At 64.0% G+C, this 57,394-nt stretch carries 50 protein-coding genes (2 of these 50 only partly in view); 24 read left to right on the top strand and 26 right to left on the bottom strand.

Annotated elements, in window-relative coordinates; all coding sequences use genetic code 11:
• Positions 1-2, bottom strand: a 2-nt sliver of a protein-coding gene (locus EB815_RS01040; protein WP_056569523.1) for a carbohydrate ABC transporter permease. 949 nt of this gene lie to the left of the window's left edge; just 2 of its 951 coding nucleotides fall inside the window; only part of the start codon is in view: it crosses the left edge, with 2 bases visible at positions 1-2; its stop codon lies off the left edge, out of view.
• Positions 1-946, bottom strand: partial view of a carbohydrate ABC transporter permease gene (locus EB815_RS01035; RefSeq protein WP_056570391.1) — the 5' portion only. 2 nt of this gene lie to the left of the window's left edge; only the first 946 of its 948 coding nucleotides appear in the window; its start codon is at positions 944-946; its stop codon straddles the left edge of the window (only 1 of its three bases is visible, at position 1). Before EB815_RS01035 ends, EB815_RS01040 begins: the two co-directional genes overlap by 4 nt.
• A 222-nt stretch (positions 947-1,168) precedes the next feature.
• Entirely contained in the window at positions 1,169-2,500 is a 1,332-nt protein-coding gene (locus EB815_RS01030) for an ABC transporter substrate-binding protein (RefSeq protein WP_056569526.1), read from the bottom strand.
• Positions 2,501-2,734: 234 nt separating this feature from the next.
• Entirely contained in the window at positions 2,735-3,433 is a 699-nt protein-coding gene (locus tag EB815_RS01025; RefSeq protein ID WP_056569529.1) for a PIG-L deacetylase family protein, read from the bottom strand.
• Positions 3,434-3,460: 27 nt separating this feature from the next.
• Between EB815_RS01025 and EB815_RS01020 the strand changes: the two genes are divergently transcribed.
• The 5 genes from EB815_RS01020 (at position 3,461) to nhaA (ending at position 10,325) form a co-directional block, all read left to right on the top strand.
• Positions 3,461-4,351 (top strand): DMT family transporter, encoded by an 891-nt coding sequence (locus tag EB815_RS01020; protein WP_056569532.1) that lies wholly within the window; start codon positions 3,461-3,463, stop codon positions 4,349-4,351.
• 57 nt (positions 4,352-4,408) lie between these two features.
• Positions 4,409-6,871: an ATP-dependent helicase HrpB gene (hrpB, locus tag EB815_RS01015; protein ID WP_056569535.1), complete on the top strand. Its 2,463-nt coding sequence runs from the start codon at positions 4,409-4,411 to the stop codon at positions 6,869-6,871.
• A gap of 26 nt (positions 6,872-6,897) precedes the next feature.
• A complete protein-coding gene (locus EB815_RS01010; RefSeq protein WP_056569538.1) occupies positions 6,898-8,229 on the top strand; it encodes an ActS/PrrB/RegB family redox-sensitive histidine kinase in 1,332 nt (443 codons plus the stop codon).
• 64 nt (positions 8,230-8,293) lie between these two features.
• The gene (locus EB815_RS01005; protein ID WP_010913121.1) at positions 8,294-8,857 is read left to right on the top strand and encodes an ActR/PrrA/RegA family redox response regulator transcription factor; all 564 of its coding nucleotides are present in this window, start codon (positions 8,294-8,296) and stop codon (positions 8,855-8,857) included.
• Between the two features lie 274 nt (positions 8,858-9,131).
• Positions 9,132-10,325: a Na+/H+ antiporter NhaA gene (gene nhaA, locus EB815_RS01000; protein ID WP_056569541.1), complete on the top strand. Its 1,194-nt coding sequence runs from the start codon at positions 9,132-9,134 to the stop codon at positions 10,323-10,325.
• A gap of 26 nt (positions 10,326-10,351) precedes the next feature.
• Here nhaA and EB815_RS00995 read toward each other — a convergent pair whose 3' ends face one another.
• Positions 10,352-10,852 carry an MmcB family DNA repair protein gene (locus EB815_RS00995; protein WP_056570393.1) on the bottom strand — a complete coding sequence of 167 codons (501 nt, stop codon included), beginning with the start codon at positions 10,850-10,852 and terminating at the stop codon, positions 10,352-10,354.
• A 479-nt stretch (positions 10,853-11,331) separates the two neighbouring features.
• Between EB815_RS00995 and EB815_RS00990 the strand changes: the two genes are divergently transcribed.
• Entirely contained in the window at positions 11,332-11,505 is a 174-nt protein-coding gene (locus EB815_RS00990; RefSeq protein ID WP_244494023.1) for a helix-turn-helix domain-containing protein, read from the top strand.
• A 28-nt stretch (positions 11,506-11,533) separates the two neighbouring features.
• On the opposite strand, the gene cueR is transcribed toward EB815_RS00990, so the two are convergent.
• A complete protein-coding gene (cueR, locus tag EB815_RS00985; RefSeq protein ID WP_056569544.1) occupies positions 11,534-11,947 on the bottom strand; it encodes a Cu(I)-responsive transcriptional regulator in 414 nt (137 codons plus the stop codon).
• A gap of 226 nt (positions 11,948-12,173) precedes the next feature.
• Here cueR and EB815_RS00980 point away from each other — a divergent pair, with 226 nt between their 5' ends.
• Positions 12,174-12,791: a L,D-transpeptidase gene (locus tag EB815_RS00980; RefSeq protein ID WP_056569547.1), complete on the top strand. Its 618-nt coding sequence runs from the start codon at positions 12,174-12,176 to the stop codon at positions 12,789-12,791.
• Between the two features lie 164 nt (positions 12,792-12,955).
• Here EB815_RS00980 and EB815_RS00975 read toward each other — a convergent pair whose 3' ends face one another.
• The 7 genes from EB815_RS00975 to EB815_RS34215 all read right to left on the bottom strand — a co-directional run bounded on the left by EB815_RS00975 (position 12,956) and on the right by EB815_RS34215 (position 22,767).
• Entirely contained in the window at positions 12,956-13,525 is a 570-nt protein-coding gene (locus EB815_RS00975; RefSeq protein WP_056570395.1) for a NifU family protein, read from the bottom strand.
• Positions 13,526-13,800: 275 nt separating this feature from the next.
• Positions 13,801-14,292: a universal stress protein gene (locus EB815_RS00970; RefSeq protein ID WP_056569549.1), complete on the bottom strand. Its 492-nt coding sequence runs from the start codon at positions 14,290-14,292 to the stop codon at positions 13,801-13,803.
• Between the two features lie 255 nt (positions 14,293-14,547).
• Positions 14,548-15,615, bottom strand: a complete 1,068-nt coding sequence (gene trpS, locus EB815_RS00965) for a tryptophan--tRNA ligase (protein WP_056569552.1) — start codon at positions 15,613-15,615, stop codon at positions 14,548-14,550.
• Between the two features lie 391 nt (positions 15,616-16,006).
• Complete coding sequence (gene murJ / locus EB815_RS00960; protein WP_056570397.1) at positions 16,007-17,605, bottom strand: murein biosynthesis integral membrane protein MurJ; 1,599 nt, start codon at positions 17,603-17,605, stop codon at positions 16,007-16,009.
• Between the two features lie 172 nt (positions 17,606-17,777).
• Positions 17,778-20,579, bottom strand: a complete 2,802-nt coding sequence (locus tag EB815_RS00955; RefSeq protein WP_056569555.1) for a [protein-PII] uridylyltransferase — start codon at positions 20,577-20,579, stop codon at positions 17,778-17,780.
• A 205-nt stretch (positions 20,580-20,784) separates the two neighbouring features.
• Positions 20,785-21,588 carry a glycosyltransferase family 25 protein gene (locus EB815_RS00950; protein WP_056569558.1) on the bottom strand — a complete coding sequence of 268 codons (804 nt, stop codon included), beginning with the start codon at positions 21,586-21,588 and terminating at the stop codon, positions 20,785-20,787.
• Positions 21,589-21,963: 375 nt separating this feature from the next.
• The gene (locus tag EB815_RS34215; RefSeq protein WP_056569560.1) at positions 21,964-22,767 is read right to left on the bottom strand and encodes a glycosyltransferase family 25 protein; all 804 of its coding nucleotides are present in this window, start codon (positions 22,765-22,767) and stop codon (positions 21,964-21,966) included.
• 193 nt (positions 22,768-22,960) lie between these two features.
• Between EB815_RS34215 and EB815_RS00940 the strand changes: the two genes are divergently transcribed.
• From EB815_RS00940 to EB815_RS00930, 3 genes are all read left to right on the top strand, one after another.
• Positions 22,961-25,474, top strand: coding sequence for a heavy metal translocating P-type ATPase (locus tag EB815_RS00940; protein WP_056569563.1), 2,514 nt, complete (start codon positions 22,961-22,963; stop codon positions 25,472-25,474).
• A gap of 43 nt (positions 25,475-25,517) precedes the next feature.
• Positions 25,518-25,910 (top strand): CopM family metallochaperone, encoded by a 393-nt coding sequence (gene copM, locus EB815_RS00935; RefSeq protein WP_056569566.1) that lies wholly within the window; start codon positions 25,518-25,520, stop codon positions 25,908-25,910.
• Between the two features lie 93 nt (positions 25,911-26,003).
• A complete protein-coding gene (locus EB815_RS00930) occupies positions 26,004-26,849 on the top strand; it encodes an aldo/keto reductase (protein ID WP_056569568.1) in 846 nt (281 codons plus the stop codon).
• Here the strand turns inward: EB815_RS00930 and mutS are convergent, their stop codons facing one another.
• The gene (gene mutS / locus EB815_RS00925; protein ID WP_244494036.1) at positions 26,850-29,537 is read right to left on the bottom strand and encodes a DNA mismatch repair protein MutS; all 2,688 of its coding nucleotides are present in this window, start codon (positions 29,535-29,537) and stop codon (positions 26,850-26,852) included.
• 256 nt (positions 29,538-29,793) lie between these two features.
• Between mutS and EB815_RS00920 the strand changes: the two genes are divergently transcribed.
• Complete coding sequence (locus EB815_RS00920) at positions 29,794-32,073, top strand: NADP-dependent malic enzyme (RefSeq protein ID WP_056569574.1); 2,280 nt, start codon at positions 29,794-29,796, stop codon at positions 32,071-32,073.
• Between the two features lie 368 nt (positions 32,074-32,441).
• On the opposite strand, the gene EB815_RS00915 is transcribed toward EB815_RS00920, so the two are convergent.
• Together EB815_RS00915 and EB815_RS00910 are read right to left on the bottom strand one after the other, a co-directional pair.
• Entirely contained in the window at positions 32,442-33,140 is a 699-nt protein-coding gene (locus EB815_RS00915) for an antitoxin Xre/MbcA/ParS toxin-binding domain-containing protein (protein ID WP_056569577.1), read from the bottom strand.
• Positions 33,141-33,417: 277 nt separating this feature from the next.
• Positions 33,418-34,410, bottom strand: coding sequence for an adenosine kinase (locus EB815_RS00910; RefSeq protein ID WP_056569580.1), 993 nt, complete (start codon positions 34,408-34,410; stop codon positions 33,418-33,420).
• A gap of 227 nt (positions 34,411-34,637) precedes the next feature.
• Between EB815_RS00910 and EB815_RS00905 the strand changes: the two genes are divergently transcribed.
• Together EB815_RS00905 and EB815_RS00900 are read left to right on the top strand one after the other, a co-directional pair.
• On the top strand, positions 34,638-35,540 hold the full coding sequence (locus tag EB815_RS00905; protein ID WP_056569582.1) for an EamA family transporter: 903 nt from the start codon (positions 34,638-34,640) through the stop codon (positions 35,538-35,540).
• Positions 35,541-35,629: 89 nt separating this feature from the next.
• On the top strand, positions 35,630-36,340 hold the full coding sequence (locus tag EB815_RS00900) for a sulfate transporter family protein (protein WP_056569586.1): 711 nt from the start codon (positions 35,630-35,632) through the stop codon (positions 36,338-36,340).
• A 7-nt stretch (positions 36,341-36,347) separates the two neighbouring features.
• Here EB815_RS00900 and EB815_RS00895 read toward each other — a convergent pair whose 3' ends face one another.
• The 6 genes from EB815_RS00895 to EB815_RS00870 all read right to left on the bottom strand — a co-directional run bounded on the left by EB815_RS00895 (position 36,348) and on the right by EB815_RS00870 (position 40,874).
• Complete coding sequence (locus EB815_RS00895) at positions 36,348-37,346, bottom strand: proline racemase family protein (protein ID WP_056569588.1); 999 nt, start codon at positions 37,344-37,346, stop codon at positions 36,348-36,350.
• 16 nt (positions 37,347-37,362) lie between these two features.
• A complete protein-coding gene (locus tag EB815_RS00890) occupies positions 37,363-38,163 on the bottom strand; it encodes an isocitrate lyase/PEP mutase family protein (RefSeq protein ID WP_056569591.1) in 801 nt (266 codons plus the stop codon).
• A gap of 73 nt (positions 38,164-38,236) precedes the next feature.
• Positions 38,237-39,091: a hypothetical protein gene (locus EB815_RS00885; protein WP_056569594.1), complete on the bottom strand. Its 855-nt coding sequence runs from the start codon at positions 39,089-39,091 to the stop codon at positions 38,237-38,239.
• 72 nt (positions 39,092-39,163) lie between these two features.
• On the bottom strand, positions 39,164-39,823 hold the full coding sequence (locus EB815_RS00880) for an HAD family hydrolase (RefSeq protein ID WP_056569596.1): 660 nt from the start codon (positions 39,821-39,823) through the stop codon (positions 39,164-39,166).
• Entirely contained in the window at positions 39,823-40,308 is a 486-nt protein-coding gene (gene dut / locus EB815_RS00875; RefSeq protein WP_056569599.1) for a dUTP diphosphatase, read from the bottom strand. Before dut ends, EB815_RS00880 begins: the two co-directional genes overlap by 1 nt.
• 95 nt (positions 40,309-40,403) lie before the next feature.
• A complete protein-coding gene (locus EB815_RS00870; protein WP_056570400.1) occupies positions 40,404-40,874 on the bottom strand; it encodes an Lrp/AsnC family transcriptional regulator in 471 nt (156 codons plus the stop codon).
• Between the two features lie 111 nt (positions 40,875-40,985).
• Here EB815_RS00870 and EB815_RS00865 point away from each other — a divergent pair, with 111 nt between their 5' ends.
• From EB815_RS00865 to EB815_RS00855, 3 genes are all read left to right on the top strand, one after another.
• Positions 40,986-41,234, top strand: coding sequence for a DUF6356 family protein (locus EB815_RS00865; protein WP_056569603.1), 249 nt, complete (start codon positions 40,986-40,988; stop codon positions 41,232-41,234).
• Positions 41,235-41,249: 15 nt separating this feature from the next.
• A complete protein-coding gene (locus tag EB815_RS00860; RefSeq protein WP_065005411.1) occupies positions 41,250-42,050 on the top strand; it encodes a class II glutamine amidotransferase in 801 nt (266 codons plus the stop codon).
• Positions 42,051-42,207: 157 nt separating this feature from the next.
• Positions 42,208-43,581, top strand: coding sequence for an amidase (locus EB815_RS00855; RefSeq protein ID WP_056569609.1), 1,374 nt, complete (start codon positions 42,208-42,210; stop codon positions 43,579-43,581).
• On the opposite strand, the gene EB815_RS00850 is transcribed toward EB815_RS00855, so the two are convergent.
• Positions 43,575-44,648, bottom strand: coding sequence for an NAD(P)/FAD-dependent oxidoreductase (locus EB815_RS00850; protein WP_056569612.1), 1,074 nt, complete (start codon positions 44,646-44,648; stop codon positions 43,575-43,577). The genes EB815_RS00855 and EB815_RS00850 overlap by 7 nt on opposite strands.
• A gap of 127 nt (positions 44,649-44,775) precedes the next feature.
• Between EB815_RS00850 and EB815_RS00845 the strand changes: the two genes are divergently transcribed.
• From EB815_RS00845 to EB815_RS00835, 3 genes are all read left to right on the top strand, one after another.
• Positions 44,776-45,372, top strand: coding sequence for a TetR/AcrR family transcriptional regulator (locus EB815_RS00845; RefSeq protein ID WP_056569615.1), 597 nt, complete (start codon positions 44,776-44,778; stop codon positions 45,370-45,372).
• Positions 45,369-46,298, top strand: coding sequence for a haloalkane dehalogenase (locus EB815_RS00840; protein ID WP_081294928.1), 930 nt, complete (start codon positions 45,369-45,371; stop codon positions 46,296-46,298). Before EB815_RS00845 ends, EB815_RS00840 begins: the two co-directional genes overlap by 4 nt.
• 100 nt (positions 46,299-46,398) lie before the next feature.
• The gene (locus tag EB815_RS00835) at positions 46,399-47,991 is read left to right on the top strand and encodes a peptide chain release factor 3 (protein ID WP_056569618.1); all 1,593 of its coding nucleotides are present in this window, start codon (positions 46,399-46,401) and stop codon (positions 47,989-47,991) included.
• Between the two features lie 188 nt (positions 47,992-48,179).
• Here EB815_RS00835 and EB815_RS00830 read toward each other — a convergent pair whose 3' ends face one another.
• On the bottom strand, positions 48,180-48,647 hold the full coding sequence (locus tag EB815_RS00830; protein WP_056569621.1) for a VOC family protein: 468 nt from the start codon (positions 48,645-48,647) through the stop codon (positions 48,180-48,182).
• Positions 48,648-48,906: 259 nt separating this feature from the next.
• On the opposite strand from EB815_RS00830, the gene ilvD reads away from it, so the two are divergent.
• Complete coding sequence (ilvD, locus tag EB815_RS00825) at positions 48,907-50,751, top strand: dihydroxy-acid dehydratase (protein ID WP_056570405.1); 1,845 nt, start codon at positions 48,907-48,909, stop codon at positions 50,749-50,751.
• 167 nt (positions 50,752-50,918) lie between these two features.
• On the opposite strand, the gene EB815_RS00820 is transcribed toward ilvD, so the two are convergent.
• Positions 50,919-52,673: an ABC transporter ATP-binding protein gene (locus EB815_RS00820; RefSeq protein ID WP_056570407.1), complete on the bottom strand. Its 1,755-nt coding sequence runs from the start codon at positions 52,671-52,673 to the stop codon at positions 50,919-50,921.
• A 205-nt stretch (positions 52,674-52,878) separates the two neighbouring features.
• On the opposite strand from EB815_RS00820, the gene EB815_RS00815 reads away from it, so the two are divergent.
• The 3 genes from EB815_RS00815 to EB815_RS00805 all read left to right on the top strand — a co-directional run bounded on the left by EB815_RS00815 (position 52,879) and on the right by EB815_RS00805 (position 55,603).
• Entirely contained in the window at positions 52,879-54,159 is a 1,281-nt protein-coding gene (locus EB815_RS00815) for an amidohydrolase family protein (protein ID WP_056569625.1), read from the top strand.
• Positions 54,160-54,247: 88 nt separating this feature from the next.
• Entirely contained in the window at positions 54,248-54,508 is a 261-nt protein-coding gene (locus tag EB815_RS00810) for a hypothetical protein (protein ID WP_065005410.1), read from the top strand.
• Between the two features lie 171 nt (positions 54,509-54,679).
• A complete protein-coding gene (locus EB815_RS00805; RefSeq protein WP_056569630.1) occupies positions 54,680-55,603 on the top strand; it encodes a DMT family transporter in 924 nt (307 codons plus the stop codon).
• Between the two features lie 72 nt (positions 55,604-55,675).
• Here EB815_RS00805 and EB815_RS00800 read toward each other — a convergent pair whose 3' ends face one another.
• Complete coding sequence (locus EB815_RS00800; RefSeq protein WP_056569633.1) at positions 55,676-56,578, bottom strand: phosphotransferase family protein; 903 nt, start codon at positions 56,576-56,578, stop codon at positions 55,676-55,678.
• A 105-nt stretch (positions 56,579-56,683) separates the two neighbouring features.
• Between EB815_RS00800 and EB815_RS00795 the strand changes: the two genes are divergently transcribed.
• Entirely contained in the window at positions 56,684-57,316 is a 633-nt protein-coding gene (locus EB815_RS00795; RefSeq protein WP_056569636.1) for a class I SAM-dependent DNA methyltransferase, read from the top strand.
• Positions 57,317-57,394 lie beyond the last annotated feature (78 nt).

Raw genomic sequence — 57,394 nt, 5'->3', positions numbered from 1 at the left:
ATCTCTGCTTCACCTTGTTGAGCGCCTTGACGTAGATGTTGGCGAGGCCGAACACCGCCACGAACAGGATGATGGCGAACGCCGAGGAATAGCCGGTGCGCCAGCTCTCGAAGGCCTGCCGCTTCAGCGTGATCGAGGCGACCTCGGTGGTCGAACCCGGCCCGCCGCCGGTCAAGAGATTGACCATGTCGAACATCTTGAAGTTCTCGATGCCGCGAAACAGCACCGCCAGCATGATGAAGGGCAGCGCCATCGGCAGCGTGATCGACCAGAATTGCCGCCAGTTGGAGGCGCGGTCGACCTCGGCCGCCTCGTAGATGTATTCGGGGATCGAGCGCAGGCCGGCCAGGCAGATCAGCATCACGTAGGGCGTCCACATCCATGTGTCGACGATGACGATCGACCACGGCGCCAGCTCGACGTTGGAGAGCATCTGGATGCTCGTCGGCGGAATGCCGCTGACGAACGAGATGACATAGGAGAACAAGCCTATCTGCGGCTCGTAGAGGAAGCGCCAGAAGTTGCCGACCACAGCAGGCGACAGCATCATCGGCACCAGGATCAACGTCGTCCAGAAGGCGTGGCCGCGGAACTTGCGGTCGATCAGCCAGGCCAGCGTGAAACCGATCAGCGTCTGCAAGAGGATGGTCCAGAATACGAAATGCGCGGTCGTCTGCATGGCGATCCAGATGTCCTGGTCGCCGAGGATGCGCTGGTAATTGGCAAAGCCGAGATTCTTCACCACCTCGTTCGGCCGATTGGCCCGGTAGTTGGTGAAGGACAGATAGATCGCCCAGAACAACGGGAAGATGTTGATGGCGAGCAGCAACAGGATCGTCGGCGAGATGAACAGCCAGGCGAGGCCCTTGTCGCTGATGCCACGGACCTTGCGGGCCAACGGTTCCGGGGTCGCCCGGGCAACGTTCTCCGCGGTCCGATTGAGCATGGTCAGTCCTGCTTCGGTCACTTGGGTCGTCTCTGTCATGGAATTTATCTGAACTGCGTCCCGTGCCAAGGGCGGCACGGGACCAAGAGCACGATGCCGAAAAGTGTGAGGCGGTTTTCGGACGACATCTTGCTCTCTCTCGTTGAGGCCGGAGGCGGATGATCTCTGGTCGATTTGCCCAGAAATCATCCGGCTCTTGGGTCTTAGCTCGGGAGGAGCCGGTTACATCTTGCCGTCGTCCTGGAACACCTGGGTCCAGTCCTTGACCAGGCCGTCGAGCGCATCCTTGGCCGAACCCTGGCCGGCAACGACATAGTCATGGAAGCGCTTCTGCGAGGCCTGCAGCAGCGGCGCGTAGCTCGGCTCGGCCCAGAAGTCCTTCACGATGGCCATCGAGTCGAGGAAGGCCTGCGCGTAGGGCTGGCTGGCTGGGAACTTCGGATCCTTCACCACCGCGTTCAGGCAGGAATAGCCGCCAAGCGACCACCATTTGGCCTGCACGTCCTTGTTGGCGAACCACTTGACGTATTTCAGCGCCGATTCCTGCTTGTCGGAATAGGAGACCACCGAAATGCCCTGGCCGCCGAGCTGTGCGAACTGTGCACCGCCGGGACCCTTTGGATTGACGAAATAGCCGATCTTGTCGCCACCGACATTCTCGTCCTTCTGCAGGCCGGGCCATGTGAAGGCGAAGTTCATGTGCATCGCCACCTGGCCGGATTTGAAGGCATCGACACCTTCGCCCATGTAGCTGTTGGAGGCGCCTGGCGGGGTGCAGCAATCATAGAGCGCCTTGTAGAATTCCAGGCCCTTGACCGCGTCGGGCGAATTGACGAAGCCTTCCATCTCGTAAGGCTTCTTCGGGTTCTCATATTGGAAGCCGTAGCTGTAGAGCACATCCATGGCGCCCATGGTGATGCCTTCGGAGCCGCGCTCTGTGTAGATCGAGGCGCCATAGACGGTCTTGCCGTCGATCTGCCGCTTCTGGAAGAATTCGGCGATCTGCTTCAGCTGGTCGAATGTGGCCGGCGGGCCGAGATCCCAGCCATACTTTTCCTTGAATTCCTTCTGCAGCTCGGGCTTGGAGAACCAGTCCTTGCGGTAGGTCCAGCCGACGACGTCGCCCATGGCCGGCAGCGCCCAGTAGTTCGGCGTGTTCTTCGGCCATTCCGAATAGCCGACGACGGTCGCCGGCACGAAGTCGTCCATGCTGATCTTCTCCTTGTCGAAGAAGTCGTTCAGCTTGACGTAGTGGCCGTTCTCGGCCGCGCCGCCGATCCACTGGCTGTCGCCGATGATCAGGTCGCACAATTTGCCGTGCGAGTTCAGCTCGTTGAGGAAACGGTCGGCATAGTTGGTCCACGGCACGAATTCGAATTTCATGCCGATGCCGGTTTCCTTGGTAAAATCCTTGGACAGTTCGACAAGCGCGTTTGCCGGGTCCCATGCGGCCCAGCACAGCGTCAGGTCTTCAGCGTGCGCGACGTTCGAGACGGCTGTCGACGCTGTAATCGCCGAGGCCAGTCCCAACGCCAATTTCAAGCTCGATTTCATGTCTTCCTCCCATTTGCGAAACACGCCCGGATGACGGTTTCAAGAGCCCTCGAACCTCTCTCCTCAGAGGCCTAAACATGGCGGTGTCTCGGCACCGCGGATGTTTAGTAATTTGTTTAGTGATGCAATTTTTACTAAACAAGGCAAGCGAATTCGTTGCTGCGCCGCAACATGACGAAACGGGTGATTGAAATCGTTGGGAAATGACCGCCGGAGAGTTTTTCCGGCAGCCGCTCAGTTGGCTTGGTCGATGGCGTTGGGTTGTGGCGTCACCGGCCGGACCGGCGGCGCGGGCGGCAGCAAGGCGCGTATGTCGGCGAAGGGAAATGTCGGCTCGAAGCGAAAGGCCTCGGCCAGTGAACCGGGGAGGCTGTTGCACTGGCCGGCGCGGAATTCATTCTGGATGCGCGCCCTGTCGACATATTGCTCCGGCCGTTGCGAGTGGTGCGCGCGGATCGCCTGGGTCTTGACATCCCGGTAGGCGGAAACATCGACATAGTGCGTCGGCGAAAACCCGGTGCCGCCCATCGTGTCGGCGTGCAGCACCGGAACCGCGAACGAGGCCGCGATGCGCACGCCGTCCGACAGCGCGCGATGGTCGGCGTGATAGTCGTTGGGCGCGTGCGTGATGACCAGGTCCGGCCCGGTTTCGCGTACAAGCGCCTTCAGCGCGCCGATCAGCGCCGCATCGGCCACCAGTTCGCCATCGGGAAAGTCGAGGAAGCGCGGTGCAGCACCCAGCAGCGCGGCCGCCGCCGTCGCTTCCTCGCGACGGATACGCGCGAGGACCTTGGCATCGCTCTTGCCGCCCCTGGCACCATCCGTGGCCACGGCAAAAGTGAGTTCTGCGCCTTGCGCCGCATAGGCGGCCATCGTACCGAACATGAAGATCTCGATGTCGTCCGGATGCGCACCGAGCGCCAATATTCTCAAGCTACTCTCTCCCGGAAATGGAAAAACGTGCCGAACGGAATCCTGCTCGCCCTGATCGCCTATGCAAGCTATTCGGGCAGCGATGCCGTGATCAAGAGCCTGGGCGGACAGTTCACCGTCTTCGAGATCGGCTTCTTCTCCACCTTGTTCGCCGGCTGTTTCCTGTTCTTCAGCCGCCCCGCGGGTGAACGCTGGCGCGATTTCTGGCGCATGAAGCGGCCATGGGCCGTGCAGGCGCGAGCCTTGGCCGGCATCGCGTCGGGCGTGCTCAGCGTCTACGCCTTCACCCACATTCCTCTTGCCGAAGTCTACGCGCTGATCTTCCTGGCGCCTTTGCTGGTCACCATCCTGTCCACCGTCATCCTGAAGGAAAAGGTCGGCCCCTGGCGATGGCTGGCCGTGGTCGCCGGCTTTGCCGGGGTGATGCTGGTGGTGCGGCCGGGTTTCCGGGAATTGAACCTCGGCCATCTGGCCGCCTTCGTGAACGCCTTTCTCGCCGCGGCCAGTGTTATCCTGCTGCGCTCGCTCGCCCAGCAGGAGAAGCGCACATCGATGCTCGGCGTGCTTGTCGGCTATGGCCTGCTGTTCAACGGAGCTGGCGCCGCCGCCAGCTCCTTCACCTTGCCGAATGCCGTGCAGCTCGTCTGGCTGGCGATGGCCGGCGCCTTCACCGCCGGCGGGCAGCTCATGCAGCTCCTGGCGGCCAAATACGCGCCCGCCAACCGGATCGCGCCGACGCATTATTCGCAGATCGTGTGGGCGGTCATCCTCGGCGCGCTGTTCTTCCAGGAATATCCCGATTGGCTGTCGCTGGTTGGCCTCGCGGTTGTCGGCGCTTCCGGCCTGCTGACGATGGTGCGCGAGGAGGTGAGGCTCGGCACGGTGCGCTGGAACCCGTTTTCGCGGACCCGGCTTTGACCAGGCGCTAGCGCGATAAAGTTGCACGGCGACCGGGACCGCTGATATGCGGGCGCGATGAAGACGAAACCCTTGCCGGAGCTTCCGGTCACAGCTGTGTTGCCGGCGCTCGGCGAAGCGCTTGGCAATGGCAACAGCGCCGTGCTGGTGGCGCCGCCCGGCGCCGGCAAGACGACGCTGGTGCCCTTGGCGCTGCTGGACGCGTCCTGGCTGGGAAGCGGCCGGATCGTTCTGCTCGAACCGCGCCGGCTCGCCGCCCGCGCTGCCGCGCGGCGCATGGCCGAATTGCTGGGCGAGGAGCCGGGTGGTACGGTCGGCTATGCCATGCGCATGGAGAACCGCACCTCGGCCCGGACCAGGATCCTGGTCGTCACCGAGGGCGTGCTGGCACGCATGATCCTCGATGATCCCGAACTGCCCGGTGTCTCGGCGGTCATTTTCGACGAATTCCACGAGCGTTCGCTGGACGGTGATTTCGGCCTTGCCCTGGCGCTCGACGTGCAAGGCGCGCTGCGGCCGGATCTGCGCCTGGTTGTCATGTCGGCGACGCTGGACGGCGCCCGCGTCGGCAAGCTCCTGTCGGGCGCGCCGGTGATCGAAAGCGAGGGCCGCGCCTTTCCCGTCGACATCCGCTACGACGAACGGCCGGCCGGTATTCCGATCGAGGACGCCATGGCCAAGGCGATCCGCGCTGCACTCGCCGACGAAAGCGGCAGCGTGCTCGCCTTCCTGCCCGGCCAGCGCGAGATCGAGCGCACGGCCGAACGGCTGGCCGACAAGGTCGGCGCCGACACCGACATCGTGCCGCTTTATGGCCAGCTCGACGGCAAGGCGCAGGACGCCGCGATCAAGCCCGCGCCGCCCGGTCGCCGCAAGGTGGTGCTGGCAACGTCCATCGCCGAAACCTCGATCACCATCGACGGCGTGCGCGTCGTCATCGATTCCGGCCTGTCGCGGCTGCCGCGCTACGAGCCGGCGAGCGGACTGACGCGACTGGAAACCGTGCGTGTCAGCAAGGCTTCCGCGGACCAACGCGCCGGCCGCGCCGGGCGCACGCAGGCCGGCGTTGCCATCCGGCTGTGGCGCGCCGAACAGACGGCGGCGCTTCCCGCGTTCACGCCGCCGGAAATTCTCGAGGCGGATCTGTCGGGCCTGCTGCTCGACTGCGCCGCCTTCGGTGTTGCCGATCCAACGGCGCTCGCCTTCCTTGATCCGCCGCCCGCGCCGGCGCTCAACGAGGCGAGGGTGCTGCTGCGCGCGCTGGACGCCCTCGACGGGGCAGGCCGCCTGACGGAAGCGGGCATGGCCATGCGCAAGCTCGCTCTGCCGGTGCGGCTCGCGCATATGGTCGCCGAGTCGGCGAGGAGCGGCCATGCCGGGGAGGCGGCTATGTTGGCCGTACTGCTGACCGAGCGCGGCCTTGGTGGCGACGGCGCCGACCTCGAACGGCGGCTGATGCGCTTTCGCGCGGAAAGATCGCCGCGCGCCGTCGCCGCGCGGCAGCTGGCGGAGCGGTTGGCAAGACAGGCGAGCGGCGCGAAGGACAGCGCGGCTGTTCCTGCTGGTCCCTTGCTCATTCACGCCTGGCCGGACCGCGTCGCCAAGGCGCGGGGCGAGCGCGGCCGCTTCGTGCTGGCCAATGGTTCCGGCGCCATGCTCGATGCCGCCGACCCGCTGGCGGGCGAGCCGTTCCTGGTTGTCGCCGACCTCCAGGGCAAGGCGCAGAACGCGCGCATCGCCGCGGCCGCGGCAATTGGCGAGGACGACATCCGCGCCACGCTGGCCGACCGGATCGAAACGCGCCGGCAAACGAGCTTCGATCGCGACCGGCGCGCCGTGCGGGTGCGCGAGACCGTTCGCCTGGGCGCCATCACGCTCGCGGAGCGCATGTTGCCCGCTCCTTCAGGCGCCGAGGCCGACCGCGCCATTCTTGACGCCTTGCGCGAGCATGGGCTGTCGCTGCTGAGCTGGAGCAAGGAGGCCGAGACGCTGCGTCAGCGGCTGTCCTGGTTGCATCGCGGCCTCGGAGCGCCTTGGCCCGATATGTCGGATGAAGCGTTGATCGAGCGCCTCGACGACTGGCTGCTGCCGTTCCTGTCAGGCGCCGCATCCCTGGCCGCCGTCGATTCCGGGGTTCTTGCGGCCGGCCTTGCCTCGCTGGTGCCGCACGACCTCCAGCGCAAGGTCGATACCCTGGCGCCGACGCATTTCGACGCGCCGTCGGGCAGCCATGTGCCGATCCGCTATGACGGCGAATGGCCGGTGCTGGCGGTTCGTGTGCAGGAACTGTTCGGCCTCGACCGCCATCCCTCGATCGCCAACGGCACGGTGCCGCTGACGCTCGAACTGTTGTCGCCGGCGCACCGGCCGATCCAGACGACACGCGACCTGCCCGGCTTCTGGCGCGGCTCCTGGACCGATGTGCGCGCCGACATGCGCGGGCGCTATCCCAAGCATGTCTGGCCGGAGAATCCGCTGCTTGCCGCCGCTACCGCCCGCGCTAAACCGCGCGGGACCTAGCCTTGGACGCTCTGCGGCTGTAATCCATGGCCATGATCAATGTTTTGCGTGCGCCCGATTTCCAGCAAAGCCAGAGGCTGCGTCTCAACACGCTGATCCGGCTGCGCTGGCTTGCCATTGTCGGCCAGAGCGTAACGGTGCTCGTCGTCGCCTATGGCCTGAAATTCCCGCTGCCGGTCAGCCTGTGCTTCGCGCTGATCGCCTGTTCGGCCTGGATGAACCTGTTCCTGGCGTTCCGCTTTCCGGCCGCGCACCGGCTCACTCCGTTAGCCGCTTTCGGCATCCTTATCTTCGACAGCCTGCAGCTTGCCGGCCTGCTCTACATGACCGGCGGCCTGACCAATCCGTTCTCGCTGCTGATGACCGTGCCCGTCGTCATTTCGGCGACCTCGCTGCCCTTGCGCCTGACCGCCATTCTCGGCGGGCTGGTGATGATCGCGGCGACGTTGCTGGTTTTCATCCATCTGCCCTTGCCCTGGTATGAAGGCGCGCCGCTGGCGATGCCTTTCATCTATGTCGCCGGCATGTGGATGGCGGTGCTGTCCTCGATCGCCTTCACGGCCATGTATGCCTTCCGTGTGGCCGCCGAAGCCCGGCTTCTGGCCAATGCGCTTGCCGCCACCGAACTGGTGTTGCAGCGCGAGCAGCACCTTTCGGCGCTCGATGGCCTGGCGGCGGCCGCGGCGCATGAGCTTGGCACGCCGCTCGCCACCATCACGCTTGTCGCCAAGGAGATGGAAAAAGCGCTCGGCAGCGACCCGAAATACGGGGAAGACGTGAAGCTGCTGCGCTCGCAGAGCGAGCGCTGCCGCGAAATCCTCAAGCGCCTGACCAGCCTGTCGTCCGAGGGCGAGGCGCATCTTTCCCGCCTGCCGCTGACCTCGCTGGTCGAGGAGGTCACCGCGCCGCATCGCGACTTCGGCATCTCGATCAAGCTTCGCCCGGGCGAGCGCATCGGGCCCGAGCCGGTCGGCCGCCGCAATCCCGGCGTCATCTATGGCCTCGGCAATCTGGTCGAGAACGCCGTCGATTTCGCTCGCAAGAGCGTTACCGTGCGCTGGAGCTGGGACGAGGCGACCGTCACCTTTTCGATCATCGACGACGGGCCGGGTTTTCCACCCGAGATCATCGATCGCATCGGCGAGCCCTATATGTCGACCCGCCAGGGCACGGAGGCTGGTGGAGGCCTTGGGCTCGGCCTTTTCATTGCCAAGACACTGCTCGAACGCTCGGGTGCCGCGCTCGATTTCCGCAATTCAAGCGGCCTGGGCGAGGGCGCCGTGGTCCAGATTTCGTGGCCGAGAACAGTCTTCCTGAACCCGGAAACGGCCCCCGCCACCATGTTTGACACTGCGTAAATTGGACAATAGCGGCGCAAAACTATATCTGCGTAAAATTAAGGCAGCAGGAATTTTCAAGACAATGACAGGCGATGAAAATATTGGCGCAATGGTTGAAGGCGAAGACACCTCGCTTTTGATCGTCGATGACGACAAGCCGTTCCTCACCCGTCTGGCCCGCGCCATGGAAACCAGGGGCTTCGTGGTCGAGACCGCCGAGAGTGTCGAGGAGGCCGTGGGCAAGGCCCGCGCCAATCCGCCGGCTTACGCCGTGGTCGATATGCGGCTCGGCGACGGCAACGGTCTCGACGTGGTCGCCGCCATCCGCGAGAAGCGCGAGGACTCCCGCACCATCATTCTGACCGGCTACGGCAACATCGCCACCGCGGTGACCGCCGTGAAGCTCGGTGCCGTCGACTATCTGTCGAAGCCCGCCGACGCCGACGACATCTTCGCGGCGCTGACCCGCACCTCGGGCGAACGCGCCGCGCCTCCGGAGAACCCGATGTCGGCCGACCGCGTTCGCTGGGAGCACATCCAGCGCGTCTACGAAATGTGCGAGCGCAACGTTTCCGAGACCGCTCGCCGGCTCAACATGCATCGCCGCACGCTGCAGCGGATACTGGCCAAGCGCGCACCGCGCTAGGATCGGACCGGGTTCGACCCATGGCGACGATGCCAATTGACGAAGCAGGCGCCGCCCCTCATTGCCCTGCCGGGCATTTCTCCCCGTATAGCGACGGGGAGAAAGAAGCTGGCCGCAATGTCGGCGCCCGTCCTGTGACGTCGGCGGTTGGCGAAATCGGCCAATGACAGCGCCCCCTCTCCCCGTCACTATACGGGGAGAGGATGCCGGCAGGCAGGTGAGGGGGCAGCGCAAACGTCTGTAAGGGCATTTGGCAGAGTATAACGGAGGCGACATGCAGGACTTGAAACAGCGGCCGGTTTCCGTCTTCCGCGAATTTCTCGATAGCGAAGCAGCCGGCGGCATCGTCCTGATGGTGGCGGCGGCCCTTGCCCTGATCGTCGCCAACTCGCCGCTGTCGGGAACCTATTTCTCCGTGCTCCACGCCTATCTCGGCCCGCTCAGCGTCTCGCACTGGATCAATGACGGGCTGATGGCGGTGTTCTTCCTGCTCGTCGGGCTGGAGATCAAGCGCGAGATGCTGGATGGCCAGCTTTCGACATGGCCGCGCCGTGTCCTGCCTGGCATCGCGGCGGCGGGCGGCATGCTGGTTCCGGCGCTGGTCTATGTCGCCATCAACCGCGACAATTCGGCCGCACTGTCCGGTTGGGCGATCCCGACCGCCACCGACATCGCCTTCGCGCTCGGCGTGCTGTCGCTGCTCGGCAGCCGCGTGCCGGCCTCGCTGAAGGTTTTTCTCACCGCGCTCGCCATCATCGACGACCTCGGCGCCGTCATCATCATCGCCATCTTCTACACCAGCGGCCTGTCGCTGGCCTATCTCGGCGCCGCCTTCGCCGTCATTGCCGTGCTCGTCGTGCTCAACCGCATGCGGGTGATGACGCTGGTGCCCTATCTCGTGCTCGGCGCCATCCTGTGGGTGCTGGTGCTGAAATCAGGTGTCCACGCCACGCTTGCCGGCGTCGCCTTGGCGCTGACCATCCCGCTCGAACGCGCGGCCGGGATCGGCCACGACCTCGACCATTCGCCGCTGCACCGGCTGGAGCATGGCCTGCACAAGATCGTGCCCTTCGTCATCATCCCCATTTTCGGTTTTGCCAATGCCGGCGTTTCGCTCGCCGTCCTTAGCCTTGGCGCGCTGATCGAGCCGTTGACGCTGGGCGTCGCCGCCGGCCTGGTGGTCGGCAAGCTCGTCGGTGTGCTCGGCTCGTCCGCGCTTGCCATAAGGCTTGGCCTGGCCGACTTGCCGGCCCATGCCGGCTGGTCACACATGCTCGGCATCTCGCTGCTCTGCGGCATCGGCTTCACCATGAGCCTGTTCATCGGCCTGCTTGCCTTCGCCGGCGACGTGGCCCTGCAGGACGCGGTCAAGGTCGGCATTCTCGCCGGCTCCTTCATCGCAGCCATCCTCGGTGCCGCCGTGCTGCTGATGGCGCCTGCTGCTGGAGCGGAGGGCGGTGACGAGTAGCGGCGCATGCCGCGCGGGCCCGCGAACTACTCGCTTTCCCCTTCCAGAACCGGCACCGAGACGCCGGCCAGTTCCGCCGCCAATAGCCGCGAGGCACCGGCGCGCGCAATCCGCAGCATCAGCGCCTTGCGCGTCGCCGCCGCCATGCGGTGCTCCGGCGCATCGCGCATGATTTCGGCGCCGTAGCCGTCGGACAGGATGAAGCCGCACTCCTCCGGAAATATCTCGGCCGGCACGCCGGGATGGGTGGCGAAGAAGAAGCGGTCGGAATGCAGCCGGTAGTCCGGCCATTTGCGGTCGACCCTGAAATCCTCGATCGAGGATTTGATTTCGATGATCCAGATATCGCCCTGGCGGGTCAGTGCCACGAGGTCGGCGCGGCGGCCGGTGGCCAGCGACAGTTCAGGCAGCACATGCGCGCCCATTTCCATCAGCAGCCGCTGCACGCCACGCCGCACCAGCATGGCGCGTTCGGACTGGCGACCGTCGATGAGAGGGTTGATTGCGATGGGAGAGATGATTGGCATGACAAGCACCATGCCAGATTCTGTTCACGGTTTGAACCCGTTTGTGTCGGGCGATTATATGGTTGACAGACCCGTTGGACCGGAAGCGACCTTCCGCGATCGCACCATGATCCGGTCAAGTGCGGTCTGCTATTGACCTGTTGCGAGACGGCCCTATCTCGCCTCGATCAACTTCCGATCCTAACCATAGGACGGCAGGACTAAAGTCTTGCGTCAGAAAAGCAAAGGTCTGACGTTACCGTTTTGGTTCCGTCAATGTCCATTGGACGTTCCATTACTTTAGTTGTTCAGCATATGAAGCTTGACGTTGGGGAAGGTGGCTGGCGGAATGGCCGGCGCAGCTTGGCTTTGGGTCTATAGGGGGGGGCTGCGCCGGCCATTGCGGGTTTGGGCTTTGGGTATGATCGTCCCCGCGCGGACTAACCTACATATATATTAGCAACTGCGCAAATAAGACTGAAGTCCCTGGTTCGCCGACCGTGGCGAGCAGATTCTCGGCGCGCCAGAAATCCGCCATGCTGTCGGACGTCCGCAAGGATGCGATGAAGATAAGCGATATCGCGCTTGCCGCCGGGTTCAACGACGTGTCCTATTTCAATCGCCGCTTCCGGGTGCCGTTCGGTGCGTCGCCCACGCAGTATCGCGGCGGGTAGGTTTTTCGGGCGGCCTGGACTGATCCGGTCAGCGGACCGCCTGGTCGGCTCCCGCCGCCGTCCCCGCCATGTCATCCAGGATCGGGCAGTCCGGCCTGTCGTCGCCATGGCAGGCATGGATCAGCTTCTGCAGCGTCGAGCGCATGGATTGCAGTTCGCGCACCTTCTCCTCGATTGCTGTGACATGGGCGGCGGCGATCTCGCGTACGTCGGCGCTGGCGCGGCTGCGATCCCGGTAGAGTGCCATCAACTGGCGGCAATCGTCGATGGAAAAGCCGAGGTTGCGCGCGCGGCGCAGGAAGGCCAGCCGGTGGACGTCGTCGCCTGAATAATCACGGTAGCCGTTGGCGGCACGCGCGGGCGCGATCAGGCCGATCTCCTCATAGTAGCGGATGGTCTTGGCTGGCAGTCCTGAACGGTGGGCGGCGTCGCCGACATTCATGGCGGAGATCCTCGATCCTGTGGCCCGCGCGGTTCAGGCCCATTGAATTTACTTCACAATCTGGTGAAGGCTGTTGCCGAAATGCCATACTGATACGCTTACCAGCACGTAAGGCCACGGATATAGGCATCGTGTGCTTGGCAAGCAAAGCAAATGCCAGCATGAATGATGGTGAGAAAGCGGCCGACTCGTGCCGCTGGCGTTGGGCAGGGCACCGGATCATCACATGCGCATGAAGTCGCTTGCAATAATTGCCGCATTGGCGCTGTCCACTGCTATCGCCGGTTGCAGCACCATCGGCGGGCAGATTTTCTCAAACGACTACGGCGCGGTGTCCGACGCTGGCTACCAGTTGCCGCGCATCCCGATCGAAAAAGTGCCGAGGCAGTATCACCGACAGGAGGTGAACTACGACACCAAGGAAAAGCCAGGCACCATCATCGTCGATACGCAGAACAAGTTCCTCTATTTCGTCGAGGGTGACGGCCGCGCGATCCGCTACGGCATCGGCGTTGGCCGCGAGGGCTTCGAGTGGCATGGCACCGCTCATATCGCGCTGAAGCGCGAGTGGCCGACCTGGACGCCGCCCCGTGAAATGATCAAGCGCCAGCCGGAACTGGCGAAGTTCGCCAATGGCATGGAGCCGGGCCTCAAGAACCCGCTCGGCGCGCGCGCCATGTATCTCTTCAACAAGGGCGGCGACATGGGTTACCGCCTGCACGGCAGCCCGGAATGGAATTCGATCGGCAAGGCGATGTCGTCTGGCTGTATCCGGCTGATGAACCAGGACATTATCGATCTCTATGACCGCGCCTCGGTCGGCGCCAAGGTCATCGTGATGTAAGCATCCTGATCTCAGGATCAGGTCAAACCTTTCGTGCGCGGACCGTCTAGGCAACAACGGACGTCCCAAACAGAAAACCGGGCAATTCGGCCCGGTTTTTTGTTATTCACGAACAGGATGCTTCAGGTGCGCCCGCACGCCGACGAGGCGGCGCGCAAAAAACATCAGGCGACCTGCTCGACCTGCTGAACTTCGGGCACAAAATGGCGAAGCAGATTCTGGATGCCGTGCTTCAGCGTCGCCGTCGATGACGGGCAACCGGCGCAAGCGCCTTTCATGTGCAGGAACACCGTGCCGTTCTCGAAGCCCCGGAAGGTGATGTCGCCACCGTCCTGGGCCACTGCCGGGCGCACCCGTGTATCGAGCAGTTCCTTGATGGTGATGACGAGTTCCTCGTCCGCCTTGTCATAGAATTCGCCGGTCTGGCTCGTCTCGGCGGCCGGGCCGGTCTTGGCCATGACAGGCGCGCCGGACATGAAATGCTCCATGATGGCGCCGAGGATCGCCGGCTTCAGGTGCTGCCAGTCGGGGCCATCCTTGGTCACGGTGATGAAGTCGTAGCCGAAGAAGACGCCGGTGACGCCAGGAATTTCGAACAGCCGGCCGGCCAGCGGCGAGGCCGTGGCCGCGCTATCGGCGTCGCGGAAATCGGCGGTACCTTCCAGGAGCACTTCCTTGCCGGGCAGGAATTTCAGCGTCGCCGGATTGGGCGTCGATTCGGTCTGGATGAACATGGCCGTCTCCGTGCCCATTTCGGGCAGCTAGTTTGGAATAGTTCTAAATAGGCTCTATTGACTGGACATTCAAGCGAAACGCGTCGCCGGAACGGCTGGCTGGCGGAATGTTTTTGCTCACCTGCACTCACGCGGGATGTGTTGAGAATGAGGTCAGGCCGAGTCGAGAATGGCGGTTTCCGAGAACCGGAGCGGAGCGTACTTGAAGTGCGTGAGCACCGGCAGCGCTGGAAGCCGCCATTGGCAGGCCGGCCTCACCTGAATCTCAATACATCTCAGGCGAGGCTGTCGATCTCCTCGTCCGAAAGGTTTTGCGGCACGACGGTGACCGGAATAGGGAAGGCCGCCCCCTTGCCGGCAACGGCACCGACCAGCGGTCCCGGCCCTTCCTTGCCGGCGCCGGCTGCCAGCACCAGGATGGCGATATCCTGGTCTTCCTCGATCAGCCTGTGGATCTCTTCCGTCGGCTTGCCTTCGCGCACCACCATTTCCGGCTCGATGCCGAGCTTCTGGCGCACCTTGTTGGCATGGCCGTCGAGGGCCGCGCGCGCCGTTGCGGTCGCCTCCTCGCGCATGATCTTCTCGACGCCCAGCCAGTGCTGGAAATCGTCCGGTACGATGACATAGAGCAGCACCAGCGTGCCACTGGTGCTCAGCGCCCGTTTCGAAGCGTAGGCGACGGCGCGTTCGCACTCGGGCGTGTCGTCGATGATCGCCAGGAATTTCCTGCGATGACCGGCTTCGCGGCTAAGGCGTTTGGAGACCATGTCTATCTACCTAGTGTCGTGATTTCGAAGTTCGCCTGCTTTCGATATCCCGCCCCGAGCGAACTTCGAAATCAAAAACGACACTAGAAATCAATAGTTTGCTCGTGTCCCTGATTTTGAAATTCGCATTACAACTCTGGCGAATTTCAAAATCAGGGACACGAGTTTGTTTTCGGCCGCAATCTGCCACCCGCTTCGACCGGCCGCAAGCGGCCGGCCTTGTGCCAGTGTCAATGCGGTGCACCGCCGCCGAGATCAGCCCTGCAGCAGGCCTATAATGTCGCGCACCGTCTTCATGGTCGTTTCGGCCAGCACGCCGGCGCGTTCGCCGCCATCCCTGAGCACCGCGTCGACATAGGCGCGGTCGCCCTGGATGCGGCGCATCTCGCCGGCGATCGGCGCCAGCTTCTCCACCGCAAGGTCGGCCAGCGCCGGCTTGAACACCGAAAACTGCTGGCCGCCGAATTCCTTGAGCACGTCGGCCTTCGAAATCTCGGCCAGGCCCGCATAGATGCCGACCAGGTTTTCCGCTTCCGGCCTGCTTTCCAGCCCGTCGACCTCGCTCGGCAAGGCTTCCGGATCGGTCTTGGCCTTGCGGATCTTCTTCGAGATGGTGTCGGCATCGTCCGTCAGGTTGATGCGCGAAAGGTCCGACGGATCCGACTTCGACATCTTCTTCGAGCCATCGCGCAGGCTCATGATGCGTGCCGCCGGGCCGCCGATGACCGGCTCGGTGATCGGGAAGAAGCCGTTCACCGTCTCCTCGCCAACCTGCATCTCGACGCCGACGCCAAGGCTGGCGATGCGGCTCGAAAAGTCATTGTTGAATTTCTGGGCGATGTCGCGGGTCAGTTCCAGATGCTGCTTCTGGTCCTCTCCCACCGGCACATGCGTGGCGCGGTAGAGCAGGATGTCGGCGGCCATCAGCGAGGGGTAGGCAAGCAGCCCCAGCGAGGCATTCTCGCGGTCCTTGCCGGCCTTGTCCTTGAACTGCGTCATCTTGTTCATCCAGCCGATGCGCGCGACGCAATTGAAGATCCAGGCGAGCTCGGCATGCTGCATCACCCGCGACTGGTTGAAGACGATGTGCTTCTTGGGGTCGATGCCGGAGGCAAGGAAGGCGGCGGTGATCGAGCGCGTCTGGTCGGCGAGGTCGTCATGGACGAGCTGCGCCGTCAGCGAATGCAGGTCGACGACGCAGTAGATACAGTCGGACGTGGCCTGCAGGGCGACGAATTTCTTGATGGCGCCGAGATAGTTGCCGAGATGCAGGTTGCCGGTCGGCTGGACGCCGGAGAAGACGAGGGGCTTGAAGGCGGACATGGGGTTCCTCAGGGCTTGTGGAGGGCCGTTTCGCGCGCGGCGAAAGTCTTGCGACGGCGCGCTTATGAACGAGAGTGTGGGGAGGATCAAGAGGCAGGAGAGCCCGCAGCGCCATTGCCTCAGGCTGAATTTTGTTCAATGCAGGCGTCGCGCTTGTTGCGTCTGTCTCTCAGTCTGACAGGTGCGCACCGCCCCTCATTGTCCTGCCGGACATTTCTCCCCGTATAGTGACGGGGAGAAAGACGTCGTCGTCGCCGGTTTCGCCAATCGCCAGGTTTGTAGGAAGCGCCGTCGTCGCACTCAGCTTCTTTCTCCCCCTTTACGGGGAGAAATGCCCGGCAGGGCAATGAGGGGCGGCGCCGACATCGACATTTGTGAGAATGTCTTGGGCTCACGGATCCGGAGACTGTTCCTTAGGCGCCGGTGGTCTCTTGCGCTTGACGTTGCGCCGGATCATGCCGAAATCGGCGCCGCCGGTGGCAAAGGCGGTGACGAAGTAGAGCAGCGCGCCGCCGGCCACCAGCGTCAGCAGCGTCGTCGCCTTGACGACCAGCGGCGAGCCGGGGCCGAGCCTGACGGCCAGCCAATGCTCGGCGAAATACAGCGCCACCGCCATCACCGCCGCCGACAGAACCAGTCGGGGAATGCGCTTAAGCAGCGGCACGTCGCGGCCCCAGTGGCCGCGCCGGATCAGCACGGCAAGCAGCATCAGCGCGTTGACCCAGCCGGCCACGGCCGAGGCGACCGCAATGCCGGGTGCGCCCATCCTGGGAAACAGCGTCAGCGCGGTGGCGACGTTCACGGCCACCGAGATGGCGGCGAAGATCATCGGCGTGCGCGTGTCCTCGCGGGCGAAATAGCCCGGGGTGAAGGCCTTGATCAGCACGAAGGCCGGCAGGCCGAGACCGAAGATCGCCAGGATCGCCGCCACCGTCGGCGTCGAATGGTTGGCGGCAAAGGCGCCGCGCTCATAGACCAGCCGCACGATCGGCTCCGACATCACCCAGAGTGCTGCGGCCGCCGGCAAGGTCATGAACAAGGTGAACTCGACGGAGCGGTTCTGCAGGTTGGCGGCCTCGATGAGATTGCCTGATTTCAGCGCCCGCGACAGTTCCGGCAGAAGCACGATTGCCACCGCGACGCCGACGACACCGAGCGGCAGCTGATAGACGCGGTCGGCATAGGCGAGCGAGGAGACGGCGCTGTCCTGCGCCGAGGCGATCGCGGTGCCGATCAACTGGTTGATCTGGGTGATGCCGCCGGTGATCGCCGCCGGCAGCGCCAGGATCAGAAGGCGCTTTACGTTCGGCGTCATCTTCGGCCGGCGGAAGCCGATCGAAATGCCGGCATTGCGCACCGCCACCCAGACAATGGCGAGTTGCACGATGCCCGCCGCCAGAACGCCCCACGACAGGCTGAACCCGACAGCATGTGCGTCCAGCCCATGATACCAGGCGTAGCCAAGCACGCTGATCAGGATGATGTTGAGGAAAGCAGGCGCGATCGCCGCGGCGAAATAGCGGCGCAGGGAATTCAGCATGCCCGCCATCATGGCCGCGAGCGACATGCAGATCAGGTAGGGGAACATGATCGTCGCGAGCCGGACGGTCGTCTCGAACTTGCCCGGCGTGTCGGCGAAGCCCGGCGCCACCAGGTAGCGCACGATCAGTGGCATGGCCAGTTCCATGGCGATGGTCAGCACCAGCAGCGCCGAGAACAGAACGCCGAACACTTCCTCGGAAAAACGCTTGGCGCCGTCTGTGCCGTGCGTCTCGATCTCCTTGGCGAACAGCGGCACGAAGGCGGCGTTGAAGGCGCCTTCCGCGAACAGCCGGCGAAAGGTGTTGGGAAACTGGAAAGCGGCGTTGAAGGCGTCGGCGACCGGCCCGGTGCCGAGTGCCGCCGCCATCAGCATCTCGCGGCCAAAACCGAGCGCGCGGCTCATCAGCGTGCCGGAAGCGACGGTAGCGAATTTCTTGACGAGGCTCATGCGTTTGAAGACTGCCTTGGAGCGATTCCAGGAAAAGTGTGAGCGGTTTTCCCAGGCAAAGCGCATAGCGATTTGCTCTTGGGGATTGTGTCAAAACAAAGAGTTAGAGCTGTTCGCCGTTTCCGTGAAACGGTGAACAGCTCCTGGGATCGGGACAAGGTGGGGATGGCAGTCACTCGGCGGCCGCCTTGGCCTTGCCGCCGCGTTCGGGCGCGATTCCCTCGAGTGTCGCCATCAGCCGGTTGCGGATTGTGGCGATGCGGGCCGGGCTGTCGATCTTCTGGCCGGTGAGGTCGGTGACATAGAAGGTGTCGATGACCTTCTCTCCGAAGGTTGTGATGTGCGCCGATGCGATATCGAGCGACAGGTCGGACAGCGTGCCGGTGATCTCCGACAGCAGGCCAGGGCGGTCGAGCCCCTCGACCTCGATGACGGAAAAGCGGTTCGACAGCGTGTTGCGGATCTCGGCGCGCGGCGGGATCTTGAACACCTTGGACCCGCGCCTTGGCTTGGTGCGCTTCTCGATCATCTCCGGCAGCCAGCTCTTGCCCGACAGCACGTCCTCGATCAGCCGTCCGACGCGCTCGGCGCGCCGCCGCTCATCCTCATCGCGGTCGAATTCCCGCGAGATCAGGATCGTGTCCAGGGCGCGGCCGTCGGAGGTGGTGAAGATCTGCGCGTCGACAATGTTGCCGCCGGCGCCGGCGCACGCCCCGGCAATGACCGAGAGCAGACGGGGATGGTCCTGCGCCAGCACGGTGATTTCGGTCACCGCCTCGAACTGGTGGGTCTTGACCATGGTGGCAAGCTTGTTGCCGGCCGCGTCCGCCTCGCGGATGAATTCGGCGTGGCGAAGCTGGTCCGGCAGATCCACGGTCAGCAGGTAGTTTTCATAATGCAGCCCGACATAGCGCTTGCGGGCCTTGTCGGGCCAGTCGGCGAGCGCCTCGGCCAGGCGTTCGCGCGCCGCGGCGGTGCGCTGTGCCCGCGACACCTCCGAAAAGCCGCCGGTCAGGAGCAGTTCGGTTTCGTAGTAGAGCGTGCGCAGCAACTGGCCCTTCCAGCCGTTCCACACACCCGGGCCGACGCCCCTGATGTCGCAGACGGTGAGGATCAAAAGCAGTTTCAGCCGCTCGACCGATTGCACGATCGAGGCAAAATCCTCGATGGTCTTGCGATCGTTGAGATCGCGGGTCTGCGCCGTCATCGACATCACGAGGTGGTTTTCGACCAGCCAGGCGACCGTTTCCGTATCCGCCGCCGACAGCCCCATATGGGGACAGATGCGCCGCGCTATCCGGGCGCCGGCCTCGGAATGATCTTCCGGCCTGCCCTTGGCGATGTCATGCAGCAGCACGGCGACATAGAGCGCCTCGCGGCTCTTCTTCAGGCCCGGCATCAGCGAATGCGACAGCGGGTGGATCTTCTCGCCATCGCCGCGCTCGATCTCGGCCAGCACGCCGATACAGCGGATCAGGTGCTCGTCCACCGTGTAGTGGTGGTACATCGAGAACTGCATCATGGCGACGATCTTGCCGAAATCGGGGATCAGCCGGCCCAGCAGCCCGGCCTCGTTCATGCGCCGCAGATTGAGCTCGGCGTTGCGGTCCGAGGTCAATATGTCGAGGAACAGCCGGTTGGCTTCCTCGTCGCGCCGCAACGACTTGTTGACCAGGCCGAGCGAGCGGGTGAGCAGCTTCAGCGCATCGGGGTGGAACTCCAGCCCGTGCTTGTCGGCGAACCAGAACAGTCTCAGCAGATTGACCGGGTCGCGTTCGAACACCTGATCGTCGGCGATGTTGATGCGGTGGTTGTCGACGATGAAATCCGACGTGCCGGCGAGTTTGCGCTTGCGGCGCTGGAAGGTCAGGAAGATGCGATTGAACCCCGGCACATGCTTGGCCTGCTCCTCCTCCAGCGCGGCGCAGAAGATGCGCGTCAGGTCGCCGACATCCTTGGCCACCAGGAAGTAGTGCTTCATGAAGCGTTCGACCGCCGACAGGCCGGGATGGGTGGTGTAGCCCAGCCGCTCGGCGATCTCGCGCTGGATGTCGAAATGCAACCGCTCCTCGGCCTTGCCGGTGAGGAAATGCATGTGGCAGCGCACCGCCCACAGAAAGTCCTCGGCCTTCTGGAACTCCCGGTACTCGGCCTCGGTGAAGACGCCCTTTTCGACCAGTTCCTCGCCGGTGCGCACCCGGTAGAAGTACTTGCCGATCCAGAACAGCGTCTGCAGGTCGCGCAGGCCGCCCTTGCCGTCCTTCACGTTGGGCTCGACCAGGTAGCGGCTTTCGCCGGCCTTGGCGTGGCGCTCGTCGCGTTCGGCAAGCTTGGCCTGCACATATTCCGGGCCGGTCGTTCGCACCACCTCATGATCGAAGCGCAGCATCAGCTCGTCATAGAGCTTGCGTTCGCCCCACAGGAAGCGCGCTTCCAGGATCGAGGTGCGGATGGTGACGTCGGTGCGCGACAGCCTGAGGCACTCGTCGATGTTGCGGGTGGCGTGGCCGACCTTCAAGCCCAGGTCCCACAGCATGTAGAGCATGTATTCGACGGTCTGTTCGCCCCACGGCGTCTGCTTGTAGGGCAGCAGGAACAGGAGATCGATGTCGGATCCCGGCGCCAGCGTGCCGCGGCCATAGCCGCCGACGGCGACGACGGCCATGCGTTCGGCCACCGAGCGGTTCTTCACCCGGTAGACATGCGTCGCCGCGAAATCGTAGAGCGCCCGGATCAGCTCATCCATCAGATGCGACAGCCGCTCGGCGCAGGCGTTGCCGCCGCCATCTTGCCTTAGCATGGCCTCGGCGATCTTTCGGCCTTCGGCGAGCCGGGCCTTGAGAAGCTGGAGCACACCGGCGCGGGCGGCCTGCCCGGAACCGTCGCCGGCCGTGGCGTCCGTCAGCGCGGTCATCTCGCGGCGCAAGGCTTCGCCGTCGATCAGTTCATCGAGCTTCAGGGAGATTTTCGCCATAGGTACTGGTCGGCCTTGCCTTTTGGGCGGCGTCTATAGCGCGTTTTCGCGGCGCTGGGTATGGGGCCGGCGCGCAGCCCGGCAAGCGGGCCGAAGCAATTCCGGGAAAAGCGTAGAACCGGGAAAAGCGCGTAGCGCCTTCCCTTGGAGTTGGGTCAAAGCACAGAGATGGAGCGGTTCGGCGTTTCCGTGAATCGATGAGCCGCTAGTCCGCGGCCTCGATCGCGCCGAGAGGGACGACAATCTGCCGCCGGAACCTGCATAAGTCGGCAATCCACCGCGCGGTCCGCCGGACCTCTCTCCTGATTCGCGCCGTGAGCGGCTTCCTGCGCCTGTTGGCAAGCCCGCTGGCGACCCACTCGGCGTCTCGTTCCGGCGCGAGCAAACTGGGCAACTTGGCGCTAACGAACTGCTCCTGTGCGCACAGGGCTGGAACGAGCTGGTAGATCGTCTTACCGGTCGATGTTGCGAATGCGGGATCAAAAATGAGATTGTCCACTGCCACGTTGACCTCCTCGGTTGCCAGGAGAAGGTCGCGGGCCGCTTCTCTGGAGAGCAGGTAGCCTCCGGCTCCTATGTGGTTCCTGCGCAGTCTGAACATGGAAAAGCCGTGGCCCCCGGAAAACCGTTCTCTCTGGATCACGGTCGTGTGGAAGGTTGTCTCCAGCTTGACGATGTCGGCATCGGCCGGAACCCAGTTCGCATCGGCCAGCAGCGCACCGGCCTTCGCCGAGAACACCACGTCGTCCTCGAACACGGCGCCGTAGGGCGCGTCGCCTTGAACGATCATGGCCCAGCAGGCGCGATGGCTGTGCAGGCAAGCAACCTCGCTGCCGGAAAGCCGTTGTACGGCGTGCAGTGCATGCTGTGGTTGCAGCCCCAGATGCGGATGCTGGCTGCCGTCAATTGCCACCACCCGCTCGAAGGCGATCCCGATGCGGGTAAACTCCGCTGTCATGTGGGCAAGCCGCTCGGGGGACCGATCGAGATTGATGACCAGGCACTTCATGTTGGACCAGCGAATTTTCTACGAAAATTTTGCTTTCACGAAACCGGAACAGCCGTCCAGCGAGAGTCCTCTAGCACAGGTGACGTTATGATTTGTTGATCTTTTCTGGGGATATCCTACGCCGGAGCAGAAAGCCAAGATTTAATAACGGCATATCTTACAGAGGTTACTGGAAGTGTAGATGCGACAGGAAGTGCGGTGAATTTTCTATTCAGGGTCGCCCAAGGCAAGGCGAAATACGAGGCGGAACCAAAATTTTTCCGCGATGAGTTCAAGAAATTTCCGGCCGCAAGTGCAAGATAATCTCGCTTTCACGGATATCTAGTAGGGTTTTTTCCGCTCTGTGTGTCAGGCTGCCTGAGCCTGGAAACAAGTCTATCGGTCTGCTTCGGGTGGATCGAAAGGAACGACCGTGTATCGCCGCATTCGGCAGTAATCAATGATCCATTCGACGATGCGTCTGGTCTCCCTCCTCATTTTCTCGGTGACCGGCCTTCTGTGTTTGATGGTCAGCCCGCTTGCGTCCCATGCCGCATCGCGTTCCTCGACAAGCAAACTTGGCAGTCTGTCGCCGACGAACTGATCCTGTGCGCAAAGCGCGGGAACAAGCTGGTAGATCGTCTTTTCGCCCGACGTGGGGAACGCCGGATTGAAGACGAGATCATCGGCCGCCGCGCTGGCCTGTGCGGTAGCGTCGAGGAGGTCGCGCGCCATTTGCCTCGACAGGATGTAGCCAGCGGTTCCGACGTGGTTCCTGCGTAGCCTGACCAGGGAAAAGCCGTGACCGACGGCGGTTCTTTTCCTTTGGGTCATGGTTTTGATGAAGAATGTTTCGAGCTTGACCGCATCGGCATCAGCCGGAATCCAGCTCACGTCGGCAAGCAGGGCGCCGGCTTTCGCGGAAAACACGACGTCGTCCTCGAAGACGGCGCCATAAGGGGCGTCGTCCTGCGCGATGATGGCCCAGCAGGCGCGATGGCTGTGCATGCAGGCGATCTCGCTGTGGGACAGGCGCCGGATGGAATACATCGCATGCTGCGGCTGCAGCATCAGGTCGGGATGGTCACGCGCATCAATCGCGACGATTCGCTCGAAGGCGATGCCGATGCGGGCAAACTCCGCCGTAATATGGGCAAGGCGGTCAGGAGAGCGATCAAGATTGATGACCAGACACTTCATGTCTTGATTGGATCGGCATCACGTTGGAGGGATCGGCTTATATATTGGCAGGCTGCGCTACGGAATGTGGGCTTTTTCGGGCGAACAGCCCGGGCTGGATCTGGGAAACACGAAAAATCAAAACAACCCTTGACCTTCCAGTTACTGGAAGCACTACCTCCGCAACCAGGCAGAGGATAGAGGCATTCCTGGAATGACGCATTCAGACCACGACCATCGCGGCGATCACCATTCACATGGCGCGCACGGCAGCTGTTGCGCGCCCAAGGGTGCCGATACAGCTCTGCGCGATCCGGTCTGCGGCATGACCGTGGATCCGGACGCCGGCAAGCCGACATCGGAGCATGGCGGCCGCCTCTATCATTTCTGCAGCGAAGGTTGCCGCACGAAATTCCAGGCCGAACCGGAAAAATACATGACGGCCACCGACCCGGTCTGCGGCATGAGCGTCGACCGCTCGACGGCGAAGCATTTCGTGCGCCATGAAGGCCAGGGCTTCTATTTCTGTTCCGCCGGCTGCAAGGCGAAATTCGAGGCGGCACCGCAAACCTATCTCGGCGACAGGCCGGCGCCGGTGCCGCCACCCAAAGGCACGCAATACACGTGCCCGATGCATCCGGAAATCGTCCGCGACAAGCCCGGCTCCTGCCCGATCTGCGGCATGGCACTGGAGCCGATGGGCGTACCAACAGGCGATGAAGGGCCAAATCCCGAACTGGTCGACTTCACCAGGCGGTTCTGGGTCAGCGCGGCTTTGTCGATCCCGCTTCTGATCATCGCCATGGCGCCGATGGTCGGCCTGAGCTTCGAAAACCTGGTCAGCGATCGGACAAAAACCTGGCTGGAGTTGGCCTTGGCAAGCCCGGTGGTGCTTTGGGCCGCCTTTCCCTTCTTTCATCGCGGCTGGGAGTCGATCCTCAACCGCAGTCCGAATATGTGGACGCTGATCTCGCTCGGCGTCGGTGCGGCCTATCTCTACAGCGTCGTCGCCACGCTTTTCCCGGACATCTTTCCGCACCAGTTCCGCGGCCATGGCGGCGCGGTGCCGGTCTATTTCGAAGCTGCCGCCGTCATCGTCGCGCTGGTCTTCCTCGGCCAGGTGCTGGAACTGCGCGCCCGCGAAAAGACCGGATCGGCGATCCGCGCCTTGCTCGATCTGGCGCCAAAGACCGCGCGGCGCATCGCCGAAGACGGTTCCGAGACCGATGTGCCGCTGGACAGCGTTCAGGCTGGAGACCGCCTGCGCATCCGGCCCGGCGATGCCGTGCCGGTCGACGGCACCGTGATTGAAGGGCGCTCCGCCATAGACGAATCTATGATCACGGGCGAGCCGCTACCGGTCGAAAAGGCCGAGGGTGACGCGCTCACCGGTGGCACGCTCAACAGGAACGGCTCGCTGATCATGCGCGCCGAGCGGATCGGGGCCGAGACCACGCTGGCGCGCATCGTCGAACTCGTCGCCAAGGCACAGCGTTCGCGCGCGCCGATCCAGGGCCTTGCCGATCGCGTTTCCTTCTACTTTGTCCCGGCGGTCGTCCTTGTCGCCATCGTGGCATTCATGGCCTGGGCGGTCTTCGGCCCCCAGCCCAGTCTGATCTTCGCCGTCGTCTCGGCGGTCTCGGTACTGATCATAGCCTGTCCCTGTGCGCTCGGCCTCGCCACGCCGATGTCGATCATGACCGCCACCGGGCGCGGGGCGCATGCCGGCGTGCTGATCAAGGAAGCCGCCGCCCTCGAGCGCTTCGCCTCGGTCGACACGCTGATTGTCGACAAGACCGGCACGCTGACCGAAGGCCGGCCGAAACTGACCGATGTTGTCGCTGCCGGAGGCATCGTCGAGAATGAATTGCTGGCGCTTGCCGCCGCCCTGGAAAAAGGCTCGGAGCACCCGCTTGCCGAGGCAATCGTCGAGGGCGCCGGCTCCCGTGACCTGAAGATCGCGGAGGCCAGCGATTTCGAGGCGGTCACCGGCAAGGGTGTTCTTGGCACCGTATCGGGACAGAAGGTCGCGCTCGGCAATGCGGCGATGATGGCCGATCTCGGTATCGACATCGCCTCCATCGCTACCAGGACGGAGACGCTGCAGGCTGAAGGCAAGACGGTGATGTTTGTCGCTGCCGGCAAGACGCTGGCCGGCATCGTCGCCGTCGCCGATCCTATCAAGGCAACCACCGCCGAAGCGATAAAGGCCCTGCATGACAGCGGCCTGAGGATCATCATGGCGACGGGCGACAATGAGCGCACGGCCAGGGCTATCGCCGGGAGTCTCGGCATTGACGAGGTTCGTGCCGGGCTGCTGCCGGAACAGAAGGCAGCTCTGGTCGACGAACTGCGCGGCAAGGGCGCCGGTGTCGCCATGGCCGGCGACGGTGTCAACGACGCGCCGGCCCTGGCCGCCGCGGATGTCGGCATCGCCATGGGCACCGGCGCCGATGTCGCGGTCGAAAGCGCCGGCATCACCCTGGTCAAGGGCGACCTCAACGGAATTGTTCGGGCTCGGACGCTGGCCCAGGCGACGATCGGCAACATCCGGCAGAACCTGTTCTTCGCCTTCCTCTACAATGTCCTTGGCGTGCCGGTGGCCGCCGGCGTGCTCTATCCGCTCACCGGCATGCTTTTGTCGCCGATGCTGGCGGCGGCGGCGATGAGCCTGTCCTCGGTCTCGGTCATCGCAAACGCATTGCGGCTGCGGACGTTGAAACTCTGATCCAAGCCCCCAAATACGAAATCCAACCAACAGGAGACCATGAATGACCTTGGCCAAGAAACTCGTGCTTTTGCTGATGGCGGCCGGAATGCTGCTCGCCGTCTTCCTCGAAAGCGTTCCGGCGCAGAGCGAAGAGATGAAACACGACATGGCCGGCATGTCGACGGACGCGACCAGCCCTTCGACCGAAGGCTACAAGGCGGCGATGGACAAGATGCATGCCGACATGATGGCATCGCGGTATACCGGCAATGCCGACGTCGATTTCGTCCGTGGCATGATCCCGCATCATCAGGGCGCCATCGACATGGCCAAGGTCGAGCTTGCCAACGGCAAGGACCCGGAAATCCGCAAGCTGGCCGAAGGCGTCATCGCCGCCCAGGAAGCCGAGATCAAGCAGATGCAGGACTGGCTGGCCGCCCATCCGGTGAAATAGAGCTTTCGAGGCATCGGAACGTGGGCTGCGGCGAGAACGCTCTGGATTTCTCGTCCGGCCTGTGATGCGATCGGGCCTCAACTGGAGCCTGCCATGCCGTCGAGCGTCAGAACCACCGTGTTGCCGTCTGGCGAAGCCATACCCGTTCTCGGCCAGGGCACATGGAAGATGGGCGAGGATTCCCGCCGGCGCTCCACGGAAGTCGATGCTCTAAAGCTTGGCCTCGATCTCGGCGTCAAGCTGATCGACACCGCCGAAATGTATGCCAGCGGCGGCGCCGAGGAAGTGGTCGCCGAGGCCATTGCCGGGCGCCGCGCCGAGACCTTCCTGGTTTCAAAAGTTCTGCCGTCGAACGCTTCGCGCGCGGGCGTGCAGCGCGCCTGCGAGAACAGTCTGAAGCGCCTGCGCACCGACCGCATCGACCTCTATCTCTTGCATTGGCCGGGCAGCGTGCCTTTGGCGGAGACGGTCGAGGCCTTCGAAGCCTTGAAGAATGCCGGCAAGATCCGCCATTGGGGCGTCAGCAATTTCGACACCGAGGACATGGAGGAGCTCGCCGGTCTGCCCGACGGCGGCAACGTCCAGACCAACCAGGTGCTTTACAATCTGGTCCGGCGCGGGCTCGAGTTCGATCTGGCGCCCTGGAGCCGAAAGCGCGGCATTCCCTTGATGGCCTATTCGCCGGTCGAGCAGGGCGCGCTGGCGCGCAATGCCAGGCTCGACGCCGTCGCCGCCCGCCACAATGCGACCGCCGCTCAAATCGCCCTGGCCTGGGTGATGCATCAGGACGGCGTCGTCGCCATCCCCAAGGCCAGCAGCCAGGAGCACGTCCGCCAGAATTTTGCGGCGTTGGATATCAAGCTTACGGGCGAAGACCTCGCCGATCTCGACCGCGCCTTCCCCCCGCCGACGCGCAAGCGCGGCCTGGAGATGATCTGACTACGTTCCGGCCAGCCCCTTCAGCCGGTACATCGCTTCCAGCGCTTCCCTCGGCGTCATCTCGTCGGGATTGATCTCGCCGAGGGCAGCGCCAAGCGCGTCGCTCTTCACCGGCTTCGGCGCCTCCCGCTTCATCGCCACGGAAAACAGCGGCAAGTCATCGACCAGCCGGTTGGTCTTGCCGGAAACCTCGCCTTCCTCCAACTGGTGCAGGACTTCCTTGGCCCGATCCACCACCGCCTCCGGCAGACCGGCCAGCCGTGCCACCTGCACGCCGTAGGAACGGTCGGCCGCACCCTTGCCGACCTCGTGCAGGAAGACGACGTCGCCTTCCCATTCCTTGACCCGCATGGTGACGTTGTGCAGCCGCGCCAGTTTGCCGGCGAGCGACGTCATCTCGTGGAAATGGGTGGCGAAGATTGCCCGGCAACGGTTCTTCTCATGCAGATACTCCACCGCCGCCCAGGCGATCGACAGCCCGTCGAAAGTGGCGGTGCCGCGGCCGATCTCATCGAGGATCACCAGGGCTCGCTCGCCGGCCTGGTTGAGGATGGCCGCCGTCTCGACCATCTCGACCATGAAGGTCGAACGGCCGCGCGCCAGGTCGTCCGAAGCGCCGACGCGCGAGAACAGCCGGTCGACGACACCGATATGGGCCGATGCCGCCGGCACGAAGGAGCCGGTCTGCGCCAGGATCGCGATCAGCGCGTTTTGCCGCAGGAACGTCGATTTACCGCCCATGTTCGGGCCGGTCAGCAGCCAGATCGCGCCGTTCTTGGCGCTCCCCTCCGGCGAGAGATCGCAATCATTGGCGACGAACGGTCCCTCGCCGGAACGGCGCAGCGCCTGTTCGACCACCGGATGCCGGCCGCCGGAAATCTCGAAGGCGAGGCTGGAATCCACCACCGGCCGGCACCACGCCTCGCTTTCCGAAAGCAGCGCGAGTGCCGCCGACACGTCGAGCACGGCAAGCGCATCGGCGCCGGCGCGGATCGCCTCGGCCTCGCCGACCGCTTCCGCCGTCAGCGTATCGAAGGCGGCCAGTTCGATGCTCAGCGCCCGGTCGGCGGCATTGGCGATCTTGGTCTCGAGTTCGGCAAGCTCGGTCGTGGTGAAGCGCATGGCGTTGGCCATAGTCTGGCGGTGAATGAAGCGCGCCTTGGCGCCATCGCTGCCGGTCATGACCGCGTGGTGGTTGGCGGTCACCTCGATATAGTAACCCAGCACGTTGTTGTGCCGGATCTTCAGCGAACGGATGCCGGTCTCCTCGATCAGCGAACGTTCCAACGCCGCGATCACCTTTCGCGACTCGTCGCGCAGCGCGCGCATCTCGTCGAGTTCCGGGTGGTAGCCCCCGCGAACGAAGCCGCCATCGCGCTTGAGCAGCGGCAGTTCGTCGCCAAGCGCTTGCGTCAGGCGCTGCGCAAGCGGCTTGGGCAACGCATGAATGGCGGCAAGTGCAGCCGCCAATTCCTGGGGCAGGGTGATCGCGGCAAAGGTCTCTGCGATGGCGCCCGCCGCCTCGAAGCCGGCGCGCAACGCACCGAGGTCGCGCGGGCCGCCGCGGTTGAGCGCCAGCCTGGACAAAGCGCGCGGCATGTCAGCGACGCTTTTCAGGCTCGCCCGCACCGCCTGGCAAAGCCGCGTTTCGGAGCGGAAGAACGACACCGAGTCCAGTCGTGCGCCGATCGCCGCCGGGTCGGTCAGCGGCGCCATCAGCCGGTCGGCAAGCAGCCTTGCGCCGCCGCCGGTTACCGTACGGTCGATCGCCTTGAACAGCGAGCCTTCGCGGCTGCCGGACAGCGTGCGCAGGAGCTCGAGATTGCCGCGCGTCGCCGGATCGATGAACAGGGTCGAGCCCTGCTCTTCACGCTCAGGGCGCGACAGCGGCGGGCGTTCTGCCTTCTGCGTCTTCTCGACATAAGCGATGGCGCCCGAGATAGCCGACAGTTCGGCCCGCGAAAACGTGCCAAAACTGTCTGGTGTCGCCACCTCGAAGAAACGAGCGATGCGCCCGGTGGCAGAGGCCGAATCGAACAGCGATGGCGGTTGCGGGTTGGCGACGCGGCCAAGCACGTCGAACACAGGCTTCAGCTCCGGATCATAAAACACCGGCTCGGCAACGATCAGCTCGCGCGGATCGACCCGGAAGATGTCGGCGAGCAGGCGGTCGCCGGTGGTCTCGGCGACGCGGAAGGCGCCCGTCGAGATGTCGATCCAGGCCAGCGCAAACGAATGGTCCGCCCCACCCTTTACCCGCCCCAGCGCCATCAGGAAGCTTGATTCCGATGGCGCCAGCAATTTGTCCTCGGTGATGGTGCCCGGCGTCACCAGCCGCACCACGTCGCGGCGCACCACCGATTTGGAGCCGCGCTTCTTCGCCTCGGCCGGATCCTCGATCTGTTCGCAGACGGCGACGCGGAATCCCTGGCCGATCAGCTTCTGCAGATAATCGTCGGCAGCATGCACCGGCACGCCGCACATCGGGATGTCGTGGCCCTGGTGCTTGCCGCGCTTGGTCAGGACGATGCCCAGCGCGCGGCTCGCCTTTTCGGCATCGTCGAAGAACAGCTCGTAGAAATCGCCCATGCGGTAGAACAGCAGAGAATCCGGGTTCGCCGCCTTGATCTCGATGAACTGCTCCATCATCGGCGTCACCGCGGCCGTGCCGGGCTGTGGCGGCGTCATCACCTCGGGGGCGTCGGGCTCGTTCGGGCTGTGCATGTTCATGGCCCGGCACGCTAGCAGATGTGATGGCCAGGTTTAATGCCGGGTCATCTAAAAGCAGGGGAAGACCGAGGCTAGAGGTGCCCGCAATTTCTATACGATCCGCGATTCAGGCGTCGTGGCGGTTTACACGCGGCGGCGCGTGGTCTTAATTCGGACCGAAACAAAGCACCCGCCTCAAGGAGGTGCTGCACCGGCGAGGAAATCAAAAAGCATCATGGCAAGGAAAACCGAGAACAGCGGTCCGTCCGTCAGCGCGCAGGAAGCGCTCGAATTCCACGCCATGGGCAGGCCTGGCAAGCTGGAGATCGTCGCCACCAAGCCGATGACGACGCAGCGCGATTTGAGCCTCGCCTATTCGCCAGGCGTAGCCGTGCCGGTGCGCGCCATCGCCGAGGATCCCAGCCGGGCCTTCGATTACACGACGCGCGGCAACATGGTCGCCGTCATCTCCAACGGTACCGCCATCCTTGGCCTCGGCAATCTCGGCGCGCTGGCCTCCAAGCCGGTGATGGAAGGCAAGGCGGTGCTGTTCAAGCGCTTCGCCGATGTCGATTCCATCGACCTCGAGGTCGACACCGAGGATGCCGACGAGTTCATCAATTGTGTGCGCTTCCTCGGTCCTTCCTTCGGCGGCATCAACCTCGAGGACATCAAGGCGCCGGAATGCTTCATCATCGAGCAGCGGCTGCGCGAACTGATGGACATCCCTGTCTTCCATGATGACCAGCACGGCACCGCCATCATCTCGGCAGCCGGCCTGATCAACGCGCTGGAAGTCACCGGCCGCGACATGAAGACCACGAAGCTGGTCTGCAACGGCGCGGGTGCCGCCGGCATCGCCTGCATCGAGCTGATGAAAGCGATGGGCTTCGCGCCGGAAAACATCATCCTGTGCGACACCAAGGGCGTGGTCTTCCGGGGCCGCACCGAAGGCATGAATCAGTGGAAGTCGGCGCATGCGGTCAAGACAGATGCGCGCAGCCTCGCCGAGGCGCTCGACGGCGCGGACGTCTTCCTCGGCCTCTCGGCCAAGGGCGCGCTGACCACCGCCATGGTGCAATCGATGGCCAAGAACCCGATCATCTTCGCCATGGCCAATCCCGATCCGGAAATCACGCCGGAGGAAGTGGCCGAGATCCGCACCGACGCCATCATGGCGACGGGACGCTCGGACTATCCGAACCAGGTCAACAACGTGCTCGGTTTCCCCTACATTTTCCGCGGCGCGCTGGACGTGCGGGCCACCACCATCAATGACGATATGAAGATCGCCGCGGCCAGAGCGCTCGCCGAACTGGCGCGCCAGGACGTGCCCGACGACGTCGCCGCCGCCTACCAGGGCAACCGGCCGAAATTCGGCCCCAATTACATCATTCCCGTGCCGTTCGACCCGCGTCTGATCTCGGCCATTCCGCTGGCCGTCGCCAAAGCGGCGATGGATTCGGGCGTCGCCCGCAAGCCGATCCTCGACCTCGACCGCTACGCGCAGGAACTGTCGGCCCGCCGCGACCCGATCGCTTCGACCCTGCAGCGCATCTACGACCGCGTGCGCCGCCAGCCAAAGCGCATCGTCTTCGCCGAGGGCGAGGAGGAGCAGGTGATGCGCGCCGCCGTCTCCTATGTGAACCAGCGGCTCGGCACCGCCATCCTGCTTGGCCGTGACGATGTCATCAAGGAAAACGCCAAGCAAGCAGGCATCGACCTCAACAAGCAAGGCATCGAGATCATCAATGCCCGGCTGTCGCGCCGCAACGGCATCTACACCGACTATCTCTATGAGCGCATGCAGCGGAAGGGGTTCCTGTTCCGCGACTGCCAGCGCCTGATCAACAACGACCGCAACCACTTCGCCGCCTGCATGGTGGCGCTGGGCGACGCCGATGGCATCGTCACCGGTGTGACCCGCAACTATTCGACCGCGCTTGACGATATCCGGCGCGTCATCGACGCCAAGCCCGGCCACCGCGTCATCGGCGTGTCGATCGTGTTGGCGCGGGGCAAGACCGTGCTGGTCGCGGACACCGCCGTGCACGACATGCCGAACGCCGAGCAGATCGCCGACATCGCCGAGGAGGCGGCTGGCTTTGCCCGCCGAATGGGCTATGAGCCGAGGCTTGCCATGCTCGCCTATTCCACCTTCGGCCATCCGCAGGGCGAGCGCTCCGAGCGCGTCCAGGAAGCGGTGCGCATCCTCGACAAGCGCCGCGTCGATTTCGAATATGACGGCGAGATGGCCGCCGACGTCGCGCTCAACGCGCGCGCCATGGCGCAATACCCGTTCATCCGCCTCACCGGCCCGGCCAATGTCCTGGTCATGCCCGCCTTCCACTCGGCCTCGATCTCGACCAAGATGTTGCAGGAACTGGGCGGCTCGACGGTGATCGGCCCGCTGCTGGTCGGCTTGAACAAGCCGGTCCAGATCGTGTCGCTGAACGCCAAGGATAGCGACATCGTCAACATGGCGGTGATCGCGGCGTACACGGCGGGGACTTGACTACGGCATCACACATTTCCAAGCAGCCGGTGTTTGGCGATAACGTGCATGGCAGGTTGGCGCATGCATTCCCTTGTGCCGCGCTGGTCGACCCCCACTCCGTCTCGGCTTCGCCGAGACACCTCTCCCCCGATCGACGGGGTAGAGGAAAGGCACCAAATTCTTTATCGTCAACGCTTGTCCGGCAACGCTCCCTTCTTTTCCCTCCGGAGGGGGGAAAGGTGGCGCTGCGAAGCAGCGGCGGATTGGGGGAACCACATCGCAATCAAGTTTCGGGCCGATCAGCCGCCCTAATCACGGAAGATGCGTGCGTCACCTAGAGGGCTTAAGGCGAGAGCCATTGCAGACGAAAGCCAACAGCCGTTAGGCTAGCCCGGCGCGAACGCCCGCGCCGCTTCGACCACGTCCCCCACCTGATCCTGCCGCAGCAGGTCGATCGGAATGCGCCCGTCGAGCTCTGCCGCCGGGCGTGTCAGCCACAGCCACACCAGCCTCGGATTGCCGATCTGCTTGAGCACGTCGCTTATGCCTGCCACCGGCCTGCCGTCGACGAACTGCGCCAGCGGGAAGACGTGTTTGCGGCCGCCCTTGCGCAAGGCGATGACATCGCCGCGCCTTTGCCAGCGATGCAGGGTCGAGCGGGCTATGCCAAGGTTTTCTTCCAGGTAGGTCGAACCGGCGACACGGCCGGCCCAGTCCTCGATCAGCATCGATTCGAGGTCGTCGGACCGCTGCGGTGCAGAAAGCGGCTCATCGGCCAGCAAAGCTGTCAATCGGTTTGTGCCGGCAGTGCCGGCTTCGCTGCGGCGCGCGGCTTCCGCCGCCAGCGCGCGCACGAATTTCGAGGCAAGGCCGGGAAGGTCGGCATGGATGGCGTCGATGGCCCTCTGGTGCTTCGGCGACAGCAAGGTGACGGCGGATGCTATGCTGCCGGCGATCTTGCCGACAGAGACCACGGTGGACTGGTTTATGGCCTCGTCATAGTGGGCAAGCGCGCGCTCGACGTCCTCCGCGACCATTTCCGCGAAGTCGTCCTGTCCAAGACCAGGTGTCTGAAATCTGCTCATGCATATGTCTTCCGGCCGCGCGCGTTCCTCCCTCAGCCGCGGCCGATTGCTGAATTTCTAGTACGGAAAACGGAGATCGCGGCGGCAACGCATCGCGCTGCCCGACAGCTTGCTGTCTTGCATTTTTCAACACCCCATCTGGCTGCGGGCGTCCCGAAATGTCAGTCACGGGACACTCACGATTTCGTGTAGGGGCGATATGTGACAACCGCGCGACGGCGAGCGGGATGGTCCGGCTGCCGATCTCCTCCCTCGTGGGGGAGAGCTGCAGACGCTGTTACAACAACCCCGCCAGTTCCGCCTCGCGGCGCAGATTTTGCCGCGGCCTTGGGCCGATCTGCTGGATCACCAGTCCGGCCGCCAGCGAGCCGAGGTCGCCGCAGGTCTTGAGGTCGCGGCCTTGCGTGTAGCCATGCAGGAAACCGGCGGCGTAGAGATCGCCGGCGCCGGTCGTGTCGACCAGCTCCCGGATCGCCGTCGCCTGGATGACCACGGTCTCGTCGCCGCGCACGATGACCGAACCCTTTTCCGAACGGGTCACGGCGGCTAGTCTGCAGTCCTTGCGGATCTTGGCCAGCGCCTCGTCGAAGGACGATGTCTGGTAGAGCGACTTGATCTCGTGACTGTTGGCGAAGACGATGTCGACCGTGCCCGAGCGCATGAGGTCGAGGAACTCGTCGCGGTAGCGGTCGACGCAGAACGAATCCGACAGCGTCATTGAGACTTCGCGGCCCGCCGCGTGCGCCAGCTTCGCCGTCTGCCGAATCGCTTCCTTGGCGCGTGGCGGGTCCCACAGATAGCCCTCGAAATAAGTGACCTTGGCGCCCGAGGCCTTTTCGGCCTCGACATCCTCGGGGCCGAGTTCGACACAGGCACCGAGATAGGTGTTCATCGAACGCTCGCCGTCGGGGGTGACGAAGATCATCGAGCGCGCCGTCGGCGGCTCGCCGTTGAGCGGCTTGGTGTCGAAGGCGACGCCCTGCGCATGGATGTCGTGCGCGTAGATTTCGCCGAGCGCATCGTTGGAGACCTTGCCGAAGAAGGCGGCGCGTCCGCCGAAGGAGGCGACGCCTGCCGCTGTGTTGCCTGCGCTGCCGCCGGAGGCCTCGATCGCCGGGCCCATGCGGCTGTAGAGCAGTTCGGCGCGCCGCGTATCAATGAGGTTCATCGCGCCCTTGATGATGCCGTTGGTTTCGAGGAATTCCTCCTCGCACTGGGCGATGATGTCGACAATGGCATTGCCAATGCAAAGCACGTCATAATCCGGCATCAATATCTCCGCCAAAACCCGAGCCGGCTTCTTGCCACGCTGGCCGGGCGCGGGTTTAGCGATTAACGACAGCTTTGCCTAGAGCACGACTCAACTTTGGCGGGATCGCCCCAGAACAGCGCATCAACATCCAGGCGCTAACGACAATTCGACCGTGGACGAAGCGTTTCATCACCGCATTGCCTACAAATCGGGCCTGATCGACAGCACCGGAAGACGGCGAGCCCATGTCCGCGAAGAACGACACGACCATCGACCTGGCGCTGCTTGCCGTACTGGCGGTACTGTGGGGCGCCTCCTACACTTTCATCAAGATCGGCGTCGAGACGATCCCGCCGGTCACCTTCATCGCCGCCCGCACCTTGATCGCCGGCGGCATCCTGTTCGCCATCATCCGCTGGCGCGGGCTGGCCATGCCCGTCGATGCGGCAAGCTGGCGCCGCTTCGCCTTCCAGGCATGCCTCAACAGCGTCATACCATTCACGCTGATCGCTGCCGCCGAGCGCTCGGTCGATGCCGGCCTGGCCACGATCCTCAATGCGACCTCGCCGATCTTCACTTTCGTCTTCACCGCGCTCATCACCCGCCATGAGCCGGTGACCGTGCGCAAGCTGATCGGTGTCGGCGCCGGCATGGCAGGCATCTGCTTCATTGTCGGCACGCAGGCGCTGGGTGGTCTCGGTCACGAACTCTGGGCGCAGGTCGCCATCGTCGTGGCAACGATCTGCTATGCGGGTGCGGCGATCTTCGGCCGTGGCTTCAAGGGCCTCGATCCGATGTTGCCGGCCGCCGGTTCGATGCTGTGCGGCGCGTTCATGCTGGTGCCGCTCAGCCTGTTGGTCGACCAGCCATGGACGCTGACACCCTCGATGGCATCGACCCTGGCCCTGCTTGGCCTGTCGGTGTTTTCGACTGCGCTGGCCTTCGTCATCTATTTTCGCCTCATCCACACGCTGGGTTCGGTCGGCACGACATCGCAGGCCTATCTGCGCGTACCGATCGGCGTCGGCATCGGCGCTGTCTTCCTCGGCGAAAGCCTGGGGCCAACGGCATGGCTGGGCATGGCCTTTGTCGTGGTAGGCGTCGCGGCCATGACGATCCCGGTCAGAAAGCCGGCGTTTGCCCGATAGCGATACGCGCTTGTGCTCAAGAGCCGCGCTGCCTATCTCGTGAACGTCCCGCCTTTACGGCGCTGTCGCTGACTTGGGGTTGAAGCACGGTGATTTTCGACGCTGCCCGCACCGCGGCCCTCGAACTGCTCTCGCCGCCGTTTCGCGCCGTGTTCATCAAGACGCTTGGCCTGACCGTGCTGGCGCTGGTCGCCTTGTGGTTCGGCCTGACCAGCCTGGTCGAATGGCTGGCGCTTCCGTGGCTGCAGGCCCTGTTGCCCGGCATGCCCTCCTGGGCCGGCTGGCTGGGCGGCATCATCGCGGCAATAGCGCTTGCCTTCGGCACGGCGCTGCTCGTCGCGCCGGTGACGGCTGTGATCGCCGGCCTGTTCCTCGACGATGTCGCCGAAGTGGTCGAGCGCACCGACTATCCCGGTGACCCGATTGGGCGCGCAATGCCGGCGCTGCGCTCGCTGGTGCTGGCGATAAAATTCCTCGGCGTCGTCATCCTCGGCAACATCGTCGCCTTGCTGCTCCTGCTGGTGCCGGGCATCAACATTGCCGCCTTCTTCGTCGTCAACGGCTATTTGCTCGGCCGCGAATTCTTCGAATTTGCCGCGATGCGCTTTCGCGGCGAAGACGAAGCCAGGGCCTTGCGAAGGCAGTATGCCGGCACGGTCTTTGTCGCCGGGCTGGTCATCGCCGCCTTCCTCGCCGTGCCGTTGCTCAATTTGGTGACGCCGCTCTTCGCCGCCGCCATGATGGTGCACCTGCACAAGGCGATTTCGGCGCGGGAAGCGGCACGTCGCTCGCGGAGCTAAGCGCGGCTCAACGGAGCAGGAAACCTCGCCCCAGCTCGTCATCGGGCTCGACGATGAATTCCGTCCGCCCGCAATAGTAGGCGCGGCCGCCGACGCGGGCGATGATCGCCTCATGCGGGCCGGCCCGAGCCGTCCGCGCCACCGCGCCGGAAAAATGCGATCCGGCGATGCTCTCGAAAGTCCGCGTCTGCCCGATAGCGATCTCGCCCTTGGCAAGCATGGCGGCGAGGCGGGCGGTGACGCCAGAGCCGGTCGGCGAGCGGTCGACCTCGGCCTCGGCGAAGACGCAGATGTTCTTGGTCACCTCGCCGGAAAACGCGTCGCGTCCGTCGGTCAGGATTGTGCCGTAGAGAAAGGCGAGGTCGGCGTGGTCGGGATGCGACAGCGGGAATTCTGCCTTGAGCCTGTTCGTCAGCGTCGTTGCGGCATCGACGAAATCGCGCACGCGATCACGGCCGAATTCCAGTCCGAACTGATGGCAGTCCGCCAGCGCGTAGAAAGCGCCGCCATAAGCGATGTCGAAGCCGATCTTGCCATACCCTGTCAGCTCGATCTGCTGGTCACCGGCTAACAGGAAGGCCGGCACGCTCTCGAACGACACGGCGCCGGCCTTGCCGTCCAGAACCTCGACCGAAGCGACGACCAGGCCGCACGGCGCCTCGATGTTGACGGTCGTGATCGGCTCCTGCTTCGCCACCAGCCCTTCATCGATGGCGTAGCGGCCGAGGGCGACGATGGCGTGGCCGCACATGGTCGAATAGCCCTCATTGTGCATGAACAGCACCGCGAGATCGGCCCCCGGCAAGTCGGGCTCGACCAGCAGGGCGCCGTACATATCGTAATGGCCGCGCGGCTCGAACATCAGGATTTTTCTGAGATGGTCGAGATGGTCGCGCACATAGGCGCGCTTTTCCAGGATGGTGCCCTTCGGGATACGGGGATAGCCGCCGGTGACGATCCTCAGCGGCTCGCCGCCCGTATGCATGTCGACGACGGTCAGCGTCATGCGCCCAGCCTGTTCATCATGATGGCTTGCTGTATAGCGCCTGCAACTTGCCGAAAGGCATGGCGGCGCGGGTGAAGCCGAACGTGCCGTCCTGCTGGATCTCGCGCGCCGCCGTCTCCAGCATGCCGTAGGCGAAATTGGTCAGCCACGGCCCGAGTGAAATGCGCTTCACGCCGGCCATGGCAAGATCGGCGATGGTAAAGCCCGGCTTTGCCATGACATTGACCGGCTTGCCGACCGCCGAGCAGATCGTGCGCACCATCTCGATGTCGCCGATCCCCGGCGCATAGACCACGTCGGCCCCAGCCTTCTCGAAGGCCTGCAACCGCTTGATCGTGTCGTCGAGATCGGTTCTGCCCCAGAGGAAATTTTCGGCGCGCGCGGTGAACACGAAATCTCGCTTCAGCGCCCGCGCCGCCTCCACCGCCGCGGCGACGCGCTCGACCGCATGCGAAAAATCGTAGATAGGCTTGTCGGGATCGCCGGTGTGGTCCTCGATCGAGCAGCCGGCAAGGCCGGCCGCTTCCGCCGCGAAGATGGTTTCGGCGGCCCGCTCGGCGCTGTCGCCCTTGCCTCTCTCGAGATCTGCCGAGACCGGCAGGTCGGTCGCCGCCGTCACCTCGCGGCAGTGATGGATCATCTGCTCGAAGGTCACCGAGCCGTCCGGCAGGCCGCGCGAAAACGCGAAGCCGGCGCTGGTCGTCGCCAGTGCCTTGAAACCGAAGGAGCCGAGCAGCTTGGTCGTGCCCGGATCCCAGGGATTGGGCATGACGAAGGTCGAGGCATGCAGGTCGCGAAAGATCTTGCCCTTGTCCATGAATGCTCCCCATCACGAGTTTTGGGCGGATGCTACCGCGCTGTCTCAAGTCGGGCAAACGAATGCGTTTGGCTCAGAAGCGTTTCGCGTTCTCTGCTGACAATTTCTCGAACGCGTCGGAATCCTTGACGTAGTGCGATGTCTTCTTGTCCCAATGGTAGGTGACGGAAATGTCGTGCGACGCTGCCTTGGGCGCGGCCTCATCGCAATTTTCACCACTCGGCACGGTGGCGTCGGTCGCCGTCACCTTGATCGCCGCATAAGGCTTTCCGTCGTCAAGCGTCAGGAAGGCCAGGTCCTGGGTGCGTTTGTAGGCGCAGACGTTTTCGTCGAACGTGTTGATCGTGTCGACCAATTGAAGGCGATCCTCGCGAGGCAGGATCAGCAGCGTACTCACATAGCCCTGGTTCGAATTGAAATGCGTGCTCATGGAGATGAGCACATCGTCGCCGGCGCCGATCGAAAGCTTGTTAGGCTCGCGGAAATAGGTGCTGCGGTCGACCGCGACATTGGCCGCATCGAGCAGTTTCGGCTTGGCCGCGAGGTCGTAGAGCGCCAGCACCGCATAGCCTTCGGCACTGTCGGGAGAGTCGCCGAGATCGAACAGCATCGCCAGCCGATCCTTGCCGCCGGCCTTGATGGGAAGCACCGCAGCATTGGGCAGGCTCGTCGTCTGCGGCGGCGAGCCGCCGTCATCGCCACCGGCAATGTGGCGCATGTCGATCGGCAATCCGCCCTTGTAGAAACCGTCCTTGTCGGCGGCGAGGTCCGGGATGACCATCTTGGCCAGGTCGAGATAGGTGATGTCGCCGCGGCCGGGCAGCGGGCTGTTGAATTCGGGAAAACTCACGGCCTGCGCGCCGGCCGCCATCCACAACAACGGCAGCAGTATCAAGGCGAGCATGAGGCGGAGCAGGTTCGTCGGCATGAGTGTCCCCCCGAGATCAGGCCACTAACGCTAGCACGGGTTCCAGCGGCGTGCAGCCGTGTCGGAACAGGGTCAGTGGATCGGAACCAGGCCGGCCAGTTCGCGCATGTCGTCGAACAGGATGCCGCCGGCCTGGATCAGGCCATCACGGTCGGAATAGGGGTCGCCATGATAGGAAAACACCCGCATGCCGGCGGCTATGCCGGCCTGTGTGCCGGCGACGCTGTCTTCGATGACGATGCAGTCGACGGGAGCGAAGCCCATGGTCCTGGCCGCATGCAGGAACAGGTCCGGGAACGGTTTGCCGCGCGAGACCATGGTCGAGGAAAACATCGCATGTTCGAACAGCGGCAACAGCCCGGTCTGGCCAAGCGTGATGTGCATCTTCGAAATCCTGGCCGAGGTCGCGACGCAATAGGGTATGCCGGCCCCGCGAACCGCCTCGATGAATTCCCGCACATAGGGTATGGCCTCGACGCCATGGGAAAACAGGTCCGGCAGGCCGGCATTCCAGCGATCGACGAAATCGGTGCCGAGGCGGACATCGGTCTGCTCTTCGATTTCCTTCTGCACCGAGAGCATGCTGCGGCCGGAGAAATTCTTGCGGCAATATTCAAAGCTCGTCGGATAGCCAGCCGCGCTCAACCACTCGGCGAGGCGCCGATTGGCGAGGTTCTCCGTGTCGACGAGAATGCCGTCGCAGTCGAAGATGACAAGTTTCGGGATAGGCATCAGGCGGTGCCGGTCGATCCGAACCCGCCCGAGCCACGCGCCGTGCCGCCGGCCAGCGAACGTTCTTCGGCGGCCACCTGCGTCACGGCGGCGAAAACGATCTGGGCGATGCGCATGCCGCGCGTCACGGCAAAATCCTCATCGCCGAGATTGACCAGCAGCACCTTCACCTCGCCGCGATAGTCGCTGTCGACCGTGCCTGGCGAATTGAGGACGGTGAGTCCATGCTTGAAAGCAAGCCCGGAGCGCGGCCGCACCTGGCCTTCCATGCCTTCGGGGATTTCCAGGATCAACCCGGTCGGCACCAGGGCGCGTTTTCCCGGCAGGATCAGCAGCGGCCGGTCGTCGGGCACCGCGGCGCGCAGATCCATCCCGGCGGCGCCGGCGCTTTCATAAGCGGGGAGGGGTAGTCCTTCAGCATGCGGCAACCTGACGAAGCCGACGGTCGGACCGATGACGGAGGAGTTTTGGAGGGCTGCGCGCATAAAATCGATCCTATCGGCGCGATTGCCGATTCGGTCAATTCGCCCGCCGGGGTATTAACGGCTTTCTTTCGGGCATCACTATGACTGGGCACGCCTCAGCGTACTTCCATCGGAACCACCGTCGTTTCCTTGATTTCCTCCATCACGAAGGAGGCCGAAACATCCGACAGGGCCACCTTGGCGATCAGTCGCTGGTAGAGCCGGTCATAGGCCTTCACGTCGGCGACACGGGCGCGCAGGACATAGTCGAGGTCGCCGGACATGCGGTAGACGCCGGTGATCTCGGGGAAGCCGGTCACCGCGGCGCGGAATTTCTGCAGCCAGTCCGGGTCATGATTCGACGTCCGGACCAGGATGAACACGGACAGGCCAAGCCCGAGCTTGTCGGCATCGACCAGCGCCACGCGGCCGGTAATGACGCCTTCTTCCTCCATTCGCTTGACGCGCCGCCAGCAGGCATTGCGCGACAAGGCCACCCGCTCCGATAGCTGGTCGACCGACAGCGTGCCGTCGCGTTGCAATTCGGCGAGCAGTTTTCGGTCTATTTCATCGATTTCCATCGCCATATTGGGATATTTGTCCCATGGAATGGCAAAATACAAGGACATTTTGAGACCGATGAACCGGCGAAGCGTGTCAGGATACTCATATCGGAACCAACGCTGAAGGGGACCAGCATGTCGGTCGCAAGCATCTTTACCTCTCATCCGGCAAAGGTCGGCGAAACCTATTTCGGCCATATGGCCTTCGCCGCCTGGTTTTCCTCGCGTTTGCTGATGGCGGCGGGTGCCGCGCTCGTTCACGCTTTCTTGCCGTTTCTCTTCGAGACTACCGCAAGCCGAATCGTCCGTGAGCTTTACGAGCGGACGCACAACAGAGGCACACACGCTACCAGGGAGCCCGCGGCTCTCCCGGATCGCGCCTAGAGGACGACAGAAGCGATGTGCCGTTGGGCGGCCTATCTCGGTGAAGCGGTCTTTCTCGAAGACATCCTCACGGCGCCCTGTCACTCGTTGATCGCCCAGAGCCATTGCGCTCAGGAGGCGAAGTCACCGACCAACGGCGACGGCTTTGGCCTTGCCTGGTACGGCGACCGTCCGGAGCCCGGCCTCTACCGCGACATTCTGCCGGCCTGGTCAGATCCCAATCTGAAGAGCCTGTGCCGCCAGATCAAATCCGGCCTGTTCCTCGCCCATGTGCGGGCCTCGACCGGCGGCGCCACCAGCCGCATGAACTGCCATCCCTTCATCTCCGGCCGCTGGTCGTTCATGCATAACGGCCAGATAGGCGGTTTCGAGAAAATCCGTCGCGCGCTGGAGAATTCATTGTCCGATGCCGTCTTCGACCAGCGCGAAGGCACCACCGATTCCGAACTCTTTTTTCTCCTCATGATCGACGAAGGATTGGCCGGCGACCCGCAGGGCGCGGTGTCGCGCGCCACCAGCCGGGTTCTCGAAGCCTCGCGCCGCGCCGGCCTCGAACCGGCACTCAAACTCACCGCCGCCTTCTCGGACGGGCAGGCGCTGCACGCGGTTCGCTATGCCACCGATGCGCATGCGCCGACACTCTACACCTCTATCCTGCGCAAGGGCGGCGGCCGCTGCATCGTCTCCGAGCCCTTCGACCGCGAAGGCGGCGACTGGCAGGCGATCCCGCCGTCGAGCTTTGTCACAATGCCCCGGGATGGGGTCAGCATTCGCCCGTTTGCGCCAACAGCGGCGAAGCTGGCGCTGGTAGGGTAATCCTAGTCGGAACGCCGCCGTGGAGTGCCCACCTCAATTGGCCTCGGCGCAATCTCGATCAAACGCAGGCGATCCCTGAATGCTCAACTCCGCTTGAAGCAGCGCCGCCGTTGGGCCATCTCGATTGGATGAGCGCGGCCAAGCCGGAGCATTCACCATGGAAGTCGCCTTCTCCTCAACCGTCGACCTCGCTTCCGCGATAGCCCAGCGCAAAATCTCCGCTATCGACGCGGTCGACGCCGTTCTGGCGCAGATCGACAGCCGCAACGAAGGCGTCAACGCCGTCATTGCGCTCGACAGGGAAGGCGCTCGTGAGCGCGCCAAAAACGCCGACGCGGCACTCGCGCGCGGCGCCACGCCCGGGCCGCTGCACGGCGTTCCGTTCACCCTGAAGGACACGCACGAAGCCGCAGGCATGAAAACCACGGTCGGCTTCCCGGCCTTCGTCGACTATGTCGCCAGCCGCGACAGCCCGGTGGTTGCGAGGCTGAAGGCCGCCGGCGGCGTGCTGACGGCCAGGACCAATGTCGCGACCATGCTCTCCGACTGGCAGTCGAACAATCCGCTGTTCGGCCGCACCAACAATCCGTGGAACCTTGAGCGCACCGCCGGCGGCTCCAGCGGCGGCGCCGCCGCGGCGGTCGCCGCCGGGATGACGCCATTCGACGTCGGCACCGACATGCAGGATTCGATCCGCCTGCCTGCCGCCTTCTGCGGTGTCTATGGGCTGAAGCCGACGGAGCATCGCGTCTCGCTGGCCGGTGCCTTCCCGGACCCGGGCGGCACGGCGCGCAGCGTGCGGCTGATGTCCTGTCTCGGACCGCTGGCACGCAGCGTGGGCGATTTGTCGTTGATCTATCGGATCATCGCCGGGCCGGACGGGCGGGATACCGATCTTGCGCCGGGGCCGCTCGAGGCCATGCCGAAGCTCGACATCAGGGCATTGCGCATCGCCTTCGCGCCGTCCTTTCGCGGCTTCCCGGTGGCAGCGCACATCGGTGCGGCGGTCGAAGATCTCGCCGGAAATCTACGCTCGGCCGGGGCTACCGTGGAGGAAGCGAAACTGCCCAGGCTCGACCTGCACGACGATCTCGCGCAAGGCGGCGCGCTGATCGGCATGATGATGGAAGCTGCCCAACCCGAGCCCCCGGCGCAGCCGACATCGGTTTCGCGCTGGTTCGAGGCGCTCGCCCGCCGCGACAGATCCATTCTCGCTTGGGATCGGTTCTTCGACGACTGGGATGCACTGCTCTGCCCTGTCGCCATGACCACCGCCTTCCCGCATTGCGATCCGGGCAAGCCGATCGAGGTCGACGGTCGGGAACAGAGCTACTGGATGCTGACGGCCTACGGTGCCGTCTTCAACTACAGCGGCCATCCGGCACTTTCGATGCCGTATGGGGAAGGTCCCGACGGCCTGCCGATCGGCCTGCAACTGGTCGGCAAACGCTGGTCGGAATCGCGGCTGCTTGGTGTTGCGGCGGCGGTTGAGCCGTTCATCGGCGGCTTCCGTCGTCCGCCGGGCTACTGAGCGAAACGCGACAATCCATAGGGCGCCAGCAGCGGGTCGCGCTCGCCGTAGAGGATTTCCCTCGCGGCGAACAGGCCGACGGCCGGCGCCAGCGTGATGCCGGAATGCATGACGGCAATATACAGGCCGTCCATGCCCTCGGCGCGACCGATGATGGGAAAGCCGTCGATCGGCGCCGGCCGGTAGCCGACCGTATGGAAATCGAGTTCCAGATCCCCGGCGCCGCGCAACGCCGCCTTCGCTACTGCAAACAATTCGCGCGCCGTAGCGGCGGGGTCATCGCCTGGATCGCCGCCGGCGAAATCCGAGCCGGCGATGATGCGGCCTTCGGCCGTCTGGCGCATATGCAGCTTCTCGTCGTGCACCAGGCCGTTGAGCAGCCTTTTGTATGGCCGCGAATGGACAATCAGGCCAGGCGGCGTCTCGATCGGCAGGCTGATCCCCGCCGTGGCGGCAATGTCCGGAGCGCCGACGCCGGCGGCGAGCACCACCTCGTCGGCGGAAATCAGCCCATGCGATGTGTCCACGCCGGTAATCCGGCCATTGGTCTGGGCCAGCGCCGAGACCGTGCTGGCAATGACCCGCGTGCCATGCCGTTCGGCATCGGCCAGCAGGGCCCTGGCCGCGGCGACCGGTTCGGTCACGCCTTCCTCGGCGACATAAACAGCGAATTCAGGGGGCTCGGCGAGGTCGGGCTCGATTTGCGCCGCCCGCTCCCGGTCAACGCGTTCGATGCCGTAGCCCCATGAAGAGTGTTCGGCCGCGTAGGCTTCGAGCCGGTCAGCCGGCAGGTCCCAGCACAGGCCACCGCACCAGGCGAGCGGAAGCCCGGGCAACTCTTTTGCCAGCCGTTTCCACTCGGCCATGGCGCGGGTGCGCAGCCGGAAATAGATTTCGGGGTTGCCCCAGCTGGCGTTGATCCAGGCAAAGGAATTGGGCGTCGCGACGCCGCCCGCGCCGCTTTCGGAAACGACCGTGACCTGTGCACCGGCTTTGGCCAGGTGCCAGGCGATCGAAGCGCCGATGATGCCGGCGCCGACGACGATAAACTGTTTCGCCGCAGCCATGTTCGCTCCCTTGTCTTGTGGTCCGCCGAGGACACTCTTCCAGTGCCACCCTGCTCGTCACTTGCCAACAGCCGACACGGCAAAAAGATGTACTTGACATCAATACGTACGTACGTATTATTTCGCCATGGCTAGACAATCACTCCGCGAAAAACTTCTTGATGCCGGCTTCCGGACGATATGGGAGTCCGGCTATGCCGCGGCTGGCGTGCGCGACATCGTTGCTGCTGCCGACGCCCGGCCGGGCTCGTTCACCAACCATTTTGCCTCCAAGGAGGAATTCGCCGGCGAGGTGCTGGACCGCTACTTCGCCTATGTCGGCGGGCTGGTTGAAGCAGCGCTGGAGCGGGACGGCACGCCGCCCATCGGCAGGCTGCGCCGCTACCTCGACGTCATCACCTCGAAGCTTGAAGCGCATGACTGGGCGCGCGGCTGCATGATCGGCAATCTCAGCCTCGAGACAGCGGTGCACAGTGAGCCGCTGCGTTTGCGGCTCGTCGCCATTTTCGAGCGTTGGCGCCAGCCCTTCGCGGCCTGCATCGCCGAAGGCCAGGCGGCTGGCGACATCACCAGGGCGTTCGACGCCGAGGACCTCGCCGACTTCCTGCTGTCGTCCTGGCAAGGGGCAATGTTGCGCATGAAGGTCGAGCGCAGCCCGGCGCCGCTCGAGCGGTTCAAGAAAATCATCTTCAGCACGGTTTTTGCAAAGGAGACGGCGTCATGAACTCGAAAATCGACATGCCCCAGACGGGGACCACCACGGCAAGGCGTTCTCAGGTTCCCGTGCTCGATTCCACCATGTCTTATGTTGAAGCGGGCGCGTCTGGTCCGATCGTGTTGTTCCTGCACGGCAACCCCACTTCATCCCATATCTGGCGCAACATCATCCCGCATGTCGCGCCGTTCGGCCGCTGCATCGCGCCTGACCTGATCGGTTACGGCCAATCCGGCAAGCCCGATATCGACTATCGTTTCTTCGACCATGTCCGCTATCTCGACGCCTTCCTCGATGCGCTCGACATCGGCGATGCGGTGGTGGTCGCGCAGGATTGGGGCACTGCCCTTGCGTTTCATCTCGCGGCCAGGCGGCCGCGGCGCATCCTTGGCCTCGCTTTCATGGAATTCATCCGGCCCTTCGAGCGCTGGGAGGATTTTCACCAGCGTCCGCAAGCCCGCGAGACGTTCAAGGCGTTGCGCACGCCCGGTGTCGGCGAAAAACTGGTCCTCGAAGACAACGTGTTCGTCGAAAAGGTGCTGCCGGCCTCGGTGCTGCGCACAATGAGCGACGACGAGATGGCTGCTTACCGGACGCCGTTCCCGACGCCGCAATCGCGCAAGCCGGTGCTGCGCCTGCCGCGGGAACTGCCGATCGAGGGCCAGCCTGCCGACGTTGCCGCCATCAGCGAACACGACCACCGCGCGCTGCGGCTATCCACCTATCCGAAACTACTGTTCGCGGGCGATCCCGGTGCTTTGATCTCGCCGCAAGCGGCACGCGAATTCGCGGCCGGGCTGCGGAACTGCCGGTTCATCAATCTCGGGCCCGGCGCGCACTATCTGCAGGAAGATCATGCCGACGCCATCGGCAGCGCCGTTGCCGGCTGGCTTCCGGAGGTCATCCAGGCGAGCCGCATGAGCGAGGTGGCCTGAGCCGGGCTGTGGCATCCGGTGGCGTCAACGCCGCCGGACCGGTCGACAGCCCGGCACTGCGCTGCTAGAAGCCCGGCCTGTCACACGGAAATCCCAGAGAATGCCCGAAACAATACCAGAGGAAGTGGCGCGCCGCCGCACCTTCGCGATCATCGCCCACCCCGACGCCGGCAAGACCACGCTCACCGAAAAGCTGCTGCTGTTCGGCGGCGCCATCCAGCTTGCCGGCGAGGTCAAGGCCAAGAAGGACCGCATCCAGACCCGGTCCGACTGGATGAAGATAGAGCGCGAGCGCGGCATTTCGGTCGTCACCTCGGTGATGACGTTCGAATATGAGGACAATGTCTTCAACCTGCTCGACACGCCCGGCCACGAGGATTTCGCCGACGACACCTATCGCACGCTGTCGGCGGTCGACTCGGCCGTCATGGTCATCGACGCCGCCAAGGGCATCGAGCCGCGCACGCTGAAACTGTTCGAGGTCTGCCGGCTGCGCGACATCCCGATCATCACCTTCGTCAACAAGATGGACCGCGAAAGCCGCGACCCGTTCGAGATCCTGGACGAGATCGAGCAGAAGCTGGCGCTGGACACGGCCCCCATCACCTGGCCGATCGGCCGCGGCAAGACGTTCTCCGGCACCTATCACCTGGCGCTGAACGCGGTGCGCAAGGGCGACGACGAGAAGGAGCGCACGCCGGTCAACGGTCCCGATTCCAACCGCGTCGCCGGCCTGCTGCCGGAAAACGAGCGCGAGGCCTTCATCGAGGAGCTGGAGCTCGCGCGGGAGGCTTGCCGACCTCTTGATATAGATGCCTTCCGCGAGGGCCATCTGACGCCGGTCTATTTCGGCTCGGCGCTGCGTAACTACGGCGTGCGCGACCTGATCGAGGCGCTCGGCGCCTTCGGCCCGCCGCCGCGCGCGCAGGACGCCGATACGCGAACCGTCGAGGCGACGGAGGACAAGATGACCTCCTTCGTCTTCAAGATCCAGGCCAACATGGACCCCAATCACCGCGACCGTATCGCTTTCGTTCGCGTCTGCTCGGGCAAGCTCGAGCGCGGCATGAAGGCCAAGCTGGTTCGCACGGGAAAGCCGATGTCCCTGTCCGCGCCGCAATTCTTCTTTGCCCGCACTCGCGTCACGGCGGACGAAGCCTTTGCTGGCGACGTCGTCGGCATCCCCAATCACGGCACGCTGCGCATCGGCGATACGCTGACCGAAGGCGAGGAGATACTGTTCCGCGGCGTGCCGAATTTCGCACCGGAGATCCTGCGCCGCGTCCGCCTCGGCGACGCGATGAAGGCGAAGAAACTCAAGGAAGCGCTGCACCAGATGGCCGAGGAAGGCGTCGTCCAGCTGTTCTCGCCCGAGGACGGCTCGCCGGCCATCGTCGGCGTCGTCGGCGCGCTGCAGCTCGACGTGTTGAAGGAGCGACTGAATTTCGAATACACGCTGCCCGTCGAATTCGAGATGTCGCGCTTTTCCGTTTGCCGCTGGATATCGGCCGACGACAAGGCGGAAGTCTTGCGCTTCATCGAGGCGCATCGCGGCGACATCGCCCGCGACCTCGATAACGATCCGGTGTTCCTCGCCCAGCACGCCTTCTCGCTGAACTACGAAGCGGAACGCTGGAAGGCAATCCGCTTCGCCACGATCAAGGACTACCAGGTCCGCGACAAGGCGGCGTGAGCGCATTCTTCCTTCTCCCCCGTTCACGGGGAGAAGGTGCCCGAAGGGGGATGAGGGACAGCGCAAATCTCAAGGATTAGCGGCTGAGATGCGCCTCCGCCCTCCGAATGGCTCCCCGCCTTTCGGGTGTTCAGCCTAAGCTCGAAAAGCCAAGCAATTGGCTTTTCGTCCGCTACGCGGACTGCTTCTCACCCTTTGGCCGCTGCTTCGATCTTAGCGATGTCGATCTTGCCCATCTGCATCATCGCCGACATGACCCGGCCGGCCTTGGCCCGGTCTGGATCGAGAAGCAGCCTCGGCAATTGCTCCGGCACGACCTGCCAGGAGACGCCGAACTTGTCTTTCAGCCAGCTGCAGACGCCCGGCTCGCCACCTTCCGTGAGCTTTTCCCAGAAATAGTCCACCTCTTCCTGCGTCTTGCAGTCGATGGACTGTGACATCGCCTCGTTGAACTTGAATTGCGGCCCGCCATTGAGCGCCTGGAACGGCACGCCGTCGAGCTCGAACGTGGTCATCAGCACTTTGCCCTCATTGGCATGTCCCTTGGGCCAGCGCAGAACGCTCAGCACCTTCGAATTCTTGAAGATGGACACATAGTGGTTCATCGCCTCTTCGGCCTGGCCGTCGAACCACAGGCAGGTGGTGATCTTTTGCATGTCGTGCTCCTCGCTTGCTTCTGCAGTGAAACGGCTGACCCCGAGAATGGTGCCATTTCCGTGCCGTCTACCCAAGGACGGCCGTGCGCCGCGCAATCCGACAGCGGCATCCGATTTTTCGTCGATTCTCGTTTTTCGGCGGAATCTGGCGCATCGCAAAAATGTGGCCAGACCAAGCTCTGGCGGCTATAACGCCTGCGATCCAAATTCAGCTCCGCCGCGCCACGCTTTGGCCGCGGCCAGCCACCAAGGAAAAAACATGCCTGCCTATCGCTCCCGCACCACCACCCACGGCCGCAACATGGCCGGCGCCCGCGGCCTGTGGCGCGCCACCGGCATGAAGGACTCGGATTTCGGCAAGCCGATCATCGCCGTGGTCAATTCCTTCACCCAGTTCGTGCCGGGCCATGTCCATCTGAAGGACCTCGGCCAGCTGGTCGCGCGCGAGATCGAGAAGGCCGGCGGCGTCGCCAAGGAGTTCAACACCATCGCCGTCGATGACGGCATCGCCATGGGCCATGACGGCATGCTCTATTCGCTGCCGTCGCGCGAATTGATCGCCGATTCCGTCGAATACATGGTCAACGCCCACTGCGCCGACGCCATGGTCTGCATCTCCAATTGCGACAAGATCACCCCCGGCATGCTGATGGCCTCGCTGCGCCTCAACATCCCGACCGTGTTCGTCTCCGGTGGACCGATGGAAGCCGGCAAGGTGGTGCTGGCTGGCAAGGCGCAGGCGCTCGACCTGGTGGACGCCATGGTCGCGGCCGCCGACGACAAGATCTCCGACGAGGACGTCAAGGTCATCGAGCGCTCGGCCTGCCCGACCTGCGGTTCCTGCTCGGGCATGTTCACCGCCAATTCGATGAATTGCCTGACCGAGGCTCTCGGCCTGTCGCTGCCGGGCAACGGCTCGACGCTGGCGACGCATGCCGACCGCAGGCGCCTGTTTGTCGAGGCCGGCCATCTCGTCGTCGATCTCGCCCAGCGCTACTACGAACAGGATGACGAGACGGCACTGCCGCGCAGCATCGCTTCGAAGGGCGCCTTCGAGAACGCCATGACGCTCGACATCGCCATGGGCGGTTCGACCAATACGGTGCTGCACATCCTGGCCGCCGCGCATGAGGGCGAGGTCGACTTCACCATGGAGGATATCGACCGGCTGTCGCGGCGGGTTCCCGTGCTCTGCAAGGTGGCCCCGGCAAAGTCCGACGTGCACATGGAAGACGTCCACCGCGCCGGCGGCATCATGGCGATCCTTGGCCAGCTCGACGAAGCAGGGCTGATCAACCGCGACCTGCCGACGGTGCATACGGCCAGCCTCGGCGAGGCGCTCGATCACTGGGATATTTCGCGCACCTCCAGCCAGAATGTCCGCGATCTCTTCCTCGCCGCGCCCGGCGGCGTGCCGACGCAGGTCGCCTTCAGCCAGGACCGGCGCTGGGACGAGCTCGACACCAACCGTGAGACGGGCGTCATCCGTTCCGCAAAGACGCCGTTTTCGAAGGATGGCGGTCTTGCCGTGCTGAAGGGCAATCTGGCGCTCGACGGTTGCATCGTGAAAACGGCGGGCGTCGACGAGTCGATCCTGAAATTCACCGGCCCGGCGCGGGTGTTCGAAAGCCAGGACGCTTCGGTCAAGGCAATCCTGTCCAACGAGATCAAGGCCGGCGATGTCGTCGTCATCCGCTATGAGGGACCGCGTGGCGGTCCCGGCATGCAGGAAATGCTCTATCCGACCAGCTATCTGAAGTCGAAGGGCCTCGGCAAGGCCTGCGCCCTGGTCACCGATGGCCGCTTCTCCGGTGGCACGTCGGGACTGTCGATCGGCCATGTCTCGCCCGAAGCCGCCGAAGGCGGCACGATCGGGTTGGTCAGGGAAGGGGATACGATCGAGATCGACATTCCCAACCGCACCATCCGCCTGGCCGTCAGCGAGGCCGAGCTTGAGGCACGCCGCGCGGCGATGGCGGCCAAGGGCGCCCTGGCCTGGAAGCCGGAGGAAAAGCGCAAGCGCAAGGTGACGACCGCGCTGCGCGCCTACGCCGCCTTCGCCACCAGCGCCGACAAGGGCGCGGTGCGCCACGTGCCGGAGTAAGAGCGATTCTTCCTTCTCCCCCTGTGGGAGAAGGTGGATCGGCGCGCAGCGCCGAGACGGTTGAGGGGTGGGTGACAGATCGCCATCATTGCCAAGCTGGAGCACCCCCTCATCCGGCCGAGCTTCGCTCGGCCACCTTCTCCCACAAGGGGAGAAGGAAAGGGCCCTCACGGCATCAGCTGATACTCATACAGCTTCTGGTAAAGCCCGCCCTGATTGAGCAGCGCACGATGTGGCCCGCTCTCCACCACCTTGCCGGCTTCCAGCACCACGATCGTGTCGGCCTGGTGCACGGTCGACAGGCGGTGGGCGATGACGATCGTCGTGCGCCCTTCGGTCAGTTGCTGCAGTGCTTCGCGGAACAGCGCTTCGGATTCGGCGTCGAGCGCGCTGGTCGCCTCGTCGAGCAGCAGGATTTCGGCATTGCGCAGCATGGCGCGTGCGATCGAGATGCGTTGGCGCTGGCCGCCCGACAAGAGGCCGCCATTCTCGCCGACATCGGTCTCATAGCCTTTCGCCTGCGCCTTGATGAAGTCATGGGCGTTGGCGGCCTTGGCGGCGGCGATCACTTCGTCGTCGGTCGCGCCCTCTCGCCCGAGCCGGATGTTGTGCATGATCGTACCGGCAAACAGGAACGTGTCCTGGCTGACATAGGCGATCTTTTCCCTGAGCGAGGCGAGCGTCGCATGCGAAATGTCTTGGCCGTCGAGCAGCACCTTGCCGCTCTTCGGGTCGTACATGCGCATGATCAGGTTGAGGATCGTCGATTTGCCGCCGCCGGACGGGCCGACCAGCGCCGTCATCTTGCCGGGCGCGAAGGTCAGGTCGAAACCGTCGAGAACCGGCGGGCCGTTCTGATAGGCGAAGCTGACGGCATCGAACCGGATCTCGCCTGGTCCGGCCCGAAGCGGCGTCGCGCTCGGTTTCTCGGCCAGGGTCAGCGGTTCGTCGGCGAGCTGGAACATCATGCGCACGCCGACAATGCCGCTTTCCAGCGAGATGCGCACGCGCGCAAGCCGCTTTGCCGGCTCATAGGCAAGCAGCAGCGCCGCGATGAAGGCCATGATGTTGCCAGGCATCTGGCCGCCCTGCAGGACCAGGAAGCCGCTGACCATGACGGCCCCGGCGATCGCCAGTCCTGCCAGCGTCTCCATCACCGGGCTGGTCACCGCTTCCAGCGCGGCGATGTTGTTGGCCCGATCCTCGACGTCCGCCACCGCCTTGTACATGCGCTTGCGCATCAAGCTTTCGAGGTTGAAGGATTTGACCACGCGCACGCCGATCGCGGTTTCCTGCATCACCTGAATGATCTGGCCGACCGAGCGGAACTCCATGGCGGCGAATTTGCGCACACGCTTCAGGATGCGATTGACGCCGTAGATGGCCAGCGGCCCGACGACGAAGCAGATCAGCGACAGTGCCGGTTGCTGCCAGATCATGACGCCAATCAAGGCGAGCAGGGTCACCAGATCGCGGACGTAGGAAGTGACGATCAGGTCGAGCACGTTGCGTGCCGCCTGGGCATTGTTGGTAATGCGGGTGATCAGGTCGGATGACGAGGTCGAATGATAGAATTCGATGCCTTGCGCCAGGATGCGGTCGTAGATCTTGCGCTGCCGGTCGGCGATGATGGCATTGCCGACCCGGCTCATGAAGTAGGCCTGGACGAAATTGGCGAGGCCCTTGAGGATGAAGATCCCGGCGACCGCGCCGGCAATCATGTTGACACGGTCGATCCGCTTGTCGATCACGAATTCATTGGTGATTTCGCGCAGGATCCAGGCGCTTGCAGCCGTCATGCCAGCCACCACCAGCATCGACAGGATGGCGGCGCCGTATCCGAACTTATGCTGTCCGAAGGACTCTTTGACCAGCCGCACGATAAGGCGCTGGTTCTCGATCGAGCGTTCGTCGCGTTTCAGGAACGGCAAGTTGAAGTTCACACGGGACTTCCATGGTTTGCGACTATGGCCTTGAGTCCGAAGCCGATCGCAGCGTGGACGAGAGGCGGCTTATAGAGGGAGTTGCCGCGGGAGGAAACCTTTCGCGATCGCCGAAAGAAACGGCTGCGGCAAGCTGTCTTTTACGCCACCATGGCTGGGTGATTCTGGAACGGGATGACGACAGATGGATTTCGACCTTATCGTTCGTGGCGGCACGCTGCCGGATGGCGGGATTGCCGATATCGGCATCAGCGGCGAGACGATCGCGGCGATCGAGCCCAAACTGCAAAGTTCCGCCCGGACCGAGGTCGACGCCCGCGGCAATCTGGTCTCGCCGCCCTTCATCGATCCGCATTTTCATATGGATGCAACGCTGTCCTACGGCATTCCGCGCATCAATGCCTCGGGCACGCTGCTCGAAGGTATTGCATTGTGGGGCGAACTGAAGCCGTTGCTGACGCATGAGGCGGTGCGCGACCGGGCGCTCGCCTATTGCGACTGGGCGGTGTCGATGGGCCTGCTCGCCATCCGAACCCATGTCGATGTCTGCGATGACCGTTTGCTGGCCGTCGAGGCCCTGCTCGACGTCAAGAAAACCATTGCCCCTTACATAGACCTGCAACTGGTGGCGTTTCCGCAGGATGGCTTTTACCGCTCGCCGAAGGCGCGTGAAAACACCATCCGCGCGCTGGACATGGGCGTCGACATCGTCGGCGGCATTCCGCATTTCGAGCGTACCATGACGGACGGCACGCGCTCGGTGACCGAGCTTTGCGAGATCGCGGCAAAACGCGGCCTGATGGTCGACCTGCATTGCGACGAGACCGACGACCCGCTGTCGCGCCACATCGAGCAACTGGCCTATGAAACGCAGCGCCTGGGCCTGCAGGGCAGGGTGGCCGGCTCGCACCTCACCTCGATGCATTCGATGGACAACTATTATGTCTCGAAACTTCTGCCCCTGATCGCCGAGGCCGGCGTTTCCGCCATCCCCAACCCGCTGATCAACATCATGCTGCAGGGCCGCCACGACACTTTTCCGAAGCGGCGCGGCATGACCCGTGTCAAGGAAATGCAGGCGCTCGGCATCCGCGTCGGCTGGGGCCAGGATTGCGTGCTCGATCCCTGGTATTCGCTGGGCACCGCCGACATGCTCGACGTCGCCTTCATGGGCCTGCACGTCGCCCAGATGTCGAGCCCGGCCGACATGGCGCGCTGCTTCGACATGGTTACCAACGTCAACGCCGCCATCATGGGGTTGGATCATCTGGGCCTGGCCGTCGGCAAGCGCGCCAGCCTCGTCGTCCTCGACGCAGGCAATCCGATCGAGGCCCTGCGCCTGCGCGCCGAGCGCATTTGCGTCATCGCCAGGGGCAAGGTGGTGGCGGAACGGACAAGGCAGGATACCAGGCTTTCCCTGCCTGGCAGGCCGGCGGCGGTGAACCGCAGGCATCAGGCCCAATAGGACGCCAGCATCTGCATCAAGCTTCGCCGCTTTGCCCGTCCGCGAATAAGTCTACAGTGATCCTCCACTTTTAATCGAGGAGGGTTCCATGTGGCGCAAGACTCTTGTGGCGATGGCGCTGACGGCGCTTTGCGCCGGCTGCACGACGATGTCGGCGGAGGATCGACGCGCCGCCGACGAAGCGAAATGCCGGTCCTACGGTTTTCTCAAGAAGAATGACGCGTTCGCCGAATGCCTGCAGCGCATTGATCTCGATCGCCGCGCGGAACTGAGAAGCACGCCGGACTTCGATCCCTGGAACCGGCCGGTGATCTATCGGCCGATCATCGTCAGGCCGCAACCGAAGTAGGTTGGGACGGGCCAGAGCCAGCCGATTCCCGGTGCTGGCCTTGCCGATTTCGGGATTTCTCCTCGTCAAAGCCGCCGCTTCCGTCTACGACGCGGCCTGGAGCAATTCCAGGAAAGTATAAGACGGTCTTTCCACAGGAATGCTCTACGCGAGGGAGGAATCGGGATCGGCATGACGCAGCCCGTGGCGCAGAATTCCACAATCAGGAACGTTCTTCTGGCCGGCATTCTGCTGATGCTGGCCGGCGATTTCATGTTTGCGCTGAACGATGCGATGGGCAAATGGCTGGTCGCAAGCTTCTCCGTCGGTCAGGTGGTGCTGATCCGCTCCGTCGGCGCCTTCATCGTGCTCGGCCCGATGATCGCCAACCAGGGCCCCGCAAAGCTTTTCCACTTGGAGCGGCCTATCCTCCAACTCCTGCGCGTGCTCGCGACCACGGCCGATACCGGGCTGTTCTACGCCGCGGTCGTCTATCTCCCGCTCGCCGACGTGATGAGCTTCTACATGGCCGGACCGATCTACGTTGCGGCGCTGTCGCACCTGCTGCTGGGCGAGAAGGTCGGCTGGCGGCGCTGGCTGGCGATCCTGCTCGGTTTCTGCGGCGTGCTGATCATCCTGAAGCCGTCCTCGGAGGCGTTCTCGCTATCCTCGGCCTTCGCCCTCGTCGGCAGCATCGCCTTTGCCTTCGCCATCATCCTCAACCGGCGTTTGCGCGGCACCAGCGACACCAACCTTGTGACATGGCAGACGATCGGCACGTTGCTGGTCGGCGGCGCGCTGACCATCGGCGCGTGGCGGACACCGTCGGCGCTCGATTTCGGCGCCATGCTCCTGCTTGGCATCGTCTCCTGTGCCGCCCATCTGATGATCACCAGGGCATTGAAGCTGGCGCCGGCCTCGACGCTGGCACCGCTGCACTACACGCTGCTGCTATGGGCCGTGGTGTTCGGACTGGTGTTCTTCGGTGACGTCCCCGGCCCGCGCATCCTGATCGGCTCCGCCATCGTCGTTCTGGCCGGCATCTTCATTTTCCACCGCCAAAAGGTGGTCGACACCACGGTGCCGCCCGAAAATGTGCCGAAGGGTGTGAATTGACGCCTGTCGCCCAAAAGTGCGCGGCGTTCCTGGGACGGCGGCACGGATAAGATTTAAATCCGGATTGCGGGGCTAACCCCGGCGTATTGCCGCCAGATGCCGCGAAAACTCCGGCGTCTCCATCAACGCCTTGCAGCGCGCGAAGCGGCCGTCGGCATAGGCACGGAAATCGTCGGCGGGATTGTCGTTGGCAAGCTGGATCAGCCCCCACAGCGTCCACAGCAGGTCGCACATCGCCTTGTAGATGACGACACGTCCGCGCTCCGCCGGTTTCGCCTCGCCGCCGAAATAGGCGCGCATCAGCTCTTCGTCCTGCGTAGCGTCGAACTTGCCTTCGACACTGAGGTCGCCGAGATCCCAGAGCGGGTCGTTCATCCCCGAATATTCCCAGTCGACGATCCACATCCGCTCGCCCGTATCGAGGAAGTTCTCGCACAGCGGATCGCAATGGCAGGCGACGAGCGGCAGGGGATGGGTGGCCAGCGCCGAGCGCACGCTCCCGGCCTCGCGAACCACGTCATGATAGCCGGCGGGCAGGGCGACGTCCTTGGTCGACAGGACCTTGAGATAGTCGTCGATCATCGCGAACAGTTCGAAGCGGAAAGGAAACACCGCACCGGACGCGTGCAGCTTGCGGAACGCTTCGCCGGCGCGGGCGGGGCTGCCCGGCCGTTCCCTGAATTTCTCCGGTGACATCGTTTCCGCACCGGCGATGAAGCGCGTCACCATCACGCCGGTGCCGGCGTCGGCATGCAGCACTTCGGGGCTGACGCCGGCCTTTGCCGCCTCGCGCGCCGCCACCGCTTCGTTGGCGCGGTTGATGTATTCCTCGGTGCCCTTGCCCGGAATGCGCAGGCAGAAGTCGCCGGCCTTGAAGACGAGATTGGTGAGGCCGCCAAGCCGGTCCAGTGGTCCGGCATAGTCGGCCAGCACCGGAATGGCGGCAAGTTCTGCCCGCGCCTCGTCTGTCACCATGCCTGCGCCCCCACGCGATTATTTCTCATCGCAACGGTTCCACAATTTTCGCCGTTTGGCTATCATCCGATCGTGGTGAGCAAGAGAGCGGCTGGCGGAACGGCGATGGTGGACGGCAAACATCATGGGGCACTCGGCGCCGCCTACGCGTCGAAGCGGCCAGAGGAAGTGGCCGCCCTCTATGACCGTTGGTCGCAGACCTATGACGCCGACATGTCAGCCGCCGGTTATCGCCATCCGACGATCTGCCTCGCCTTGCTCGCCCGCCATCTGCCGCGTGGCTTGGCGCCGCTGCTCGATGCCGGCGCGGGCACCGGGCTCATCGGTGAATGGTTGAACATTGCGGGCTATCCCGAAGTCGAGGCGCTGGACATCTCGCAAGGCATGCTGGATCAGGCCGCCCGCAAAGGGGTTTATTCCGCGCTGCATTGCCTCGCGCTTGGCGGTAGGCTGCCTTTTGCCGACAATGCCTATGCCGGAATCGTTTCGGCCGGCGTCTTCACCTCGGGCCATGTCGGCGTCGAAGGGCTGGACGACCTGATCCGCATCTGCCGGCCCGGCGGGGTGATCGTGCTGACGGTCAAGAACACGCTGTGGGATCAGGGTTTTGCAGCGCGCATCGCCGAACTCGAGGCGCAAGGCATCGTCACCCGCGCCGAGGAGACACGCCCTTACGTCTCCATGCCAGGCGAGGCCGACACCGTGCCCAGCCGGGGCCTTGTCCTGCGGGTAAACTGAAGCAATTCCAGGAAAAACCGTGTCGCTGTTTTCCCTTGGGAATTGCGTCAACACAAAGAGGCGGTTCGGCGTTTCCGT

The organism is Mesorhizobium loti, from assembly GCF_013170705.1.
GTDB lineage: Bacteria > Pseudomonadota > Alphaproteobacteria > Rhizobiales > Rhizobiaceae > Mesorhizobium > Mesorhizobium loti_D.
Note: the sequence above shows the minus strand (reverse complement) of the source record. Positions and strands in the feature narration are given on the sequence as shown.

Bases quoted from the DNA above. Each gene is read 5' to 3' on its own strand.
- EB815_RS01030 (WP_056569526.1), bottom strand. From the start codon at position 2,500: ATGAAATCGAGCTTGAAATTGGCGTTGGGACTGGCCTCGGCGATTACA.
- hrpB (WP_056569535.1), top strand. From the start codon at position 4,409: ATGAAGACGAAACCCTTGCCGGAGCTTCCGGTCACAGCTGTGTTGCCG.
- EB815_RS01010 (WP_056569538.1), top strand. From the start codon at position 6,898: ATGGCCATGATCAATGTTTTGCGTGCGCCCGATTTCCAGCAAAGCCAG.
- EB815_RS01005 (WP_010913121.1), top strand. From the start codon at position 8,294: ATGACAGGCGATGAAAATATTGGCGCAATGGTTGAAGGCGAAGACACC.
- nhaA (WP_056569541.1), top strand. From the start codon at position 9,132: ATGCAGGACTTGAAACAGCGGCCGGTTTCCGTCTTCCGCGAATTTCTC.
- EB815_RS00995 (WP_056570393.1), bottom strand. From the start codon at position 10,852: ATGCCAATCATCTCTCCCATCGCAATCAACCCTCTCATCGACGGTCGC.
- cueR (WP_056569544.1), bottom strand. From the start codon at position 11,947: ATGAATGTCGGCGACGCCGCCCACCGTTCAGGACTGCCAGCCAAGACC.
- EB815_RS00980 (WP_056569547.1), top strand. From the start codon at position 12,174: ATGCGCATGAAGTCGCTTGCAATAATTGCCGCATTGGCGCTGTCCACT.
- EB815_RS00975 (WP_056570395.1), bottom strand. From the start codon at position 13,525: ATGTTCATCCAGACCGAATCGACGCCCAATCCGGCGACGCTGAAATTC.
- EB815_RS00970 (WP_056569549.1), bottom strand. From the start codon at position 14,292: ATGGTCTCCAAACGCCTTAGCCGCGAAGCCGGTCATCGCAGGAAATTC.
- trpS (WP_056569552.1), bottom strand. From the start codon at position 15,615: ATGTCCGCCTTCAAGCCCCTCGTCTTCTCCGGCGTCCAGCCGACCGGC.
- murJ (WP_056570397.1), bottom strand. From the start codon at position 17,605: ATGAGCCTCGTCAAGAAATTCGCTACCGTCGCTTCCGGCACGCTGATG.
- EB815_RS00955 (WP_056569555.1), bottom strand. From the start codon at position 20,579: ATGGCGAAAATCTCCCTGAAGCTCGATGAACTGATCGACGGCGAAGCC.
- EB815_RS00950 (WP_056569558.1), bottom strand. From the start codon at position 21,588: ATGAAGTGCCTGGTCATCAATCTCGATCGGTCCCCCGAGCGGCTTGCC.
- EB815_RS34215 (WP_056569560.1), bottom strand. From the start codon at position 22,767: ATGAAGTGTCTGGTCATCAATCTTGATCGCTCTCCTGACCGCCTTGCC.
- EB815_RS00940 (WP_056569563.1), top strand. From the start codon at position 22,961: ATGACGCATTCAGACCACGACCATCGCGGCGATCACCATTCACATGGC.
- copM (WP_056569566.1), top strand. From the start codon at position 25,518: ATGACCTTGGCCAAGAAACTCGTGCTTTTGCTGATGGCGGCCGGAATG.
- EB815_RS00930 (WP_056569568.1), top strand. From the start codon at position 26,004: ATGCCGTCGAGCGTCAGAACCACCGTGTTGCCGTCTGGCGAAGCCATA.
- mutS (WP_244494036.1), bottom strand. From the start codon at position 29,537: ATGACGCCGCCACAGCCCGGCACGGCCGCGGTGACGCCGATGATGGAG.
- EB815_RS00920 (WP_056569574.1), top strand. From the start codon at position 29,794: ATGGCAAGGAAAACCGAGAACAGCGGTCCGTCCGTCAGCGCGCAGGAA.
- EB815_RS00915 (WP_056569577.1), bottom strand. From the start codon at position 33,140: ATGAGCAGATTTCAGACACCTGGTCTTGGACAGGACGACTTCGCGGAA.
- EB815_RS00910 (WP_056569580.1), bottom strand. From the start codon at position 34,410: ATGCCGGATTATGACGTGCTTTGCATTGGCAATGCCATTGTCGACATC.
- EB815_RS00905 (WP_056569582.1), top strand. From the start codon at position 34,638: ATGTCCGCGAAGAACGACACGACCATCGACCTGGCGCTGCTTGCCGTA.
- EB815_RS00895 (WP_056569588.1), bottom strand. From the start codon at position 37,346: ATGACGCTGACCGTCGTCGACATGCATACGGGCGGCGAGCCGCTGAGG.
- EB815_RS00890 (WP_056569591.1), bottom strand. From the start codon at position 38,163: ATGGACAAGGGCAAGATCTTTCGCGACCTGCATGCCTCGACCTTCGTC.
- EB815_RS00885 (WP_056569594.1), bottom strand. From the start codon at position 39,091: ATGCCGACGAACCTGCTCCGCCTCATGCTCGCCTTGATACTGCTGCCG.
- EB815_RS00880 (WP_056569596.1), bottom strand. From the start codon at position 39,823: ATGCCTATCCCGAAACTTGTCATCTTCGACTGCGACGGCATTCTCGTC.
- dut (WP_056569599.1), bottom strand. From the start codon at position 40,308: ATGCGCGCAGCCCTCCAAAACTCCTCCGTCATCGGTCCGACCGTCGGC.
- EB815_RS00870 (WP_056570400.1), bottom strand. From the start codon at position 40,874: ATGGCGATGGAAATCGATGAAATAGACCGAAAACTGCTCGCCGAATTG.
- EB815_RS00865 (WP_056569603.1), top strand. From the start codon at position 40,986: ATGTCGGTCGCAAGCATCTTTACCTCTCATCCGGCAAAGGTCGGCGAA.
- EB815_RS00860 (WP_065005411.1), top strand. From the start codon at position 41,250: ATGTGCCGTTGGGCGGCCTATCTCGGTGAAGCGGTCTTTCTCGAAGAC.
- EB815_RS00855 (WP_056569609.1), top strand. From the start codon at position 42,208: ATGGAAGTCGCCTTCTCCTCAACCGTCGACCTCGCTTCCGCGATAGCC.
- EB815_RS00850 (WP_056569612.1), bottom strand. From the start codon at position 44,648: ATGGCTGCGGCGAAACAGTTTATCGTCGTCGGCGCCGGCATCATCGGC.
- EB815_RS00845 (WP_056569615.1), top strand. From the start codon at position 44,776: ATGGCTAGACAATCACTCCGCGAAAAACTTCTTGATGCCGGCTTCCGG.
- EB815_RS00840 (WP_081294928.1), top strand. From the start codon at position 45,369: ATGAACTCGAAAATCGACATGCCCCAGACGGGGACCACCACGGCAAGG.
- EB815_RS00835 (WP_056569618.1), top strand. From the start codon at position 46,399: ATGCCCGAAACAATACCAGAGGAAGTGGCGCGCCGCCGCACCTTCGCG.
- EB815_RS00830 (WP_056569621.1), bottom strand. From the start codon at position 48,647: ATGCAAAAGATCACCACCTGCCTGTGGTTCGACGGCCAGGCCGAAGAG.
- ilvD (WP_056570405.1), top strand. From the start codon at position 48,907: ATGCCTGCCTATCGCTCCCGCACCACCACCCACGGCCGCAACATGGCC.
- EB815_RS00815 (WP_056569625.1), top strand. From the start codon at position 52,879: ATGGATTTCGACCTTATCGTTCGTGGCGGCACGCTGCCGGATGGCGGG.
- EB815_RS00810 (WP_065005410.1), top strand. From the start codon at position 54,248: ATGTGGCGCAAGACTCTTGTGGCGATGGCGCTGACGGCGCTTTGCGCC.
- EB815_RS00805 (WP_056569630.1), top strand. From the start codon at position 54,680: ATGACGCAGCCCGTGGCGCAGAATTCCACAATCAGGAACGTTCTTCTG.
- EB815_RS00800 (WP_056569633.1), bottom strand. From the start codon at position 56,578: ATGGTGACAGACGAGGCGCGGGCAGAACTTGCCGCCATTCCGGTGCTG.
- EB815_RS00795 (WP_056569636.1), top strand. From the start codon at position 56,684: ATGGTGGACGGCAAACATCATGGGGCACTCGGCGCCGCCTACGCGTCG.